Source organism: Psychrobacter sp. SCQQ22, from assembly GCF_015864605.1.
Classification (GTDB): Bacteria; Pseudomonadota; Gammaproteobacteria; order Pseudomonadales; family Moraxellaceae; genus Psychrobacter; species Psychrobacter fozii.
Window position 1 is genome coordinate 230685 of the sequence record NZ_JADYWZ010000004.1, and the last position, 57671, is coordinate 288355.

Here is a 57671-nt window from a genome sequence, read left to right on the forward strand (position 1 = left end):
GCGTTTGATGGTATAGGATCAAGCGGTTGTTTGCCAAGTCTATCAAGCGCTGTTCACGGATATGCGCTAAGGCGTGTGCTTTTGGTAGCGCGACGACGTAACGCTCATGCCGTAGTAATATCTGTTGAATCCAAGGGTCTTTGTGAGCAAAGCGACCAAAGCCGATATCGATTTCACCAGATTTGAGTGCCTCTATCTGCTGATATGAACTGATGTCTTTTAGATTGACTTCGATGTCGGGGCTGGATTGCTTGAGCATCGCGATTATTTCAGGGAGCAAGCCATAAAGCACAGAGGGCACAAAGCCAATGTTTAAAATACTACTTGGTGCAGACAGTCGTTGAGTCATACTGGTAACGGTATCAATCTCAGTCAGTATGGTACTGATTTTATCGTAAAAAAACGCGCCTGCTTCAGTCAAATCTAGCGGCCGATGATAGCGATCGATCAACTCTACGCCCATATCTGTTTCGAGCTGTTTAAGTAGACGACTCAGGCTTGGTTGTGACAATCCTGTTTTGGTTGCGGCTGCACTAAAGCTGCGCAAATCTGCGATAGCGATAAATGCATTAAGCTGTTTTAAGTCCATACCCTTAAACCTATTTTTATATATTGTCTTTATATTCATTGGCATATTGACGATATTATGCTGGATATATTTTACAAATATTATTAATATCAAATAAATTGTGCTTGAAGATAATATGGTGAGCAACTATATTGTTTGCTTACGCTATAGTTACAATTTGGTGATAAATATCACAACTCATTCTAGCAGTCATTTAATACCAGTAGAATAAACTGGTTTGGTATTATTCTATGAGCGACAAAAAAACGGATATCGAGACAGATTTTGAAGAGAGGTTGGCGAAAATTGCCAACAAAAAATCGCGTACCCGTACCAACAACGATATCTATGATCGCTTCATCAGTCGTGTTCAAAGCACTGAAGATGACAGCCGTGCTACTAGCAATATAAAGACACGAGAGAAAGCATTAGATATAACCGCGACCGACACAGATACTGTTTTTGATTTCTCAAATTCAAACTCACTTGTAGAAGAAGAAACGTTCAATATCGATGAATCATTAAAGATAGAATCTGATGATACTCATACTCAATTGAATAGTGACTATAACAAAGTCATGGATTCAGAAGCTGAGATGCAATCTGAAGCCAAAGCGACTACCTATAATGATGACTGGGCCACTCAAGAGGCGCAGATACAGGAAGTCGTTAATGAGCCAGCAGCAACAGCACAGAACAAGCTGGCAAGTAGCAAAAAACCGCTTATTATTGGTATCGTTTTTGGCTCATTATTAATTGCTGTTATCGTCGCAGTGCTCATTTTCACTGGTGTTCTATCCACTTCAACAAATACCACTATGCCTGATAGTGCAAGCTCAACTCCCAATAACACTGAGACAATTGAGACCGAAGTAACGACAAACAGTATACCTGCTGAAGATATTGAATCGGAAATAAGCGTAGATGAGACAGAGCCAAGTACTGCAGATACGCCAGTAGCAGCTACAAAACAAGGTGAGGCTACTAGCGAGAATCAAGGCAGTACACCTAATAGAGCAAAGGCAACTGAGGCACCATTATCAGAAGCTGCCTCTAATGATTCGCAAGCTGATACTGCTATCAGTTATGAGGTGTTTAGGCAAGAATCACAAAACACAGTGTATCGTGAGACCAACGACTAGGCTTCAAGTACTATATATATGCTTTGTATTATTGGCCAGATACTCCTTGCTCTATCTAATGAACTTACCATTAAGATGGTACTGTTTTCAATGAAATCCCCTCTACACTGCCACACCGAATAAACGTCCAATCATCGATGTGGCTAGCATTGCAATCGCTCCCCACGAAACGATCCGAACGATAGCAGGTATGATGGGCGCGCCGCCTAAACGGGCAGATATTACACCCAACAGAATGAGACCAAGTAAGGTAATGGATGCCAGTGACCAGACCAATGTCTGCGCTGGTAATACCATGACACCAATCACAGGCAATATCGCCCCAGCAATGAACGATAATCCCGAAGCAACGGATGCATGAATTGGCTTTGCTTGGCTAAGATCGGTCAAACCAATCTCGTCACGAGCATGGGCTTCAAGGGCATCATGTTCCGTTAAAGCCACCGCGACTTGATGAGCCAACGTGTGATCAAGTCCGCGCGTCTCATAAATTTTCGTTAATTCAAAAAGCTCGCGATCAGCATTATGTGTCAGCTCATATTGCTCTTTGGTTAAATCAGCCTTTTCGGTATCTGCTTGCGAAGATACCGAAATATACTCGCCAGCCGCCATTGATAATGCACCTGCTGTCAATGCTGCCAGTCCGGTCAGTAGCATTGTCTGACTACTAGGATTTGCCGATGCCACGCCAACCAGTAAACTGGCAGTTGAAATTAACCCATCATTCGCACCTAACACGGCTGCTCTTAACCAATGGTTGCGGTTGCTAAGGTGAGGCTCGTCATGAATGGAGTGATGCATAGATATCCTTAGAGAGTCGTTAAACACTTGAGACTTAATTATCTACTATTACTCAGCTTTTTATACAGTAAGATTTCCTTAGCTTTATGACTAAATATATAAATCTGCTAATTAATGAAACGCTCTAGCTACTCATAACGCGAGCTTTCATCTCATCCGATCATTTTGTGGCTCATATTAAATGAATGAAAAAAATCAGTGAGTCATTGCACTTGCCAAAATCGTATAGGCCGCTTTAACTCTATCCGCATTAGGATAGTTCTTGTTTGCTAAAATGACGATGCCTGATTTTTTGGAAGGGATATAAGCTATATACCCACCAAACCCATTGGTAGCACCTGTCTTATTGACCAATACGTTGTTTAAAACGGATGTAGGGTGCTTGTCTGTGGTAATGGTCTGGGGGTTCAGCACTACCTCCATCGAGTTACCTTCAAGCAAGGTATCCAGTGAAGTAGGAAACGGATACATCTCCCATGCTAATCCTTGTGTAAAGGTGCTCACCTGATAGTAACCCTTTCTATTATTCTCCAATGATTGCTGAATATCTTTATCAAGAGATACTAATCCCATATTCGCAGCCATATATCGAGTCATATCTGCACTGGTTGATTTGATCCCGTAGGCTTCAGCGTCTAACATACCGGGATTGACTCTGATGGCATCGCCAGCAGCATTATAACCAAACGCATAATCAGCTATTCTTTCACTAGGCACATTGACAAAGGTATTCGGCATGTTGAGTGCTGGCAGGATTTCATCTTCCATTAGCTGTGTGTAGTCAGAGCCCATACTTAGGGCAGATATGTAGCCAAATAGCCCGATGCTGGCATTGGAATATAGACGTTTTGAGTTGACAGGGAATACAGGCTGCCAAGACTTATAATAACGGAACAGTGCTGGATTATCAGTGACATCATCAGGTACTTGAAGCGGTAGACCACCTGCCGAATAGGTGGCTAGATTAATCAGTTTGGTATCACCAATAGCGCTGTTTTTTAGATAAGGGATATATTTATCAGCGGTATCTTCTAATGATAGTGTGCCATTAAGTTCAGAATAACTGGCTAGAGTAGCGGCAAATGTCTTACTGATAGAGCCTAATTCAAAAATCGTGTTGTCTGAGACAGGTATGCGGGCTTGTTTGTCCGCTAGGCCATAATTATAGAGATAAGACTCGCCATCGATAATAATGCCAAAGGACATGCCGGGGATATTATGCTCTTCCATCAATAATTTGGCTTGTCTATCAACCTCAATTTTCAAAGTCTCATTATTGCCCGCTGCTTGTGCTGCTCCAGACATTAATGAGGCTGCAACTAAAATGGTAAGTCCGACCCAGTTTGAGATGTTTTGCACTGATTTTTTCATTGTGTGGTTATTTGTCCGCTTTGGTTATTTATGTTTTACCAATTAAGGTTTGGTTCTTTTTTTCTCAAGTACTTGTATTAGAGTGCTTTGAATTGACGATGCATCAGCAGGTGGTCTGTCAATGGCCGTATTCTTGATAAGCAAGGTATATTCATAGTTAGGTTCGTAGTCAAATCCTTCTATGCCGCTATATCTATACTCCCAATCCGCCTGACTATCGGCGGTGATTCCAGCAGGCTTCGTCAACCAGCAAGACTGCGGAGCAACGCCCACACAATCTACTTGATGGTCAGCGATAATGATTTTTCGTAATACGTATGGCATCGCACGTACAGTAAGCTGAAGCTCGTCATCTAATTGTGACTGCTCGCCCATTACCTCTACATAGTCGCCTATGACCAGCTTTTGCATTTGATAGGTATTCTGCTGATCAAAATCAGACTTGCTAATGGATGCTATATAGGACTTACCACCTTGAGCCACTATGGTGACTTTTTGCTGCGTTCGGTCTTGTGAGGTAATGCCAGTCACTTGACCAATTATCGCCTGAGCGCTGCTTGGTTTTATCGTATTCATAAATGAGTTACCGTCTGTGATTTGACTGACACTCGTTTTATTGCTCAAGTCTGTCTGATTATAACTGCTACACGCCGCTAAAGACGAGGCGGTAACTAATGCCAATGTGCATATTTTGATAAACGACATAACATATCCTTTTTAACGTGAGAGACTTGGTTGTCATTGGCGATGGTCAATACAGACATGTTGTCGCCCTTTTTACCAAAACTGTATTTGCCTTCAACTGTTGCAGCAGCGCTATTTGTTAATTATGTCAAAGAAGCCATATAACCACAATGATGGTTGGGAGTACAAATATCTCAAGTTAAAATTCTCTGATAAAGTAGGTCGATAATCAAACACAAAAAAGGCAGATACCATTATCAGTATCTGCCTTTATATATATTCAAAATCAGCCTATGAAGAAGTTGCTATATCTTAAGTTATAACAGCTTTTTAGACATTATTAAGCTTGAGGTGTGATTAAGTATTTCTCACCTGTTGCTTATTTGCCATAAGCAGCGATTGACTGTAAGTGCAACACTTCTGCCAATGACACTTCATGCGTATAGCTGCTTGCAAACGTGGTGGTGATTTCTTCTGCCACACGTTGGCGCATTTTCACGACTGTTTTAGTACCCAGTTTGCCTAGCGCATTGAACAGTAGGAAACCATTTACACCCCAAGAAAAACCAAAGTTACGGTTCAGGGTGATAGGGCCACGGTTTAGTGCGCCATAGATGTAGGCTTGTTTGAACGTATTAAAGCCATACGTTGTTTAAAACGGATGTAGTGTGGTTTCCTTTTAATAATAAACATTAATAAATTTACCCCTGTATCTTTGCTTATATAATATATGCTTCTAGCTAGTCTCTTGAATTGCAATATTATGCTTTTTAGCAATGTCCATTTCTCAAGGTATTCAATGTTTATTAAAAAATTAAGCAAGATTGTTCTTATAGCTGTGAGCGCTACTCTCATGACATCTTGTATTGGTAGGGCGCCTGCAAACTATATTGGTGATTTAGGTGGTCTCCCCGTTGACCTGCCAAGAAATCTCGTGACTTTCGTTGCGTATAACGGTGACCCTACATTTGGCAAAAAACGAGAGGATAAAAAGCCCACACGCAGCTATGAATCAGAGATAAATAGTTTTGGCTTTGATCTACGTTATACCGACAACACCATATTCGATAAGAGCAATAAAAGTCATAAACATGCTTATGATAAAGAGCAGCACTTGCCTAATGACCCTTGGGTATCAGTTAGAGTCTCCTCTGGCGATAAATATCATGGAGTAGGCGCTATTCACCGTATCGGCGATGGAACAATTAGTGCAAGTGGCCTAGACCCTGTTTATACGTATGAACAGCTTAATAACGATCAATACGGGTTGGAAGTTTATGCGCCGCCGGGTATAGATCCTAAGACTGACCGTCCTTATCGTGAAGACAGATATGCAGAAGATGTGTTTATTCAAAGAGATAACAATAGCCAAATTACAACCTATATAAAGTGCAGTAATAGAGATGTGCCTAGGCCACCTTGTATTCACAACTTTGATTTAGAGCCAGACATGGCTTTATATGTCAATGTGCAATATTCACGTCATAACATCGCTGACTGGCAACAAATTGAGCAAGCAGTCAGAGAACAGATTTTAAACTTTCGCAAAGTATCGTATGGTTAAAGTGTTTTACAGGACGTAAGCGTTAGAGCTAGGACTAGGGCTTTGATTGTGTAGTTAAATCTATGTAAAGCCAAGCCAACAAAAAAGGCAGATACTGATAACAGTATCTGCCTTTATATACATTCAAAATCAGCCTATGAAGAAGTTGCTATATCTTAAGTTATAACAGCTTTTTAGACATTATTAAGCTTGAGGCGTAATCAAATACTTCTCACCTGTTGCTTGTTTACCATAAGCAGCGATGGACTGTAAATGTAGTACTTCAGCCAATGACACTTCATGCGTATAGCTACTTGCAAACGTGGTAGTGATTTCTTCTGCCACACGTTGACGCATTTTCACGACGGTTTTAGTACCCAGTTTACCTAGCGCATTGAATAACAAGAAGCCATTCACACCCCAAGAGAAACCAAAGTTACGATTTAACGTGATAGGGCCACGGTTTAGTGCGCCATAGATGTACGCTTGTTTGAACGTATTAGAGCCATAAACGCTGTATTCTTCTACATCAACATTGATAGCCGCTTCCATGCAGTTCAAAATATCACTGCTTAACTGACCGCCGCCGATTGGATCAAACGAAATCGTAGCACCTGTTTCAGTAATGGCCGCTGTTAAATCAGCAATAAACGTATCGCTGCTTGAGTTGACCACATATTTTGCGCCCATATCGCGCAATAGCTTTTCTTGCGTATCTTTACGAACGATATTCACTAAATCAACACCGTCTGCCATACAGATACGGTTTAGCATTTGACCCAAGCTAGATGCCGCTGCGGCATGTACGATGGCTTTGTGGCCTTCAGCGCGCATGGTTTCGACCATGGCTAGGGCTGTTAGTGGGTTCACAAAAGAAGATGCGCCTTCTTTAGCTGTAGTGCCTTCTTTTAGCTCTAAGCAGCTCTGTACATTGGCGCGAAGATACTGACGGTACGTACCACCACCGATCACAGCAACGGTTTTCCCCATCAATGCTTGTGCCGCATCTGATGATCCTGCGGCGACTACGGTACCTGCGCCTTCATTACCGACTGGCGTGTTTTTACCCACACGAGTTTTGACAGATGGCATGAATTTAGCTGGCACATCAGCCGTAATGACTGGGTTTTCGTCTGTGCCTGATTGCGCGGCAGTCGACATGTCAGCGACGCTAAATAGAACGGCTAAATCAGATGGGTTCAACGGTGCGGCTTCAATACGAACGACAACTTCGTCGGCACCCGGTTGTGGCATATCAATTTCTTGCAAAGCCAAGGTTAGTTTATTGTCTTCGCTAATGGTTGAGGTCAGTTGGATGTTTTTATCAGTCATAAGGTTTGCTCCTGCAAATAGTTATTTTTTTGGCCAATCACGTGATGGCATTGGCCCTATTTTTTGGTCGTTTAGTTGTGAGTAAGAATAACGATTGTTTTATCGTTAAATGCTTTTTAGAATTGAACGGGTCAGCATCGAACTAGCCAGCGTTTGCGGCTTTAATTTGGGCAGTCACATGCTGCATGAACTCAGGCATATTCGCTTGGCTATCTGCCTGAACGCTTTGTGCAATGTCGGTTTTACTCATGGCCTTGTTCCATTCTTTCATACCTTCCACTTCTGCCAGTACATCCCACTCAAGCTGAGTAGATCCAAAAGCGTTGACAATGGTGTTGACGTGATGCACATAGATGTCGGCCATGGTGAATTGTTCGCCTGCAATCCAAGGAGAAAATTTACATAGGCGATTCATGGCAATAATACCGCGGCCCAATACTTGACGTACTTCATCTTTGATTGCGTTAGGTGCTTGAGTACCAGAAAACACATAAGGAATCAGTCGGCGGCATGGTAGCTCAAAGTAAAGCTCTGCTATTTTCATAATCTGACGTACAGCCGCGCGTTCTGTTGCATTGGTAGGATATAGCGGCTTTTCAGGATAGGTTTCTTCAAGGAAGTCACAAATCACGCTAGATTCCGACAGATTAAAACCGTCAGGCATGGTGATTGCAGGTACTTTGCCCACTGGACTGACGGTTAGTAGATCATCACTACCAGCGTATAAAAGGTCTTCTTGGAACGGAATGCCCTTATATAAAAGAGCGTGTTTTACGATGTTGTAATAGTTGCTTGCAGCAAAGCCGTGCAAAGTAATCATAAGTCATTCTTCCATTGTTGACGTAAAGGTTATTTTTAATCGTGTTTTCATTGCGACGTTTAAGTTAACCACATTATTACTGGTTTTAATGTGGTTATATATAAGGAATAACGTGAATCACTATTGCTATTAAGACAATAATAAGGCGAGAATACTCAAATATTCATTTAAATGGAGAGGTCAGTTGGATCAATTACGTGCGATACGGTATTTCAGCAAAGTCGTAGAAACGGGCAGTTTTACTAAAGCGGCAAGTGCGTTCAATGTACCGCCATCCTCACTATCTAGACGGGTGTCTGATTTGGAGAAAAGTCTAGGCGCGACATTATTAAAGCGCTCGACTCGAATCGTTAAACTGACCGAAGTAGGGCAGGTTTATTACAATGATATGCAGCACATATTGAACCAACTAGAACAAAGTAAAGAAACGGTGCGCAGTTACCAGACCACGCCAATGGGGCGCTTACGAATCAGCTCGATGGTGGGTTTTGGTGAAAGAATACTACTGCCGTTGTTAGACGAACTTGGTAAGTTATACCCAGAGATTGTATTGGATGTCAGTCTCAGCGATGAGCTATCAGCATTGGGCCGTGACGATGTAGACATTGCGATTCGCGGTGGTTATGCACCCAATGAGCGCGTGATTGCCATTAGGCTAATGGACAATGGGTTTATACCGGTTGCGTCTCCCAGTTATTTGGAGATGCATGGTACACCCAATCATGTAATGGCGTTGAAGGAACATAAAGGCCTATATTTCAAAGCGCCAAATGGGCCAACACCTTGGTTATGCCATGTGGATGATCAGTGGCATGATGTCTCGGGGCCAGCAGTTGCGATCTCAAATAACGGGCCATGGCTTGCCAAAAAGGCTTGTAATGGTGAAGGTATTTTGATGTCCACTCGGTGGGCACTATCCTCATATCTTGAGTCAGGCGCATTGCAAGAGATTAAATTTGAGCATCCATTAGCAATCACGCAGCATGCTGATATGGCTGTATATTTGCTGTATCAAAAGCAGCGCTATCTAGTACCAAAAGTAAAAGCCGCCGTCGATTTCTTGGTTGAGAAAATAAAAGTAGTTAAAGCAGAAATGTAGTGGTCAGTTCGTTTAGGGTATTGAATACATTTAATATTTTTATAAGGAATGTGGATGTATTTACTAACTGCCTATATGCCTCAATGTCATCTAAGCCACTGCTCCATATATTTTTAAGGTATTATCTCAAGCGCGCTATGTCAGGGTCGAAAGATAATGCTTAACATACTCCCTATAGATAGTAGGATCATTAGACAATGCAATGTAAGCTATTCTGGAGTGTCATAAACTACTAGAGTGGTATCTAATTCAAAAAGGATATTTATGAGTGAAGTAGCAACAATAATCTTAGGTGTTGTAAGCGGTATAATTACAACTGCAGCTTTATATGTGGTAGGTCTTTTATTTAAAAGTTTTTTTATTCCTTGGTATCAAGCTGTTACATATAAAGGTGTCGATATAAATGGGACATGGGAATATGAAAGTACAGCTCCAGGGCAGAAAGCGAAATTTGAAATGACTATTGTTCAAAGAGCACATATGATTTCAGGTGACGCAACAATTTTACAGGGGCAAGACCTAAATAACCCAACAACAATAACTAATTTACGCATTGATGGTGGTATATGGGAGGGTTATATAACATTAAATATGCAAAGTAAAGATAGAACTAGGTTGTCTTATTCAACTTCACTTTTGCGTGTACTTCATGGTGGTTTGGTATTACAAGGAAATTATGTATTTCGCTCTATAAAATTGGATGAAATACATAATATAGAAATGCGATGGCGTCGTAAAAAATAACTAATAAGGAAGCGTAAGAGTTATCTACGCTTTAATGTTGTCTAATCTACCGACTCACGCATTTTTAACGTACTACCTTAAGCACTTAGTATATCAAAGCCGTAGGTTTTTTAGCTGATAGGAGAAAGGTAAAAAGTGCGCAGTAAGATTTTCTTGATTATCAAAACACATCAACTCGATGTGATTTTTTATGCAGGAAACGATTGCCAATATCTCCACTTACTCTATCGGAACCGATCTTTTATATTTGACAGACTCTCGTGTGGCGAGCCAAATGAGAGGGATGATAATCAATGCTGAACCTATCAATAAGCTGATATCTGGTATCTCATGGAACCACACGATGCCGATGAATACTGCTCCTAACAGGCCCGTATATTCTGCACTAGATATTTTATGGGCTTCCACCGCTCGGTAGACCAGTACGCAAATACCCGCATAAATCAAAATAAACAGATTTGAACCGGCTGCTATCCATAGCGCGTACCAACTCAAAGGGGCATTTTCCCAAATGGCCAAACTAAGCCCAAATGGTATTCCGACTAAATTGGTCAAAAACAGTGTTTGTGCAACGGTGTGATTAGAAGGCAGTTTACGCACTAGTAGGTTGTTCGTCGCCATGGTTAAGGCCACTATCAGTGCAAAGATAGCACCCATATTAATTTGCGTTGGTTTTACGATAACAAGAATGCCGACAAAACCCAATATTGCCACAATGATGCTTGGCGCGGTAAGTCTGTCTTTGTAAAACAAAAACCCTAACGGCAACATCATCAAAGGAGCGGTATAAAAAATAGCATTCACCGTTGCCAGCGGCAGCGCTTGAATAGACAATACCATAAATACCGCACCAAATAACCAAATATGACCCCGTACAAAATGCCATTTTATATTACTAATCAACTTGGTTTTTTTATTCAAAAAGCAAAAGGGCAGTAGCATCAAAACAGCTGTCAACTGACGTAGTAGGACAAATTGATAGACCGCTGCGCCATCTGGCAATTCTTTGATCAACGCATCTGATAGGACGGCAATCATATTTCCCACAACCAATAGAATCATGGCAAACCCAACACTCATCTTTGGCATAATAACCCTCAGCGTTACTCTAGAAATAGTTGAAAATTGACATCAAATGACGTTCATTTAATACTTGAGTAAGCAGTATATTCATATATTTACATGACGTATAATGATATAAAGCCCTTTAGTATTAGCTGAGATAATAATGAAACTACCGCCATTGCGCGCGATACAATGCTTTGAATCCGTTGCAAGACTAAATAGTTTTTCAAAGGCAGCAGAAAGCCTCAACGTGACGCAAAGCGCCGTGAGTCATCAGGTTCGAACGCTTGAGGAGTACCTTGGAGAAGCGTTGTTTTATAGGCAGGGTCGGACACTTTCGTTGACAGAAATAGGGTCGCGTTATTTCACAGAAGTAAATCAATCGCTGACGGCTCTGTCCAATACCAGTCAGGCCATTCGAAATGACCAGCCTGGCCATATTCGTCTAGCACTGTATAGCTCGGTGGCTGTTAATTGGCTGATTCCTCGATTAGAAGACTTCCATACACAACACCCAGAAATTGAGCTCACCTTAAACATGGTGACAGACCAAGACGATTATAATGAGCAATGTTCTGACTGTTTTATAACCGTCCATCCGCCAAAGCGTAACGTAGTCAGCACGTTTTTATTCGCTGAAAAGCTATTCCCTGTCTGTGGTCAAAGGTTGTGGGAGGAAATAAAAGACCAACCGTTGCCTGAAGCATTATGGCAACATCCCATACTGTCCGTAAAATACGCTGGAAAAAGCGAAAATGCGGCCAATGATTGGCTAAAGTGGTGCAAAGCAGGTGGGTTTGAGCTGCCAAGCGATGTAAAAATCAATCAATTTAGCCATGTACTGCTTGCAGCACAGGCCGCGCGTTATAACTTAGGTATTACGCTTATCGACAACTATATGATGCTAGAACAAACGCATCAGAAAAATCTCGTTAGAATCCCAATGCATGAATTACTCACTGGCGACAGCTTCTATTTCTTTTATAACGATTTAAAGTCAAATCAAGCTGACATTCTTAAATTGAGCCGTTGGTTGGAATCCCAGTGCTATTAAAGAGTATTGCTATTAAAGAATAATATTCATTATAACCACCCCTCACGAATGAGAATAAAATTCTATGAAAATCGTCATCAACCAGATTGATATCACCGATTATCAAGTGTCGGTAAATGCCGCCTTGATATTGAAATCCATCAATGAGCACAAAGACTGTCAAGGCTTTATGATTTTTCCAGAGCTCGCTTTTACAGGATTTCCGACAGCAGATAATATTGACTCTTTATGCAGCCAATCACAATCGCATTTTGAAGACTTACTAATAGCCAGCAAACATACGGATTCAACCATCATTGTTGGGCATATTGACAAACAGGATCAACTTTTCTATAACGCATGTTCTTTTATAAAAAACGGCAAAATCATTCATAAACACCGAAAGTCAAAGCTTTGGCTTGATGATGTTGGGGTATTTACCAGCGGAAAAGACTTGTCAGTGGTTAGCATTAATGATGTGGTTTGCGGTGCTCAGATTTGTTTTGAGTTAGAGTTTCCAGAAGGTTCGAGAGCACTGGCAAAAAAAGGCACACAGATCATATTTATGCCAAACGGCAATATGTCTCCCTATGCAAATACCCACTATGTATTGAATCAAGCTCATGCTATAGAGAACCAATGTTTTGTGATTACCTGTAACGGTGTGGGCGTCGGTCATGGCGGTGAGTTTGTAGGAGAGAGTCTAGTCGTCTCTCCTACAGGAAGCATTATAAAAAAACTTGGTTCGACGCAAGAAATAGCAGTAGTGGACATCGATTTAACAGACATAAAACAATCTGAGCAAAACTACCGTTATATAGACTTAGCTTGATTCAACCATAGAGTTTAACGATTAAATTGAGTGGCAAGGTGGTTTTCTGGAATAGGGAATACCTTGTCGTAACTTAAGTTATAGAAGAAGGCATAGACCACATAGAAAGTAGCCATCGTAATATCCATCATAAAGGCCTGCCATAGGCTGATGCCTAAGTACCATGCAATCATTGGTAAGAATAATAACAGTAGGCCCCCTTCAAATAAAAAGGCGTGTAGCAATCGTATTGGCACCGTCTTATGCACATTCCCACGCAGCTTCACCATAGAGTGATCAAACAGTAGGTTATAAAAATAGTTCCAACCTGTTGCAATGATGGATCCAGCCACCGCAATCAGACCTATCGCATGAATATCAAAGCCAAATAACCAGCTTGCTAGCGGTACAAATATGATTAAGCCAACTATCTCAAAACCTAGCGTATGGCGAATACGGTCTTTAGTAGTACGCATCGAACTTCCCGATTGAATTAGTGATTTATCGGGCTATTGTATCTGTTAAAATCGGATAACCAAGTTGGAACCTATAGGATATACAGATAGATGAGCTTTTCATTAGAGCAACTAAAAGCCTTTGTAGCGACCGTAGAAACAGGGTCTTTCTCAGCGGCAGCGCGGCAATTGGGTAAGGCGCAGTCAGTTATCAGCACGGCTGTCTCAAATTTAGAAGTCGACGTAGACAGTAGTTTGTTTGTACGCAGTGGCCGTTATCCAACGCTAACGCCCGTTGGAGAGCGGTTACTGGTCGAAGCTCGAGTGATACTTGAGCGTTGTGAGCATTTTCGCGGGGTTGCACAGAGTTTGGGTGAAGGGGTCGAGAGCAGGCTAGTATTAGCGGTTGATGAGCTGTATCCGGAATCGAAACTGGGTACGCTAATGGAAGAGTTCTCTCGTCGTTTCCCCAGTGTAGAGCTAGAGCTACTGTTTCCACTGATGGAGGATGTCAGTCGCTTGGTATTAGAAGATCGAGCGGATTTGGGCATTATGTGGCGTCAAGAAATCCTTCCTTCAGCCTTGAATTTTCATACGCTTGGCTGGGTATCATTGACATTGGTATGCTCGCCAGAACATGAGCTGGCACATCAGCCAGTCGCATGGGAAGAGCTAAAACGCTACAGACAGCTAATGGTAGCCACACGCAATCACAGCGATGAAAAAGCCCGGTTACGAGTCGCTTCTGATGTCTGGTGGGTGGAGAGTCAGTGGGTAATCGTTGAATTGGTACAGCGTAATCTAGGTTGGGCGTTTGTGCCTGAGCACGTGGTTGCTAGTGCCTTAGACAATGGCTATCTGGTCGCACCGAAATTGGATTTTGACGATCATGATTGGCCAGTCGCATTGGAGCTAATTTGGCACAAGCAGCGCTCTTTGGGTAAAGCGGCGACTTGGCTAAAGTCAGCAGCGATTGCTTTAAATAAGTAGCGTCAATAAATGCCAGTAAGTACCAATAAAAAACAGTTGTTGGTCAATGCCTACAATAAACACTGCACAAGTGCTCATAATTGTAATAAACCCTTCCTTGTCTACTCTCATTTATGTATCGCATGCGTTTATTTACAACGCTTACGTCTTGTCATTTTAAAAATGTTCTGCTAGGTTACATAACGATAATATAGTTATCTATATATAAAATACTGTTACAAAGCACCAACTTCATACAGTCTTTATTAGATGATTTTTTATCTGCCAGAAATGTCAAAACGTAAGAGGTTGTAATCATGTTAGATTTAGCAAATATGACGCCACAAGAGGTCAGAGCACTAATTGGTAAGAACGAAATCAACAAGCCGACTTCTGGCATGTGCAAAGGTCACATACAAGCAAACTTAGTCATAGTACCCAAGAAATTGGCCTATGATTTTTTATTGTTTGCACAAAGAAACCCCAAATCTTGTCCTATTTTAGACGTAACAGATGTTGGTAGTTCGGAACCACGGCTGATGGCGAAGGGCGCAGACTTAAAGTCTGATGTCCCAAAGTATCGAATATACGAGTTCGGCGAGCTAGTAGCTGAGGTGTCAGACTTAACAGACTATTGGAGAGAGGACTTGGTCTGCTTTCTTTTAGGATGTAGTTTTTCCTTTGAGTCTGCCATGCTCAATGCGTCTATTCCTGTCAGACACATCGAAGACAATCACAATGTGCCGATGTATATCACGAATATAGAAACTGAGCCTGCAGGACAGTTTTATGGAAAAATGGTGGTCAGCATGCGACCGATACCTTATCCATTAATCACCAGAGCCGTACAAGCCACCTCTCGGTTTCCGCAAGTACATGGCGCGCCTATCCATATCGGAGACCCTAGTGTCATCGGTATCACAGACATTCACTCTCCCGATTTTGGTGATGCATCACTCATAAAGGAAGGTGAAGTGCCTGTGTTTTGGGCTTGTGGTGTGACGCCTCAAAGCATCGCAATGACCAGCAAACCTGAACTGATGATAACGCACGCGCCGGGACATATGTTTATCTGCGACCCAAAAGATGAAGACTTGGCAGTTCTATAATGTTGGGTGACAACGCCATTTTAAAATGTAATGGCATCCAATCTTGTTTGTCCACAAAGCTCTTAGTAAATAAAAGCGTATGGTTTAAAAGTAGGGCCCTATTTACATCAGTTACATCGCACAAATTTTTTATAAAAAACAATTATTCACTTTTACTCTAATGGAATAGCTAACAATATGAATATTAACTTTACAGATCTAGAAAAGCTGATCAAAATCGCCGAAAGCGCTGACATACAATCATTAGAAGTAACCGATGGTGATGCACGTATCTCTATCATTTGTCAGGCTAATGGCAATGAAGGCAGCAATCATATTGGTAATACTCACCACTCAAAAACTGCTCATTCAGAATCACGTACAGCAACCTCCCACAATAACACTTCTAATAATACCAGTGCAGACAACAGTTCTATGGATGAAACGGTGACTACTGAGGTCGCCAATTCACCTGCCTCTTCATCTCAAGTATTGGCACCTATGCTCGGCACTTTTTATCTTCGCTCTGAGCCGACCGCTGAGGCGTTCTTTGAAGTGGGCGATCAGGTAGTAGCAGGGCAGACCCTATGTATCATTGAAGCCATGAAAATGATGCATGAAGTAAAAGCAGAAGCTGACGGTACGATTCAAGAGATTCTGATCGATGAAGGTGATGTCGTAGAATATGCACAGCCTTTATTTATTATAGCGCCAGACAGTTAAAGCCACTCAATAGCCACTCAATATTGTATAGACGCTGCACAAACACTGTATTTGACACTATATTTTTAAGGGAATAAATATGTTCACAAAAATCTTAATTGCCAATCGTGGCGAGATTGCTCTACGTATTATCCGAGCTTGTAAGCAATTGGGTATTAAATCCGTCATTGCCCATTCTGAATCAGACAAAGACTCATTGCCTGTACGCCTAGCCGATGAAAAAATCTGTATCGGGCCTGCCAATGCCACACACAGCTACCTCAATCAAAGAGCGCTGGTTTCTGCTGCAAAAATCACCAACGCACAAGCCATCCATCCAGGCTATGGCTTTTTGTCTGAAAACGCAGACTTTGCGGCCTTGATTGAAGACTCAGGTCTCACGTTTATTGGCCCAACAGCTGACAATATCAGAAACATGGGCGACAAGGTTGAAGCCAAAAAACAAATGACAATGGCTGGCGTGCCCTGTGTACCTGGTTCTGATGGCGCATTGCCTGCTGATTCAGAGCAAGTTATCAAGATTGCCAGTGACGTTGGCTATCCAGTCATTATCAAGGCAGCAAGCGGTGGCGGCGGTCGTGGGATGCGCGTGGTCGAAAAAGAAGCCGACTTACTCTCTGCGATCTCTATGACGCAAACAGAAGCCAAAGCCAATTTTGGTAGCGCTATCGTCTATCTCGAAAAATACTTACAAGCACCGCGTCATATCGAAGTGCAAGTCATGTCTGACACCCACGGCAATGCTATTTATTTAGGCGAGCGTGATTGCTCTATGCAGCGTCGTCATCAAAAAGTCATTGAAGAAGCGCCAGCACCTGGTATCACCGAAGAGCAGCGTCAGAAAATCGGTCAAGCATGTGTCACAGCTTGCGAGCAAATGCAGTATAGAGGCGCAGGCACGTTTGAGTTTTTATATGAAAACGGCGAGTTCTTCTTTATCGAGATGAATACTCGTGTGCAAGTTGAGCACACCATCACTGAGATGGTGACGGGCGTCGATATTGTGCAAGAACAGATCAGAGTGGCTGCAGGACTGCCATTAGCATACAAGCAAAGTGATATCGCCATTACAGGACACGCTTTTGAGTGCCGTATCAATGCCGAAAACGCGCAGACATTTTTGCCAAATGCTGGGCGCATAGACTACTGCCACATGCCAGCAGGGTTTGGTATCAGAGTGGATAGCCATGCTGAGTCAAACTACACCGTGCCGCCATCTTATGACAGCTTGATTGCCAAGATATGTGTACAAGATCGTTCAAGAGAAAAAGCGATAGAAAAAATGCGTGCAGCCTTATCGGAGGCGCAAATTACCGGCATTGATACCAATATTGGTCTGCATCAACGACTCTTCGAGGATGAAGTGTTTTGTGAAGGTCAAATGAGCATTCATTATCTGGAACAGTGGATACAAGACAATATATAAATCAGTTCTTGCCCGCAAAAGCGAAAAACAAATCTGACATTAGCGTCAGAAGCGTCAGAATCAAGATATAGTCGGTTCAATATAATTTGGATACCAGGAAGGCGAGTGAAAGTACTACAAGTCGTAGACTAAGCGAGCCTGGCACCGTATCCAATTTATAGAGGATTTGACTATAGCAGATAAAAAATAATGGAGTACGTGCTAATGGAACTACAATGGCAACTATGCAGTGAAACCAATCTCGCGTTGTTTTTCCCTAAACCGATCAGCTTAGAAAAACAACAAAAATGCTGGGCTTTATCAGACAGTATCCAGAAAATGCCAGAAGTCATCGAAGTGGTGATTGGTATGAATACGCTCAGTGTGTTCATCGTGCCATTAACTTGGGCTGAGCTTACTACCTTTAAATATAGGCTGTCAGACCTACTCAATGATATCCCTTCAAAAACTATCCAAGGCAAGCACGTCGAGATACCCGTGCAGTACGGCGGTAAGTATGGCCCCGATCTAGCGGCCATGGCGAATGACCTAAATCTCTCGGTTGAAGCTGTTGTTGAGCTACATACCAAAGCCACTTATACCGTTTACTTTATCGGTTTTCAGCCAGGATTTCCTTATCTTGGCGGCTTGTCTGAGTCGCTGTATTTCCCAAGGCATGCCATCCCTAGAACTCAAGTCCCTGCAGGCTCAGTGGGTATCGGCGGCGAGCAGACAGGGGTGTACCCTTTTGAGTCTCCAGGCGGCTGGCAGTTACTCGGCCAGACGGATACTGCTTTATTTGATTTAACCAAGACCTCTCCGACGTTGCTTAACGCAGGCGATACTTTGACATTTAAAGCGATTGATATTCATCAATAAGCGATAAATAAAAGATGCATGAATCAAAAAGACAAATAAACAGGTGGTATCAATGAAAATTTTAACCGCAAGTGCCCTTGCCAGTATTCAAGATTCGGGACGACTGGGTTACCGCAGTATGGGCGTGGGTAGAAATGGCGTGATGGACAGCTGGGCGCTACAAGCTGGCAACGCTTTGATGAAAAACGAAGCCAACGAACCCGCTATTGAAATAGCGCTCGGTGAGCTAACCATACAGTTTGAAGAAAGCGTCAGCTTTTGCTTAACAGGCGCTTTATACGAGGCCTATCTAGACGACAAGCGTGTTCCTTGCTATTGGCGTATCAATGCAACAGCTGGGCAAACACTCAAACTTTTGCGCCCGCTACAAGGCATGTATACCTATTTATGTGTGCACGGTGGCTTTGATATCGAGCCAGTATTGCAGTCAGTTAGCACCAATCTCAAAGCAGGATTTGGCGGATTTGAAGGCAGATACCTAAAAGCCGATGACAGCTTAACGGTAAAAACCGAATCAAACCTGCCTGTGATTGGGGTGGCTCGACTTGCCCCAACCGAGGTTATTCGAGTGATAAAAAGCAGTGAGTATGATTGCTTCACTGAGTCGTCTCAACAAGCATTTGAGACCCAGCCATGGAAACTACAAAGCAGTAGCAACCGTATGGGTTACCGCTTAGAGGGAGCTACAGCGCTTGAATTTAGTAAGCCAGTAGAAATGAGCTCACATGGTGTTGATATTGGAATGATTCAGGTGCCACCACAAGGACAACCGATTGTGTTAATGGCAGATGGGCAGACGACGGGTGGCTACCCTAAAATTGCAACTGTGATTCAAGCAGACATAGGTCTGATGGCACAGATTAGATTTGGCAAAGCCTGTCAGTTCGTCGTTGTGTCGTTAGAGCAGGCACTGGATGAACAACAAAAGAGACAACATTACATCGATCAAATAAAGGAGTATGCCAATGAAAATTGATTTAAATGCTGATGTGGCTGAAGGCTGCGGGCAAGACGATAAGTTATTGACGATAGTCAGCTCAGCGAATGTCTGCTGCGGCTTGCACGCTGGGTCTTATAGCGAGATGCTAGCCACGTTGCAATTGGCAAAAGCAAACAACGTCAGCGTAGGCGCGCACCCTGGTCTAAACGATAGAGAAAACTTTGGTCGTATTCATCAGCCGTTAAGTGAAGCTGATTATCGTGCTTTATTGGTGTATCAGCTGGGCGCAACCAAAGCACTTTGTGACTTGGTTGGTGTGTCATTAGACTACGTAAAACCGCATGGTGCGTTGTACAACCAAGCCGCTATTGATGAAAATTTATCAGATATCTTGGTGAGTGAAATCAAACGATTTGATCCAAGCCTAAAGGTCATGGGTTTGTCCGGCGGCTATTTGGTCAAGTCAGCTAAGAAACATGGTCTAGAGGCGATATCAGAAGTGTTTGCCGATAGAAACTATGAAAAAGACGGCTCATTGGTCTCTCGTAGCAAAGACAACGCCCTGATAACTGACACAGACGATGCGATTAAGCATGTGTTGCAGATGATTACTGAAGGGACTGTCACCAGTGTCTGCGGTCAAACCGTACCCGTAGAGGCGCAAAGTATCTGCCTACATGGTGATGGTGAACACGCTATTTTGTTTGCGCAAGAGATAAAGAAACAACTAGAACTCAAAGGTATCACTATATCTGCCCACTAAATATCCGCCCGCTAGGGCATGTCCTCAATTCAATCGATGGTCATCTAAATGGGTTAAAAATGGCTAAATCTTGCCAAATGGCGTCAAATAGCTGACTAATATCTCGATATTATCTGCGCTATTTTCCTTGTTTGACTGCAATTTATCTCATTTTTACCACCATTTTTAAAATGAGGACACGCCCTAATCATTTGATTAAATAATTCCATATAGCACAAGGATGTTTATGAGCACCATAAAAAAACACAATACCGCCATTTTAGGCGCGGCCTTCCTGATGGCTACATCAGCAGTAGGGCCAGGGTTTTTGACCCAAACGGCCACATTCACCGAAAGCCTAATGGCGAGTTTCGGCTTTGTTATCTTAATATCCATTGTTATGGATATCGGCGTCCAGCTTAACGTTTGGCGCGTAGTCGCAGTCTCCAAAAAACGCGCGCAGGAAATCGCCAACTTGGTGTTTCCTGGTGTTGGTTACTTGCTCGCTTTCTTAATCATTGCGGGTGGCCTAGCTTTCAACATTGGTAATATTGGCGGTGCCGGACTTGGCATGCAGTCCATGTTCAACATGTCGCCCATTACAGGCGCCCTAATCAGTGGTGTGATTGCCGTCGCCATATTTTTAGGCCGAGAAACGGGGCCTATGATGGATAAGTTCGCTCAGTTAATGGGCTTTATCCTGATTGTATTGGTCATTTATGTGGTCTTTAAATCTGATCCGCCATTAGCAGAAGCCGTCAGCAAAACGATCATGCCTGACAAAATTGATGCAGTCGCTATCGTAACGTTAGTCGGCGGTACGGTTGGTGGTTATATTACTTTTTCAGGTGCGCATCGCTTATTAGAAGCAGGCGTCAGCGGAGAAGAGAATTTAAAATCAGTGACCAGAAGCTCGGTCTCTGGTATTTTGATTGCCTCTGTGATTCGCGTGTTTTTATTCCTTGCAGTATTAGGCGTGGTATCTCAAGGCTTTGCATTAGACCCAGCAAACCCAGCCATGTCGCCGTTTCAGTACATTTTAGGAAATGCGGGTAAAGTTATTTTTGGCATGGTGATTTGGGCGGCTTCTGTGACCTCGGTGATTGGTGCTGCTTATACCTCCGTGTCTTTTATGACCAACTTCCATCCATTCATTGAAAAGCACAAACGCTACTTCATTATTGGTTTCATCGTGATCTCGACAATGGTGTTTGCCACTATCGGTAAACCGGCTCAAGTACTGGTATTGGTCGGTACGTTAAATGGTTTGGTATTACCTATCGCCATGGTCATCATCTTGATTGCCGCCTACAGAAAAAATATCGTTGGCAATTATAAGCATCCGATTTGGATTGCGGTATTTGGTTGGTTAATCGCCATTGTGATGAGTATCCTAAGTGTCATGACCATTGCTAAATATCTGGGCATGAGTTAAAAAATTAAGATAAGGAATGTATTATGGATATAGAGCAAATAGAACGTGTGGTCAAACTGGTTGAAAGCAGTCAGCTGCACGAAGTCACGATTGCAGACAATGGGCAGTCTATTACGGTGGTTAATAATCTAGGTGCGCAGAATAATGTGAGCGCTAATCCTATAGAGGCCACGACTACTCATGAGCCTGAACAGACTAGTAGTGATGTCTTGCAAGTAGGTGCCACCTACGTAGGGCAGGTATACTTAAGTGAAGACGATGCAACAGACAATTTGGTCAAAGAAGGCGACCACATTCAAAAAGGTCAAACCGTTTGCTTCATTGATGAGTTGACCCGTTTGCAGCCAGTGATTAGTAATAAAGAAGGTGTGGTCACGGCTGTCTTGGTTGAAAGTGGCCAGAACGTTGAGTACGGGCAGCCTATTTTCGAGTTAGCTCGTCGTTAAAGGCCGTTAACGTGGTTTTGGTTAAGAAAAAATCTAAACCCTTTAAGCGTCATCTGTCGCTTAAAGGGTTTTTTATGTGCTGAGTATTATCATCGCTTGCGCAATATTTTATCGCTAACTCTGTGAAAACTGAATTTTTTACGGAAATCGTGGTTTAATAGAATGCTAAGCGCGCTATCTAGGCACACTCTAAAGGAATAATAATGACAGTATGGCTACTAGCAATTGATCGAGAATATTCTTCTTATGAAGAATTGAAGTATAGGAAAGTTTTGGGGCAAGGTTGGTCGGCTATAGGAGACCTATCCCCTCTATTACCTGTTAAAAATGAGCAGAAATTTAGAGAAATTATTACCAATTTTGTTAGTTATGTGTATAACGACTGGACAGACAATCGAGATCCGAGTCGAATAATTTTGAACCTAACAAAATTTTCTAAAGGAGATTATGTCATTTGTTGTGAAGGTGAGTCTGTTAGAGGGATTGCAAAGTTAACAGAGTCTGTTGAGTATCATTATGACAATCCAAAATTGTACGAATACTCTCAAGTTGTTTACCCTGTAACAAGTTGGGTAGATCTAAATAATAATGGTAACATCAAAATTAAATCAATGGGGCCTGTTGGTATTCAAAAGTATGGTGGCGACCTTGAATATATTGCATCGTTCTTTGATCCACAAGCTTAACAATGGTTTTCAAACCTGACAAACAACGATTAGCTTTCCACCTTCATCGCTAATTTTAACCAACTATATTATTGCCTGTTAATAAGGTGTTAGATTTACAAGAGGTAATAGATGGACACAGTAAATTTAGAGACTCTAGCATCCAATCCATTTGTGACATTGGGTAGTTTTTCCTTGGCAGTATTAGGAATTACCCTCGCAGTTGTGTTCTACTTTAAATCCCAGAAAAACAAAACGCCTTGCTTCGAGCAATCTAGCAACACAATAATCGAAGGATTGCACAATTCACTTGATGGATTAGAAGTAAGATATAAGGGTTCTACTCAAGAGCGTATAACTGTTACAAAGCTGGCTTTTTGGAATAATGGAAAAGACACAATTGATAGAAGTGACCTAGTAGAAAAAGACCCCGTAAGAATTAGTATTCCAGAAGATATTGATATTTTAGATATTCAGATCATAAATGTCAGCGAGGAGTCTAGTACAGTATCAATTCAGGAAAATAAGGCATGCCCTAATTCTTATATCCTAAATTTTGATTTTCTTGATCATAAAGAATATTTTGTAATACAAGTCATTCACAATGGCTCTTCAAGTGAGAAAATCAAGATTGAGGGAAAGATTAAGGGAGTAAAAGCAATAGAAAAAGTAACTAGCTCTCATGTTCAGTCAACGATATCAAGCAGCTTTCCTTTCTTTGGTGAACAAATGGGCATGTTATTAGCCAGTCCACTACTTATGAAATATGTTGGTTCGCTCACATATTTTTTCATGGCAATGTTTGCTGTATGGAACCTCATGATTGGTAATACACAATGGTTCGTTTGGCTTGGTGTTATAATTTGTCTGTTTATTTCAGGGGCTAGCTATTATATGTTCAGACACATTGTACCAGTAAAAATCTAGCAAGGCGGGTAAGCGAGGTAAAATGCTAGGCACTTCGCTCTTCGCTCCTTTTAAAGTGCCTTACATACTCAACCGAGACCCTTAAAAATTAGTTTGTACCGAACTCACTTGCGCTCAAAAATGGTACATATTTACTTGACGCTTAGCAAAGCATTGATATGAATCTCATTATCAAGTTAAACACATTGATCTTTGCCTAACTTTTGAAGCCATAATTACTCAGCTTGAATTAGAGTGAGTTAATACATAAGATGAAGTAAATAATGTCGTCAGTTCTTGCCAGTAACGGAGCAAACCTTACTTAGTTCGTCGTAGCACCTGTCTTCAATCTATGTTCGTCGTTCAATTACAGTTATTCTATTGAAGATTTTTAGCTGTGTGGACTTGAGCACAGATATTGTTTAGAACGCTTTAGGCGACAGGCAGAAAGGTTCGATGCTGGCATGCCCCATATGGAGAGGGTGATTTTTACTGACCCTGCCCAAGATCCTCTAAGATAGCGCAGTCTGCATTATCATCGCCTGCACAATGATCAAAAGAATTCTGTAGCGAGTTGACCATCTCCTGCAATTGGGCGATTTTTTGGTTTAGCGTTTCGATATGCTCTTGTGTCAGTTGCTTAACATCTGCACTCTGACGGTTGGTATTTTTGCGCAGATACAGCAACTCTTTCATTTGCTTGGATGAGAATCCCAAGTCGCGAGAATGTCTTAAAAAGCATAAGTCGTCGATATCGTCTTTAGAATACAAGCGATAACCTGAGTTCGAGCGATTGACTGTTTCTAGCAAGCCAATCTGCTCATAGTAGCGAATCATTTTGGTAGAGATGCCAGATTTTTTTGATGCTTGACCAATATTCATATTTCTCCTCCTAACTTAAAAAGGGACTTAAATAACAAAAGGGTTTAAATAACCTGTGTATTTAAACCCTATATGGATATCCTTTACGATTCTACATTCACTCTGTAGCGGTTTAGTAGTTCGCTGACTATACTCTAAAGTACTTGAGGCGTAACGCATTACCCAATACGAAAACAGAAGACAGCGCCATTGCGCCTGCCGCAAAAATGGGTGAGAGCAGGATACCAAAGGCGGGATACAAGACACCTGCGGCAATCGGAATCAAAGCAACATTATAAATAAACGCCCAAGCCAGATTTTGTCTGATATTACTGATGGTGGCTTTACTCAAGGCAATCGCGGTAGGCACACCTTGCAGACTACCTGATATTAGCACCACTTCAGCCGCCTCAATCGCAACGTCTGTGCCTGTACCAATGGCCAATCCAACATCGGATTGAGCCAATGCAGGGGCATCATTGATACCGTCACCAACAAATGCCACTCGGCCATATTGTTCTTGCAACTGGCGTATTGCATCCACTTTGCCTTCGGGTAACACTTCTGCCACTACCTGATCAATATTTAATGTTGCCGCAATCGCTTGGGCGGTATGGCGATTATCACCTGTAATCATGGCCACTTTTAAGCCCAACTGATGTAGTGCAGCGATGGCGGCATGAGTCGTCTCTTTAATAGGGTCGGCAACGGCAATGATAGCGGCCAATTGCTGATCAATCGATACATAAAGCGGGGTTTTACCTTCTTGCCCCAAACGTAGCGCATCTTGTTCAAAAGGCGCAACATCAAGCCCCAATTGCTGCATGTAACGATCAGCGCCAATGTGAATCACTTGGCCTGCCACGTTTGCTTGAATACCCAAACCTGTCATCGCTTCAAAGTCAGTGATAGGCAGCAGTTGAATATTCTGTTGTTCTGCGGCTTGTACAATGGCTAAGGCAATGGGATGCTCAGACTTTGCTTCAACCGATGCCACCACACGTAGAACTTGTTCTTTCTCAAACCCTTGTTGGACTTGGAAATCCGTTAAGGTAGGTTTGCCTTCAGTCAATGTGCCCGTTTTATCAACGGCAACCACGCTCACATCCTGAAGCATTTGTAGCGCTTCGCCTTTACGGAATAATACACCTAACTCTGCACCACGACCCGTACCGACCATAATAGAGGTGGGAGTGGCCAATCCCATTGCACAAGGGCAGGCTACAATGAGCACGGCGACCGCATTGATTAAGCCAAAGGTCAAGGCAGGGTCAGGACCAAAAATCAACCAAACTATAAAGGTCAATGCTGATAAAAACATCACCGCTGGTACAAACCACATGGTGACTTTATCCACCAATGCTTGAATCGGTAATTTAGAGCCTTGGGCTTGTTCTACCATACGAATGATTTGTGCTAATACAGAATCTTCACCAATGGCCGTGGCTCGAATATTCACGGTACCGTTTTGATTGATAGTACCGCCGACTACTTGATCACCTGCTTGTTTTTTCACAGGAACAGGTTCACCAGTAATCATAGATTCATCAATATAACTGTGACCGTCAACGACTTCGCCATCGATAGGCACACGCTCGCCTGGACGAATCTCAACTATCATTTGTGCGGTGACGTTTTCTACAGGGACTTCAATGACTTTGCCATCTTGCTGTACACGGGCCGTCTTTGCCTGCATGCCTACTAAATGCTGAATGGCTTGAGAAGTACGCCCTTTGGCCTTTGCTTCAAAATAACGACCTAATAAAATCAAGCTCACAATCATGGCAGCGGCTTCGTAATAAACGTGCACCGTGCCTTCAGGTAACGCTTGCGGGATAAAGGTCGCTATTAGAGAAAAGCCATATGCTGCGATAGTACCAATCGCCACTAGCGAATTCATATCTGGCGCAAAACGCAATAAGGCTGGCACGCCTTTTTGATAAAAGCGTCGGCCTGGAAAGAGTAGTACCAATGTGGTCAAAACAAACTGTATCAACCAACTTTGCTGAGTGCCTAGGTTATTCACCACCCACATATGAAAGGCGGGAATCATATGCGAGCCCATTGCTAGAATGAATACGGGCAGTGACAACAGCGCAGAAAGTCCTAAATCTCGTTTAAGCTGATTTTGCTCCGAGGCTTTCTTATCTTGTCGATCACTTTGGTCTTGTTCTACCAGTTTGGCCTCGTAGCCCGCTTTTTTAACGGCATCAATTAAGTCGCTCGTTTGTATTTGCGCATCACCTTTAATCCAAGCGCGTTCAGTCGCAAGGTTTACAGTAGCTTGTTGCACGCCAGCGACTTTGGCCAAGGATTTTTCTACTCGTCCAACGCAAGAAGCACAACTCATGCCTTCTATAGATAGCTCGATAGGCTTGGTTTCAGTCACCTTATAGCCTGCGCGCTCTACCGCTTTGTTTAACTGGGCGACATCTAAAGGCTGAGATGAATAAACAGTCGCCTGTTCAGTGGCAAGATTTACCTCGGCGTTTTCAACATGTTCAATATTTTTTAATTGTTTTTCGATACGCCCAACACAAGACGCGCAACTCATGCCTTCAATGCTCAGCACTTCATGATAAGTAGGAGTTTTGGTGTTTTTTGTTTTCATAACAACCTCTGTCGTTTTTAACTATATTTTTAATCTTATTTTCAAATCTATAGTGACAGCATATAGGTTGACATCATGGTAAGGTCAAGCGTATTTCTATAATACTTTTAAAACATTACTCTTGAACCGCGTTGTGATGACGAAGTAAGGGTGCGGAAGGTTGAAATGAGAGGAGTTGTAGATAACAAAGGAGAATATTGCCGATAACTTATCTCATGGAAACAAGGTCGGTACCCTAGAACCTCCGGCTGTAGGCTTTTGGATTATTATTTACCATAAGCCCCGTTATGGGAACAGTAAGCATTATCTCCTTCCATCACCACTATAGTCGGCAAGATGCTAATATGACAATCTTACTCCTAGAAGCCAATTAAAATTTATTTAAAAAATCTCGTGGAATCAGGTAAAAATGCGGCATAAATAAGATACAATTATTGTTTACTTTTCTTATGCTAGATAAAAATCATGTCATTAGCTAATCATCTAAAACCTGTTTTGATAACAAGCATTCAATTATGTAGCCTAGGTGGTATTACCTGTCACGCCTACGCCCAATCTGATCTGAATCAAATAGAGCAGCAGCAATACAATCAATATCAACAACGACTTGAAAATTTTGAAGATAGAACCTCCAAGCCTTTTGTGAATCTTAGCGAACCAGCACCAGATACTAGCTTGAAACAGCCACCACTTGGTGAAAGTCCTTGCTTTAATATCTATCAGATTAACTTACAACTGCCTGATGAACCTGCTCTCAAAAAGCAATTTGCTACTGTTTTAGGCCCTATAAAATATGGACAAGGATCCATATTAGGTCATTGTATTGGTCAGAAGGGCTTAAATTATGCGATACGTAACGTACAAAATGCGCTAATCGAGCAAGGTTTTATCACCACTCAAGCGACTATTGAGCCTCAAGACTTGACGAGTGGTGTGCTTAATATCACGATCATACCAGGGCGACTTAACAAGGTATGGCGATCTGAAGACGGTCACCCAAAAACGAACATCAGCAATGCGATCACGCTTTCAGAAGGTGATATTATCAATCTAAGAGACATTGAAACTAGCTTAGAGAACTTTCGCTTGCCTCAATCAGCGATCACCAATATTGATATTATACCTAGCATTAATACTATTAATAATGAGCAGTATGGCAGTAGCGATTTAGTCGTCGCTCAAAAACGCACCACACCCATACAATGGCAACTCAGCATAGATGATTCAGGGAATGAAGACACTGGGAAGTATCAAGGCACGGTGACCACCAGCATCGACAACCCTTTGAGTGCCAATGATGCGTTAAGTCTCTCTTATACTCATTCTATTGACCCTTGGAATAATATAGACAAACTTTCTAATAATAATAGTCTATATATCAATTATCGTTATCCTTATAAAAAATGGCAATTGCAATTGCTCTACAGTGATTATGATTTTAATCAAACTTTGGCTGGTCTCAATCAAGACATTGTTTATAAGGGTAAATCTAATCAAAGCTCAGTTGAGCTTCAAAGACTGATCCATAGAGATCGTTACTCTAAAACCAGTGCCAGCTTAGAGGGTTATCATAAAAACTCAAAAAACTATTTTGATGATCAAGAAATTGAAGTACAAAGACGTCGCACCTCTGGCTGGAAAGCAGGGATCGATCACCAGCGACAAACATCTTTAGGAGATATAACGGCAAGCTTACAATATCAAAAAGGTACGGGTGCGCTATCAGCCATAGATGCGCCTGAAAGCTATATTAGCGAGGCAACTTCTCAGCCCAGTATTTGGAACGCGCAAGTAAGCTTAAGGCATCCATTTAATGTAGATACATCTTCCTACCAGTATATACTTCAATGGCGTGGACAATATAGTCCTCAATCATTAACGCCTCAAGATCGATTTATAATTGGTGGACGATACACTACTAAAGGGCTTAGCGATGAGCAAAGCTTATCAGGCGAAAACGGTATGTTACTACAGCAAGAAATTGCTCGGATCGTACCACTCACTGGACAAGTTACCCTGATGCCCTATATGACACTAGACCAAGGCTGGGTAGGTGGTGACAGTACCGAGTATTTAGCAGGAAACTATCTAATGAGCACCAGTATCGGCGCCCGTATATATGCAAGTAATATAAGTATAGATGGCTTTATTGGTAAAGGTATTCAAGCACCTCGATCAATCGATAAAGACGCAACCGGCGGCTTTAGAGTGACGATATACAACTAGATTTTTGCTGAGCAGCCCTTAGTAAACTTTCTTTAAACTCTAATGTAAATAAAGAACTGGTCATCATAAGATAACCAGTTCTTTATTTTTGCCTATAGTATTTGTAGGTTTACTTAATCATCAATTACTCTATTTTGTTAAACACAATAATTTCATTAATATCAATATTTTATATCTATTCCGTTCTTTAAATTAGGATTTAAAAGATCCATTTTTTATCAAAATTTTTTTCTATAGGCTCTAGAAAATTTATAAAAATAACGCTAGTCTTTACAATAGTTTGTAGATACAATTGCTTACAATTTTTGACATTTATCAACTTTTAAGAGCGATTACTGAGATGAATAAGCAGTGCTATAGAGTAGTGTTTAACAAAGCCCGTGGCATGATGATGGTTGTTAGTGAAGTGACCAAAAGTCAAAATAAAAAAGCAGGTAACAGCAGTGGTAAAAAATCACCAACTGCAAAATCAGAGCCACAATCGGGCACAAACATATCCTATCATCGCTTAGCCATGGCAATTTTATGCTGCCAAAGTATGATCTACACTCAGGTTCAGGCTGCCAACAGCCAAATACAAAATACGGCTAGCAGTGTGCCAGCTGCCCAACGAGCGGCGCTCCTAAAAGCGGCCAATGGCACACCTATTGTCAATATCCGTACACCCAACAGCAATGGTTTGTCTCATAATACTTACAACCAATTCGATATCGGGTCTAACGGTGCCATACTAAACAACAGCATAGGCGGAGTAAGCACCCAGTTAGCTGGCGCTATCGTAGGCAACCAGTATCTTGCACAAAGCGCTGCCAATACGATTCTGAACGAAGTTCGTAGCAATGCTCCAGCCAAGTTCCAAGGTAACCTTGAGATTGCAGGACAACGAGCAGATGTCATAATTGCCAGTCCATCGGGTTTGCAGATACAAGGTGGTGGGTTCATCAATGCCAATCAAGCAACGCTAACGACTGGTACGCCTAAAATCGATAGTGCTGGCAATCTGACAGGATTTGATGTCAAGCAAGGACAAATTCAATTTGATAATGCGGCGACAGGCAATGCACTCGGTGGTGATCTCTACGATGGTAAAAACAAAAACCAAGCCAACTATGTAGATGTCCTAGCAAGGGCTGTGACAATCAACGGTCAGATTCATGCCAATCAAGATATTAATATCGTTAGTGGTAGTAATACTGTTGATTATGATACGGGCGCCGCTACGAAGATTACTGGTACAGGGACTGCTCCAACCTTAGCAGTCGATGTGAGTACGCTTGGTGGTATCTATGCAAACTCTATTAACCTTGTCGGGACGGAGAACGGCTTGGGCGTTAGAAATGCCGGTAATATAAAAGCCACTCAGCAGATTGTACTGACCAACTCAGGAAAAATTGAGAACACAGGCGCTATACAGACCACTAAAGCTCAAACCAGCTTATTGAGTATAAATGCCACAGGCACTACAGGAAGTATTGAACACAGTGGTAATATCGGTAGTTATGGCATGATCGATATCCAAGCTGATAAGGATATTTTACTCGATGAAGGGATTATTAAAAAAAGCAGTGCTGGCACTGCCACTCAGTTGATGCCAGACATCTTACGAATGGATGCTGCTGGCGACCTAAAAATGTCAAACGGTTCCGACGTTCGAAACTTTACCATAGTAGATGATGAAGCAAACATCTACCTGCATTCAGGTCGTGATACTTATGTTGATAGTCAAAGTATCGTAGGCTCAAACGGTGGCGTATCTATAGATGCCGATCGCTATGTGCGTCTGCTTGATGGCAGTAATACTTTTGCTCGTTATGCACCATTAACTGTCCATTCTAAAAATGGCACATTGGTTGATAATAGTAGAGTATCTGGCCGCGGTGATGTACATATTAGCGCAAGTAAAGCTGATAATACCAAGACGGCCGATACAGTGATTCGTAATCAAAGTGAATTGCAGGCGCAAAATACGCTAACACTTAGCGGTGAACGTGATGCTTATCTTAGCTCAGGCAGTCGTGTCGTTGAGTCAAATGATTTTGCATTACAAGCTGGTCGCAATGCGGTTATTGACAACAGCGGCAGCATCAAAGTTACTAACGACGCTGTTGTACAGGCTGAAGAGCTGGCTTATCTGAAAAATAACAGCCAACCTATTAATATCGGCAAACAACTCATTGTCCAAGGCAAACAGGCCACGGTACTTAATACTACTGCCAATGCAAACGATGGTATTTACATCAATAGCCAAGGCAAAGATACGACTATTACCAATAGTAATTTGAATAGCGTTAAAGGCGCAGTCACGGCTGTAGCAAATCAGGCAGTTCTAAACGTTAATAATCTGAGTACCGATGCTAACAGCACGATACTGGCTGCTACAGGTGATGTCAATATTGTAGGTAGTACACTCAAGACAGATAATATTGCGATTGAATCTGGACAGGATCTAACAGTCACTCAGCTTACTACCTCTAATAAAGATATCAAACAGACGGGTAGTATCAGTACAAACGCTAAAGGAACGTCAGATATTACAGCCAGTCAGTTGAATAACACTGGTAATATCAGTATTAGTAGCGACAAGTATCTAACCATCATTGATACTGATATTAATTCAGCAAAGAATTTGAGCTTAGAAAGCAAACAGCGCTTTTATAACAATGCAAGAGTAGAAGAAAATGCCGATGGCAAGCTGTTTACTAACTACAATGCAAATACCAAGCAAAATCACTTTACTGCTGGTGACGTCTTAAGTATTGATAGTAGCTGGTGGCAAATACATAATGACACTGACTTTAACGGCAGTGCAATACTGATAAATACAGATTCTGGTCACAGTTTATCAAACAATCTCAACCTAACCGCGACAGGTGTCAGTAAAAACGTTGATAAGAATATTAACGGTGATATTCAAATCGTTAATAAAGGTACTATTGCCTTAGATCAACGGCATACTATCAATGCTAAGAATGATCTGGTTATCCAAGCGGATAAAGGTATTAAGATTACTAAAATGCCTAAGATCGTAGCACAAAGTATCGGACTCAAAACGACGATTGCAAATACTGAAAAAAATGATCAAGGCGTAGATAATACTTATGGTGATGGAGATATCAGTATTACAAATACTGAGTTATCAGCGACCAGTAGCTCAGGTAACGGTTTAGTCATTGATGCTGCCAACCATTTGAATATTATCGATGCCCAAATACTCTCGACCGGTAGTAGTACGCTAAAATCAGGCAATCTGATGCGGTTAAACAACAGTAACATCAGTTCTGGCAAACACCTCACACTCGATAGCAATAATCAATTTATTACCAATGGTGAACGCTATGCTACAAACTCAGGTACTGTAGATGCGCCAAAGTGGAGTAATAGCTGGAGACATGTGGCTGGTGATACAACACTGAATGGGAATGAAATCGTTTCTATAGATAGCCGCTGGGCGCAGGCCTATCAGAATACAGATATCACTGGTGGTGCTGTTATTGTAAATGCAGGCTCTAGTCTTGGTCTAAACAGTAACGTAAATATCGATGCCAAAGGTAGTACGGCACTTGCAAAAAATACAACAAAGTTGAGCAATGGTGACGCTGCAAATACTTTAAATGGCGACTTGATAGTTACTAGTACCTCTAGCAACATAACTATTGATCCAACCAAAGTAACTCTGGCTGCTACAGGCGACGTCACCTTAGCTGCCCAGGGTGGCACACTATCCCTAAAAGGTTATAAAGGCACGCAAGGACTTGGCTCTGAAAAAATAGTCGAGCTAACTGCTGGGGGTAATATAAACCTTAGCGGTAAAGATGTCATAGTTGAAGGTAGTGATTTAACCTCAAAGTTGAATGGTATCAATATTACTGCCACTAATGGTAGTGTGGAGTTAAAGGGGGTTAAAAATAGTTTTAGTAACTATATTTCACCTTATAAAGTTAAAGATATTGAACAACAGATTATATTCGTAAATAATGAGCTCAAGAAATATGATGCTGATATAAAGATATTAACCGAAGCAGAAACTCTGAATGGGTATCTTTTAGAGGCCTATTCTTTAAATAACCATAATATGGTTCAAAGTTTCAGAGCAAGATTGTATCCATTAATAAATTCACCTGAATATAAGCAAGCAAAACAAAACGAAGCTGTTATTAACCAACTTAAAGAGCAGTCTGAAGACCTTAAGCCTATCCTTGAAATCTCCAAGAAAGCATCAACTGGATTTGAGCATAAATCCGCCTCGTTGACAGGCAGCAAAGACATCAACATCACTGCTAAGCAAGGCGTATTGATCGAAGGTAGTGGAATCACGAGTAGCACTGGCGGCATCACTATCTTAGCTGAGGGTAATCTTGCGCCTACTACAATCATTGGTACTGATCCGACAAGTAATTTAAGCAAAACGTATATTAACAATGACAGTATTCGTATTACGGGGCTTGCTGATATCTATCAACAAGGCAATATCAGCAATGGAAATATTACAGGTCCAAACTACTCCTACCATCAGATCGTTAATCAACCTACACTCACAGCAAAAAATGATATAAAAATATCGGCTCAAGGCAATTTACCTAAAGCGTCAGAGACATATAGCAGTGCATCAAAAACTTATACCACGAATAATGCGGTCATCTTAAACAGCGCTGATATTAAATCTACTAATGGTAATGTCCGTATTGATGCTGCACTTGGTGATGTCAATCTTGAATCTGCTCAAGCCGCCTTTATGGATGGCTCGCAAACCACTAGTACATCACGGTCATGGTATGGCAAAAAGAAAACTAAGACCACGACTAAGACGTCTAATAACAGCAACGCAGTCACTACTGATATTCAAGCAAAAAACATCAGTTTAACTGCAGATGGCAATATTAATATCTATGGTTCAGAGTTGACAGCAGCATCTACTGGTAATATTAATCTATCGGCGGGTAAAGGGCTATATTTATACGCCATTGATGATATTGATGAGAGTACGACTGATATTAAGAAAAAGTCTAGCTTCTTAGGTGTCCGTTATAATAAAGACCATACCAATGATACTAGACAAGAGTTATCGCAATTGCCTACTACCTTGATAGGTGGCAAGGCTTACACTCAATCAGGTAGTAATACTTTATTGCAAGGTACAGTATTTGACACATTGAAGCCAGCTGACATTAAAGTTGGTGTTGGCAAGTATGCAGACGATGCCGCTAAAGTAATCTTAGTGCCTATTACCAATCAAATCACAACCACGCATACTCAAGAAAGAGAAAGTACGGTTTGGATGAAAACAGTTGATCAGGGCAGCGTAGTCACTACCGCCTCGTTACCTAAATTTAATCAAGTACCAACCATCACTTCACCAGGTGGTGTGACAGTAGCGGTGCCTGTTGATGTGACTGTTGACGCTAATAATAAAGCCAAGGCAAACATTCAAAAAAACCAAGAAGAACTAGGAAAGATTGCCCTTAATCTGTCTAAGCAACCGGGCTATGAATACCTCGCTACTCTAGATAAGAGTAATGATATCAACTGGGCACAAGTAGAACTGATTCAGAAGAATTGGAACTATACGCAAGAAGGATTGACGCCTGCTGCTGCGGCTTTGATTGCTATTGCCGTGACTATGGCAACAGGTGGCGTTGGTGGTGCTGCTGGAATGGGGGCAACACTTACAGGTACAACAGGCGCAATGGGCGCAGCATCAACCGCTGCATTTTCAAGCCTTGCTGCGCAAGCCTCGGTCACTTTGATTAATAATAAGGGTGATATTAATAAGACGCTTAATCAACTGGCAAGTAGCGCAACGGTTCGCAGTATGGCAACCGCTGCATTGACGGCTGGATTGACGGCTAAGCTCAATTTACCGCAAATGGCTAGTAATGATTTTGCTAATAAGTTGGTAAATGGCGTTGCCGAAGGTGCGACTGGTGCATTTGTTAATGCTGCAGTCAACGGTGTGAGCTTGGAAGATGCTCTAAAAAATAGTTTGCGTAGCTCCTTAATCGATGTTTTTTCGGCTGAAGTTTATAGTGAGTTTGTAAAAGATTTTGACTCAGACTATTTCGCTGATAATTTAGCTCATAAGTTAGTTGCTGCAGGTGTAGGTTGTATATCAGCTAGTGCTAATAAACAGAGCTGTGACGCTGGTGCGCTTGGCGCGGCTGTCGGTGAGATGCTTGGTGATTATTTAGTTGATGACTCAAGATTATTGACTCTCGACGAAGAGAAAAAAATTCTAGACTATTCTAAGATGCTTGCAGGAACTGTGGCTTTACTAACTAATGTAGACGTAGATACCGCAGCTAATAGCGCTAGCATGGCAGTTGAAAACAATGCTTTAAAGCAACCTAAATATGGTTCTAAGTTTCTAAATGGTGCAGTCGTTTTGCTTGAGCAAGCAACTGGTGGTTTGGCTGGTGCTGCTGTAAGCGTAGGTAAAATTGGCGAACCCTTCTTAAGTCCTCTTGACACCTATGCAGGTTTAAAACAATTTGCTAATCAAGACGACAAAATGCTCGCCGTTCAATTAGCAGTTGCCTATGACTTGCAAACCAGAGCAGATAACTACAATATGCATGCTGCTAATGGCAGCAACTTTGGTATGGGAATGGAATCTGCTATAAATACTCTTGATGCAGTATTCATAGGAGCAAGTATAGTTAAAGCTCCTTCCCAATTATTGAGTGCGTTGCCAAAATTAAAAGCAGGAGCGAGGGTAACCCATAATGGTGCTACATACATTCTAAAAAATGGTAAGATCATTACTGCAACAATAGCTAATTCAGCGCTTAGACCTTCGGTTCCTTGGAAATCACAAATAGGGGCAGTAGGTATTGATATTCCTTCTGTTAATCCTGCAAAACGAGTTCCGACGACGACACCTTATGCTAGCCCAGGTAGTACAATATATGATGGAGTTGCAACTAGAGTAAATATAGTCGACAAAGCAACAAATTTTACACCATTAAGAGATAGCGGGTCTCCTGTTAGCTCAGGATTTAAACATGTTGTCGATGGACATTTTAATCAACCTTTAGGTAAAAATAGATCAGTATTTACAATTTCAACTCAAGAGTTAAAGTCCATACTTGGTAATGCTTCAATAACTAAAGTCCCAGTAACAGCGATGGTAGGTGGTCAATATACACGCACTGTTAACACAAGAAAAGTTATCGGCAATGCATCGTTAAATCAAGGTGGTAAACCAACTACTTATATGAAGATATTTACAGATTACCAAGGTAATTTAATAACGGCTTACCCAGTTAAAGGCCTTTAATTATGAACTACAATTCAAAAGATTTTGATCTTATCAAAAACAGTTTTATTAACATGGAAAACAATACTTCTTTGTTATACTCTAAAACCATTATATACGTACTTAATAAATATGAACAAATTTTTAGTAATACGCCACTTTCTAGTTATGGACTTTTAAATTATAAGAATTTAAATCCGGATTATTATCCAATAGAGCAGGCTAATATTAGTGAAGAAAGAGTAAAATTACTTGTCAATCGTCTGGTATCTGTAGACTTTCAAGATATAGATACATTTGCAATGTTTCTTAGAAGTGACATAGAACGTTTATTTTATTTTGAACTAGAAGATTATATATGTCCAAACTGTGGTTCGGAAGGTGGTGGCGAAGTATTATTGACAAGATACGAAGGCTATGAACCTCTTTCTTTCTTATGCCTTGCTTGCAGTTATTCAAGATTTTTGAAAGGTGGTAAACCAGAAGGTTATGTGACTTTTATACCACTAACGACTGAAGAACTTAAAGAACATGGATACTTACAGTAAATTGCAATAAATAATTTGTAGGTTAAGTACAACTTGTGATTTCCATATAGGTATTAGCACGTAAACACCATTAGAAAAAGCAAGCTCAAAAGCTCAATTTTTCTACAATCTTAAAACACAAATAACTTTGGTCATGTGCTGCCAGAGTTATTTTTATAAATCAGTTATTAATAATAATCGGATAAGAAATAACCCGTGGCTCAGGTGGTGGCGCAGTTCGCACTACCTCTGTCATGGGCTTCTCTGTCGCTTTATCTTTTATCCAGAAGTCAACATAGCTGTCTTTACTAAACCATGACGTACCAATGTCAGTAGCGAAGTCCAGCTGATAATTAGTGTTAGCTTTGGCATCAAAGGTAATCTTGGTAGGCAGCGTATAGTGTCCTGCCATACGATAAGTAACAGTTAATGTATGCTCACCCGTCGTAAGTGGATAAACATTATCCCAAGTATCGCTGTAAGTCTCTTTTTTCTCTTTAGGGACGCGCTTATCATCAATTTCCATAATATAGGCGATACGATCACCAACGAGCTTTGTATGTCGTGGTTCCATTTTACCCATAACAGTTGCGCTCGCGCCTGATACTGGCGGCTGATAGATCAGCTCAGATGGTAACTCTTTGACATTTTTCATGCTCATACAGGCGGTTAATAACGGTAGCATACATACCAATACAGTCCACTTCATCGCTTATCCTCTATAGAATCAACTCCATTAATAGTCGTCATCTGTAATAATTTTTTAAAAACATTCGTTGGTAAAAATCTAACGTTTATAGTTTACCTCTTTATCTTTTCATCAGTGGTATTTTTATTAGGAATTATCGCAATAGCTAGGGCGTAATGTACTTTGAGCTTGTTTGATCATTATTGGTATTTTTGGGTATTCCCAAGGGAACCAGCTACTTCAGCCTTCAAACCTATTAACAGACTACTCAAAACAGACTGGTATAGTGGAACCACTAACAATAGACCGCGAGCCTTGATACTCTAGATCCTCCCTAATTGAACGTTTCTCAAATTGTGAAGCGTCCTTAGAAAATTGTTTATTAATATTCTAAATTCACAACATGACTTCATAACTCGTACTACGTCCTGAGGCATCAGATTTTTTTAACATGCCTTTTTCTACCAAATCATTAATATCTCTTAATGCAGTATCAGCCGAACACTTGGTTATCGTTGCCCATTTTTTAGTGGTCAGCTTGCCATAAAAATTCGTTAGTAAGGTATTGAGCATAGTTACCTGTCTAGTGTTTAGGGCTTGTTGACGGTGCGTCTGCCAAAATTTTGCTTTGCTGATAATCTTATTGGTTGTTGTCTGGGCAGATAGCAGTGCTTGCTCTAGCGTCTGTAGAAACCAAGTTAGCCACTCAGTCACATCGGAGTCGCCTTTTTGTGTGCGCTCTAGTATTTTATAATAGTCATTGCGCTGCTGGAGTATCTGAGCCGACATACTATAGAATCGCTGCTGACTATTATCACTTTGCGCCAGCACCCGCTCAGTGATGGCACGAGTTAAACGGCCATTGCCATCATCAAAAGGATGCAAGGTGACAAACCATAAATGAGCGATACCGGCTTTGATAACCAGATCTAAGTCGTCTTGCGCATCTGCTGCTGTATTGAACCATAACAAGAAACGTTCTAACTCTATAGGCAGCCTCTCAGCACTTGGCGCTACAAAATGAATCTGTTCGCGCCCATAGCCGCCAGATACCACTTGCATAGGGCCTTTGCTATCATCACGGATTTCTCCTGTGTTAATACGATATAGACCGCTATACCCTGTTGGAAACAAAGCGTGATGCCATCCCAACAAGTCAGTCAGGGTCAGCGGTGACTGATAGCCATAAGTGGCTGCGAGCATCATCTCAACGATAGCATCAATCTCACGCGTCGCCGCTGGCATGTCACTAGTATCTATGCCCAAGTGACGCGCAACAGAGGAGCGTACCTGCTCATTATTCAGCGTTTCACCTTCAATCTCAGACGTTTTAACCACTTCAAGCGTCACCGCATCCAACTGTGCTTCAACGTTTAAATCAAACCCTAGTGTTGATAGCTGCCCGAGTAAATAACCTTGTAATATACGCACACGGCTAACCAATGGCAGCAATTGTTTATCTGACCAGTGCCACTGTGTCCAATCTGATCGCTCATGGTTGTATGTCACATATTTCATAACTTTCTCATAGATGCGGTGATTAATAATGCTATTCAATGCATATTATGCGGAGATTGTCACGGTTATTCAATGCATTTAGGATAAAGTAAGACGAATATAGGTCAAATACACTGCTTATGTTTACACCATGCAAAGCATTGATGCAAAAAACTCAGTAAGGTTATCAATAACCTTGAAATAGGGTAGGATAAATGACTAAGAATAAGATAAACTGCCTCCGCGAGCGTTGACTCGGTTCAGCGCATTTCAGATTGAGCAGCGATATTTTATTACTAGAAAGTAAAACCCCAATAATAAAGAACGTTGATAGCAGTGACAGAATCAGCTGTCATAAGTATTTTTGCTAGATTAATGATGAAAGCACACTTTATACAAGACCATTGATATTAAGGCACATCACTATGGAAGACGCACCAAACACGATAGAACAAAGACCCGTATTCATGCCCAAAGTCAACAGTGACAATTTGGTAAAAACAGACATGGTTATGTTTGAGCGACATGTGGGATTTGCAACCAGACAAAAGAAAAAATCCATCAATGACCTACAACAAGTCATTCGCAAAAAGTATGGATTTAAGCAAGTACTTGAGCTCTCTAGCAAGTCTGGCAATAAGCTGAGTTTTCCGCTAAGCCCGTTCAGCTTACAGATTACGGATGAGCATGATGGCAATCCATATAGTGTCGAAAATGCCTTTCAAGCCAGCATGATTTTTGAAGATGGTGGTCCTTATCTTGATCTGCTAACAGTAGCGCCAAGACAAGCCCGCAAAGATGAGCGACTCACCACCTCAGGCGAGCTCATTGGCTATAATTACTTTGGTATGGAGTGGGGCGTAGAGCCATTGACCACGTTTTATGACTGGCTGTACGTGAATGCTCTAAAGCAAAACCCTCAGCTGCATGAGGAGGTCATTCAATATCAAGGGTTCACTGATATCACTTTTAATCCTAAAAAGTCCATCCATAGTGCGGCATATGCGTTAGCGTTATTTGTGGCGCTGCATAAACGAGAGTTGCTCGATAATGTTGAAGATCCAATGACGTTTTATGACTTATGCAACGGTTTTAAGATCAGTAATACTGAGCACCTGTTGGAAGATGGTTGGGTCTAATAGTTAGACTACTGCATCCGTTAGTAGTTAGTAGGCATTAGATAGCAGGCAGATATAACAAAAGAGCACAGAATATCTTCTGTGCTCTTTTTCGTTTATCAAATCAACATTCGCGCTAATTTTTTCTCGTTTGATGGCCATCTATCTTATTTTTATCTCCATTTTTGAAATGAGGATACACCCTAACATATCGAAAAAACCAATAAGTAGGGGTTGACAGAAAATCATCAGAGGTAGATACTACGCGTCATTGATAATAATGATTATCATTTACATTATTATTCAATAAAAATAAGCAGTATTTTAAGAAGTAAGCGTCAACACTTACTTTTGAATGTTTATCCAAGACGACTGACAATAACAAGGCTAAAGCTATGGACACGATCCTTTTAGACAAACCACTTGATAACGAATGCTACTTACACCGTCAAGAACAATTTGAATCGAAGGTTCGCAGTTATCCACGTAAGCTACCTTTTGCGATTCAATCAGCCAAAGGGGCGTGGATTACTGATGTGGAAGGTAATGAGTATATCGACTGCCTATCAGGTGCTGGCACGCTGGCACTTGGACACAATCATCCCGTAGTCATAGAAAGCATCAAAGCGCTATTAGACAGCAACCTACCGATGCATACATTGGACATTACTACACCTTTAAAAGACAAATTCAGCGAGTTCATGTACAAACTACTCGCCACCAATAGCGATGAGTATTGCTTGCAGTTTTGTGGCCCGACGGGTGCTGATGCGGTAGAAGCGGCTATTAAACTGGCCAAACAAGTCACGGGTCGTTCAGGTGTTGTTAGCTTCAGCGGTGGCTATCATGGCATGACACATGGCGCGCTGGCGGTGACAGGGAACTTGGCACCTAAACAAGGTATCGAAGGTCTGATGAGCTCGGTACAGTTCTTACCTTATCCCAATATGTATCGCTGCGCGTTTGGCTTGCCTTTTGAGCAAAGCATTCATGCCCATATGAGCTACTTTGAAAACTTCCTAAAAGATGTAGAGAGTGGCGTGGTGAAACCAGCCGCGGTCATTTTGGAAGTTATACAAGGGGAAGGCGGTGTCAACCCTGCGCCCATAGAATGGCTGAAGCATGTGCGCCGAGTGACAAAAGAGCTAGGAATCATGCTGATCATCGATGAAGTACAAACAGGGTTTTGCCGTACAGGACGTTGGTTCGCTTATCAATATGCCGATATTGACCCTGATATGATTGTGATGTCAAAAGCAATCGGTGGTGGTCTGCCACTTGCAGTATTGGGTATCAAAAAACAATACGATGTATGGCAGGCAGGCAATCATTCTGGCACGTTTAGAGGCAATCAATTAGCCATGGCGACTGGCCTTGCCACTCTCAATTACTTAAAAGACAATAACGTTGCTGACTATGTTTTAGAAATAGGCGCATGGTTCATGTCGCAGCTAAAAATACGCCAACAGCGCTATCAAAAAATGGGCCAAGTCAGAGGACGTGGTCTCATGATTGGTATAGAGATTATCAATCCCAGCCTACCTAAGCAAAATGATGGTAGCTATCCAGCAGACAGCGATGTGGCTGCCAAAATCCAACAAGCGTGTTTCAAACATGGATTGGTGATTGAAAAGGGCGGGCGCGGTGGCACAGTACTGCGATTATTGCCGCCCCTCAATATAACCAAAGATGAGCTGCAGCAAGTCTTGCAAAGGCTTGATATGGCGCTAGAGGACAATCAATAGTCTTGCCAGCGCTTTAGCATGATTCACACATTTATAAAAAAGCTCTGATAACAACTCTAATAACGACTCTAATAACGACTCTAATAATAAGTCACTTATTTGCGATTTATACCATCGTGGAATAAACAAGTGAGGATATTTTGCATTTATTAAATCAGCAAACCAGTGAGCAATATGTCACGCATATGCAAAAAACCAGCGCTGTCATCAAACAATGGCTAGACGACAATAACGTCTATTTGGGCGGCACGCCGCAACAAGTGCAAGCGAACAATACCTTTAGCATCCGTGAGCAAGGGCGAGATATCGACACGATACTCGCTGATATTCAAAACAAGTTTTTACCCAGTTGTGTGTCGACGGCCAATGCGAATTGCTTAGCTCATTTGCATCCACCCACACTAGTTATTGGTCAGATTGCTGAGATGATTATCGCGGCTACTAACCAAAGTATGGACTCGTGGAATCAAAGTCCAGCAGCGACCTATATCGAAAAAGATTTGATCCATTGGCTGTGTCAACGTTGTGGGTTTGATGATATCTCTGGTGCCCTCTTTGATGAACAAACAGGCCCTAACGCTGGTGGCGTCTTTACCAGTGGTGGTACGCAAAGTAATCTGATGGGTCTACTCCTAGCACGCAATCAATTCTATAAAGCTAAGGGCGTTGATGTGCAAAAGGATGGCCTGATGGGTCAGTCTGTTGGCAAAATCCTGTGCTCAGACCAAGCGCACTTTTCTATCGAAAAAAACGCGGCGCTACTAGGTCTAGGTCAACAATCTGTCATTAAAATAGCGACCGATGCATCAGGCGCCATGCTGATGTCTGATTTACAACATCAGATAGATAAGCTGGGTGCTGACAATGTGATAGCCATCATCGCAACTGCTGGCACTACCGATTTGGGTGCTATTGATCCTCTAATGGCTATTGGCAAGATCTGCCGTGATGCACAGATATGGCTACATGTCGATGCGGCATGGGGTGGGGCATTGCTATTGTCACAGCGCTATCGACACTTGATTGACGGCCTGAACCAAGCTGACTCTATTACTCTAGATTTTCACAAGCATTTCTTCTTACCGATTAGCTGCGGTGCTTTTCTCTTACGAGACAATCAAAATTTCGAGAGCATTCGCCATCACAGCGAGTATTTAAACTCTGCTGATGACGAACAGGACAATATCCCAAACTTGGTGACGTACTCTTTACAGACCACACGCCGTTTCGATGCTTTAAAGCTGTGGATGGCGCTGGACTTACTGGGAACGGATGGCTATGCATCCTTGATTGATAACTGTCTAGATACCGCCAAGCAAGCGGCACAGCTGATTGATGCAAATGAAAATTTTGTACTGGTACATGAGCCTATTATCAGCAGTGTTTTGTTTTACTTTACACCTAAAGATACCACTCTATCTGACGAGCAACTCGCACAGCTTAATCGTCACATTGCTCAAGCACTATTGGTCAATAACATTGCCAATGTGGCCACCACCCAGTTTGAGCAACGCCTTTGCCTTAAATTCACCATTCTAAATCCAAATACCCAAATCAATGATATTGCAGACATCATTGAGCAAATGGCTATTGCTGGTTTTAACCAACTTAATTCTGACAACCTGAACGTTGATGGGAAAAAATAACATGATGCAGCACAAAACGCTTGATCGACTTACACTACAAAATCTAATCAATGCTTACTGTTTTGAGACTGGGAACGGCGATATTATTGCCGTAGAGCAGCAAGATGATATACAGAAGCAGGCCTCACAAAACAAGCCTCTATTAGTGCTAATGCTATTGCCTTCGAACACGGTAATGGTCGTACCTGTCGACAGAGTGAGCCAATTGGGTCAGCATCGTTTGGCGGGCACGCCGCTTATATTGAATAAGCAGGTAAGCATACGCTCAGACTCAACATTAGACACGCAACTGGACGACCCTTTGCAAAACAGCCGATGGATAAAATCCTCTGCTATGAGCCTAGCATCTTTGATTATTGAAGACATTGTGCATCGTTATAAAGATAAAGCGACGCTAGATGCCAATGGCGTATTAAAGCGCTGGATTGAAAGTTATGAGGGGCTACAGATTATCTTAGAGCATCGCAATGATGAGATTGATGACATCATTGACTATCAGCAAGATTTTATTCAAACCGAACAAAACCTTATTTACGGTCATGCTATGCACCCTACACCCAAAGGCCGTGCTGGTTTTTATGGTGCCGAGTGGGCGAAGTATGCGCCCGAGACCAATAGCAAAACCCAGCTGCATTATTGGCTAGTGCACCCCAGCTGCATTACAGAAGAATTCGTAGATGGCGACAGCATTACCACAGCGCTCAAATCAAAGTTACAAGCTGATATGAGTGGCTATCAGCAGCAACTTGTGGATGAGTATCCAGACTATAAGCTGTTGCCATTGCACCCTTGGCAAGCAAGGTTTTTGCAGCAGCAGCCGTGGTATCAAAAACTGCTAGAAAAAGGCCAATTGTTTGACTTGGGTGAGCTCGGTTGGTATCTGTATCCAACGACATCAGTACGCACGCTAGCGGCCTTCGATGCGCCTTGGATGTTTAAACTGTCGTTGTCTGTGGCGATTACCAATTCTGTGCGGATTAACCTGCCCAAAGAATGTAAACGTGGCATGCATGCCTGCCGAATCTGGCGTAGCGACTATGGTACTCAGCTCAAAACCGAGTACCCTACGATTGCGGTATTGAATGATCCTGCTTGGATTGCCTTACGTGTCGACGGCAAAATCATTGATGAGACCATTTGCATCTTACGTGACAACCCTTTTACAGAGGATACGCAAGTCACCAATCTTGCCAGCTTAAGCCAAGACCATCCAACCCGTCTTACCAACCGTTTAGAGACATTGTTTAAGTCTATCCATAAACAGACAGATGAGCCTTTAGAACAGGTGGCTATCCAGTGGTTTGACACTTATTTGCAAGTGGGTTTTATACCGCTGGTTCATATGTACTATCAGCATGGTATTGGTTTTGAGGTACATCAGCAAAACAGTCTCATCGAGCTAAAAGACGGCTATCCTACTAAATTTTGGGCCAGAGACAATCAAGGGTTTGGCTATATTGCAGAGTATGCTACGCCGCTCATTGACGCTTACCCCGAGCTTATTAGCGAAGGAGAGTGCGTCATTCCAGAAGACTTTGCCGACTCACGATTTGCCTATTATTTAGTTGGTAATAGTATATTTGGTCTTATTACTGCCATTGCCCGCACTCAGCTTGTGAGTGAGGAGACATTAATCACGACGTTTAAAGCATGTCTAATGGCGTTAGAGCAACAATACCCGCATCGTTCGTTATTTGACTTGTTGTTGCGTAGCCCTACGTTGCCGTTCAAGGGCAATCTACTCACCAGACTCTATGCGCTTGATGAGCTGACCGCACCTGTTGAAACCCAGTCTATTTATGTCGATATCCCAAACCCTATGATGACGTAGCACTTCATATTGAGACAGCAAAGATAAGCACACGATAAAAGTTAGGACTCAACAAGAGTTAGGGCGTGTCCTCAATTCAATCGATAGTTATCTAAATGGGTTAAAAATGGCTAAATCTTGTCAAACGGCGTCAAATAGCTGACTAATATCTCGATATTATCTGCGCTATTTTCCTTGTTTGACTGCGATTTATCTCATTTTTATCACCATTTTTAAAATGAGGACACGCCCTAGCATCAGAATTAACGTGACTACCAAATTACTACTACCAAATCACTAAGGGGCGACCGTGTTAGACATTATTGGTATTGGCGTAGGGCCGTTTAATTTAAGTTTGGCTGCATTACTGACAAAGACCGACGTAACCGCCAAGTTTTTTGAGCAAAAGGCTGAGTTTAATTGGCATAAAGGCATGATATTGCCAAACACCACACTGCAAGTGCCTTTTATGGCAGACTTGGTGACATTGATAGACCCAACCAGTCCGTATTCTTTTTTGAATTATTTGCATACTCAGCACCGATTGCTTAAGTTTTACTTTTTAGAAGAATTTAAAATTTATCGTAAAGAGTACAATCATTATTGCCAATGGGTAGCAGAGCAGCTGGATAGTCTGAATTTTGATGCGGCAGTGATAGACGTGGTGTTTGACGATACCAATGATGGGTTTGTAGTGACAGTCTCTGAACAAGGCATACAAAACACCTATCATGCTAAAAATTTAGTCATAGGTACGGGCACACAGGCCACACTACCACCATCGTTGCAAGACATTGCCAGACAAGCGCCTAACCGCTGTATGCACACCGCTCATTTTGCAGATAATTTTGACTTGGACAGCCTCAATGCTAGTAGCCTTGATTTGAATAGTACCAAGACAGACAACAAGCTGACCAAAATATTGGTGTTGGGATCTGGGCAGTCCTCAGCAGAGGTGTATCGAACGCTGTTTGATCAGCAGTTTGCTGGCGATGATAGTACTAATGACGACCCTAAGTTTCAGCTAGATTGGATGACTCGCTCGGCAGGATTTTTTCCCATGGAATACTCCCCATTAGGTTTAGAGCATTTTAGCCCGGCGTATACAGATTACTTTTATGATTTAGACTCAGCAACCAAGCCACAAGTCACTGCCAAGCAAGACCTGCTCTATAAAGGCATGGGCTTTGAGACCATACGTGATATCTATCACCGTCTCTATGAGCGCAGTATTACCAATCAAGATTTGTATTCGACGTTACTGTCCAATTGTGAAGTGGTTGAGGCAACGCTGACAACAATGCTAGAAGCGCCAGAGCCGACAGACACCATAAAACTGGTAGTTAAACAGCGTGAGCAGAATCAAGATTTTACTGCTGAGTATGACTGTGTGATTGCTGGTACAGGCTATCGTTACGGTCTGCCTAAGTGTTTAAACACGATACTGCCTAGCATCGCGCATGATGCGTTTGATCAGCCAGTCATTGATAGGGACTATGTACTGAAATATGTGCTGACGGATCAAAAAGACATCGCGACTGAGAGCAAAATTTTTGTACAAAACCAAGAGGTCCATACTCATGGCGTTGGCGCACCAGACTTGGGGCTGGGTGCTTATCGAGCAGGATGTATCATCAACCAGTTAACAGGTGAGCAGACTTACGACACCGACGCCTTAAAAGTGTTTCAAAAATTTGGTGCATAGTTTTCTATAAGCATCGTATTTCATAAAAACCATATGAACCATCTGACAAAACAATAATTAGGAGCAAGTCATGCCGACCATTACTCAAAACCTACCTGATACTTTTAGCATTGAGGCTTATCAAAAGATGTTTGCGTTGAGACCTCTCAAATACCCAGATGATATGCCATTGCTGTATAAATGGATGCATGCTGAGCATGTGGTCGATCAGTGGCAGCTACATCTCCCGATGCCGCAGCTAAAAACACATTTTGAAAAAATGCTGGCCGATGACCATCAGCGTCTCTACCTCATACTTTGTGATGATAAGCCGATTGGCTATACAGAGATTTATGAAACGGCTCGTGACCGGTTGTCTCATTATTACAAAGCCAAAGAGACGGACATGGGCTGGCATATTTTGCTTGGCGATCCAGCGGTGGTTGGAAAAGGCTACCTAAAGCCAACGGGTTTGATGATCAGCAAGTTTATATTTGAGCATACTGAGGCCAAAAAAATCGTGGGTGAGCCCGATAGCAAGGTTGAGGTGTATCAATGGCTAGCAGATAGCTTTGCCTATAGAGTACAACGCCTGATTGAGATGCCAGAAAAGACCGCCGCCTTGTATTTTTGCAATCGTGATGAGTTTTTAGAATCTAGAGGTTATCTCAGCTTTTATGGTGCCACTGCTTAATGAGCAAAGCACTTATAAATAAGGCATCTACCAATGAGTCGCCTATAAACGAAGCCTCGAATAGTAGTGGTAATGGCTTTACCGACAAACAGGTACAGCAGGTGTTACTGACACTACTGCTCGGCGGTACGGTGGTCAGCTTTAGTAATAGCGCGCTCAATCCAGCGATTCCTGTTTTTATGTCGGTGTTTGATGTCGATATCGTGATGGGCGGCTGGGTGCTAAATGCTTATGTATTGGCCATGAGTGTGGGGCTGATGCTAAGCGGCTACTTAAACAAAAAGTTTCCTTTTAAGCATGTTTATTTGGCGGCAATTTTTGGGTTTATGTTGGGCTCAGTCATTGGCATGCTAGCCTATAGTATGAGCTTTGTCATCATTGCCAGAGCCATACAAGGACTGAGTGGTGGTCTGATCATTCCACTGTCTATTGGTATGCTGTATCAGATTTATCCGCAGCAGCAGCACGGCAGAGTAATGGCGCTATGGGGCATTGTTATTATGATGTCGTTGGCGTTTGGCCCTTTGGTCGGTGCTTACTTGGTTGAGCAGTTTGCGTGGTGGACATTGTTTGCCATTACGTTACCACTTAGTATGGCGGTCATGGCGATGGTGTGGTGGTTAATACCTGATATGCGCTCACATGATGAAAAAAGCCCTTTCGATACCATCGGGTTTATCAGCTTACTCACTTGGCTGCTTGCGATGATGGTTTGGCTGAGCACGCTGAAGATAGACTTCACTAGTGCATTGTTCGGCAGTGACGGCTTATTAAAGATAGCCACGTTGGGTTTATTGTCTGTCGGATTTTTACTGTCCGCGATGGTTTGGTGGGCCTATGAGCGGCGGCAGAAACATCCATTATTAAACGTACGCTTGTTCAATAATAAAACCTATTTACACAGTAATATCATTAGCATTAGCCAAACAGTCGGTTTGATGCTGTGTCTCTTGCTATTACCCGTGTTGATACAAGACGTGATGGGTGAGAGTGCTTTATGGACAGGTGTTGTCCTGATGGTCGCGACGCTCGTGGCCAGTATCACCACGCATTACGCTGGCAAGATGGTAGATAAGCAAGGTGCCAGAGGGATTGGCATCGTAGGAATTGCGATTAGTGCGCTATCTACCTTGATGCTGGCATGGTGCTTGTATCAGCCCACGCTTTGGCTGTTAATGCTCATTATGAGTATGCGCGGTGTCGGAGTGGGTCTAGCATACCTACCAACCACGACCGTTGGGTTTAGCAGCTTACCCAAAGACGCAGTCACTGAGGGAGCCGCACTTAATAACATCAGTCGCCGCATCATCTCTACCATATTTATCACGCTGTCCACCCTTTATATAGGCAGTCGAAGTGCGCAGTTATTAGCAGCAGGTAGTAGTGACGGCATGGCAAGCGCCATCCAAGAAATACTGGTAGTCATCGCAGTGATTTTATTATTCACAATCCCTTCAGCGTACAAATTACCACGATCCCCATAAACAAATACCCCGTATCGGGGTTTACTTTAACTTATTAACGTAAATAATTATCATTCGCTTTACATACATCTAAATTCATACTTTTATTTGATTCAATTTTCAGACAGGAAGCTTATATCTATGTCCAATAATCTAGCAAACTCTACCAAAAATAATAATAGTGCAAATGTCACTCATGCGACTAAACCGTGGCAAGCGCCTGTCGATTCTAAAATCATGGCACGCGCTGAGCAACGGGTGATCAAGCAATTGCTACAAGCATTACTATATGAAAATATTATTGATTTTGAATCTAAAAGTGCGAACACCGCTAATGACCGTGCTGATAGTGAGACTCTGCTGAATTTTATGATCAAAGCAGGTGATGATGTCTGTTATACCGCGCAAGGTTATATTCATTACAGTTTTGATATCATCCGTTTAAATGACTTGAATGTACAGCGAGTGGTTAATGGTGTTGCTCAAGATGCCATTCTTGAGCATGTAATCAGTGATATCTTGCTCAATATTGAAGGTGCAGAACTTAAAGACAGCTTTATCAAAGAGCTGCGTCATACCTTAGTGAACGAAACACAATCTCAGATACTGGCTTCTAGCATACCTGTGCCTATTGATACGCTCACTTATGAGCAACTCGAAGGTTATTTGACGGCAGGGCATCCTTATCATCCGTGTTTTAAATCTCGTATTGGTTTTGACTTGCAAGATAACTATGAATACGGCCCTGAGTTTGATCAAAACATCGACGTAGTGTGGTTAGCGGTCAAAAAACAGCTACTGGTGAGCAATACCACTACCGGCATCGATATAAATGAATGGGTGAAAGATTATGTGGGTGCTGATGAATTTGACGCACTTAATACCAAACTCACAGAAGTACTTACAATCACAAATAAGCAAGACGAAGGTACAGCTAGTCATGAAGTAGACGAGACGGCTAATAATTATTGCCTAATACCTGCCCATCCTTGGCAATGGCAAAACACCTTAATTCAAGCATTACAACCACTGATTGCCACGCAAGAAGTTATCTACTTAGGTAGTGCGGGTCATCAGTACCGCGCTCAGCAGTCTATTCGCTCATTGACGATGCTTGGTAATGCTGATGACAATGTTAATGGTGATAATGATGCCAGTAATAATAAAGCCTACTTAAAGCTGAGTATGCACCTGATTAACACCTCAAGCACACGAATACTGGCAAAGCATACCGTGATGAATGCCGCTGTTGTTACTACTTGGTTAAATCAACTGATTGCAGATGACAAGACTGCCCAAGCATTACCCATTGCGTTTTTGGGTGAGACCGTTGGTGTCAGCTTAGATCATGAGGCGTTACGCACACGTGGCTATCAACATCCAAATATGTATGGCGGGCTAGCTGCTATTTGGCGAGAAAACGTAAAGCAGTATTTATCAAAAGGTCAAACCGCATTTCCGCTCAATGGTGTCAGTTATGTCAATGCTGATGGCTCTCATTTGATAGCACCTTGGCTTGATAAATATGGTGTAGAGACATGGATTGCGCAGTTAATTAAGGTCACTGTCACTCCTTTACTACATATTTTATTTGGTTATGGTGTGGCACTAGAGTGCCATGCGCAAAATATCGTTTTGGTACACAAAGATGGCTATCCCATAAAAATATTACTAAAAGACTTGCATGACGGGGTTCGCTACTCACCTGAGCACTTAACCCAACAATACTTGCGTCCAGATTTCTATAGCTTGCCACCTGCACATGCAGCCTTAAATAGAGGCTCGTTCATCGAGACCGAAGATACAGATGGCATTCGTGATATGACGGTTGCTTGCTTATTCTTTGTGGCGTTGTCAGACATCGCAATTTTTATGCAGACGCATTATCACTATTCTGAAGTGGCGTTTTGGCAACAGGTCGCTGACTGCGTGACCGACTATCAAACCTCTCATCCAGAGCATCAAGTACGGTTCGACTTGTTTGATGTATTCGCTGAACAAACGCGCATTGAGTCATTGGCTAAGCGCCGATTATTCGGAGATAAAGCATTCCCGATTAAATACATCAATAACCCATTGTTTAAAAGTCAGGGGTAAGACGATGCATACATTATTTCCTGTACAAAATTCTGCGCAAAACAGCCACCTTGATGCAAACCCTGAGCTAGATATCGAGGCCATTCAATGGTCGCTGATTAATCATTTGGTAGAGTGCTTCCTATTAGAGCAGTGGGTGGATGAGCACCTTATTCAAGTGACAACCACCGCTGAGTATTTAGAAAATCATAAAACGTCTCAAGCTCAAGATGCGCATCAATTTTTAGCGTCGCTACCACAGCAGTATCAAGGCTTCTTTAACCAAGATAACCCATTAATGGTGATGCAAGTTGACCAAAATAGACAATTATTACTACTGGTCGAGCCTGCTTATTCTTCACCATGGCGACTATCTAAATCTTGTCTGCCTGTCATACACAACGTCAATGCCAGTCTGAACAACAACTTGAATAGCAGTCTTGATAGTAATCTTAATAATAGCCATCATGTGGACAGTGCTTTGCTAGAGCCAATAAGCTCAGCAAAGCAATTGTTAGATATCTTTTTATTAATGATGGATAGTGCCAGCTTATCTGATATCGGTATCTTAAAGCTAAAAGAGAGCTTAGAGGCTTCTTTTATAGCTCAGCAACAGTCAGCAGCAGCAAATATCACAATGTCAGTTTGTCAGTATGCGCATTGGCATCAAACCTTGATTGCAGCGGAACAGTGGGCTTCACTGATGGATCGTCCTTTTCATCCACTGGCAAAAGGTAAATTGGGCTTTACGGCAACAGAATACAAATGTTATATGGCAGAGTTTAACCAGCCCATTACGCTGGTATGGGCCGCCATTGCCAAAAGCCATATCATGGTGGCAGAGCATATTCAAGACACAACAACGCAAAATCCAGCGAAATATCTTTTGGATACTACGCAGCAGCAGAAATTGATGCGAGAGCTAGACGATAAAGGTATTACGCAGACGCACATTGCGATGCCCGTACACCCTTGGCAAATGACTCATGTGGTTGATGACATATATGCCGACGATCTTGCCAATGGCACAGTTGTCGCCCTGACTTTTGATGCACTCATCACTTATGCCAGCTCATCCATGCGCAGTATGTTAATTGATGCTGATACGCCAAATAGCATTAAGCTGCCTATAGGTGTGTACGCACTAAACTCAAAACGCTACTTGCCAGCCCTCAAGCTGATCAATGGTGAAAAAAACCAAGCAATATTGATGCAGGCAAGAACGTTAGACCCTGTACTATCAGCACAGTTACGGTTATGGGATGAGCGCCTATGGTGGGGCTATATGTCTCCGTCTCATTTGCATGATAAAAGCGCTATCAATCCGCAATTTTATCAAGAAAAACCCACGCATTTAGGCGCGATGCTACGTCAACTGCCAGCAGATCTTTGTGACGATACGATTCGACTATTACCGATGGCAAGCTTGGGTATGTTGATATATCAGCAAGGTGTTAGTTATCATGTTTTTGACGATATTATTCATAACAGCGTTCAAGAAGGCTCAGCACAGAATAAAAAACTCGCTGTGATAGCGTGCTTTAAGAATCTTTGTGATGTGTTTTTGGGGACTATGCTGCGCTGTTTACGCCTAGGGTTCGCCCCTGAGATGCACGGGCAAAATATTGTTATAGTATTAAAAGACAATCGTTTTACCAGTCTGTTATTGCGTGACCATGACTCCGTACGCATTCATCTACCATGGCTGGCACGCCATAAAATATCAGATCCTGAATATCTAAGCCCACCAGATTTTAAAAACCGTCTATATCGCGAGACGCCGCAAGCGCTAATATTTTATCTACAGTCGCTAGGGTTACTGGTTAATCTTCGGGCGATTATCGAGTCATTGGTTGAGCACTATCATATTAATGAAGATACGCTGTGGCACGAGGCAATGACCAGCATCGAGGAATCCTTGGTGACTATCGATTTTGATGACGATCAACGTCAGATACTTCATGACGAGTTATTAAGCAGTTCACACTATCCGCATAAAACATTGCTGTTGCCTGTGATTGCACGTGGCGCTGATCCTCATGGCAGTATGCCAGCTGGAGAAGGTAAAACAACAAATCCGTTCAAGCGTGTTAAGAAAAGCCGCTAGCCCATTTAACTAACTAATAGCTGCTTAGTAATGCGATAAAAGTTATCGAGACAATAGTGATTGAGACAATAACCACAAGCTAAAAAGTACAATAGTGAGAATATAATGAATGACATCGATATTAACGATCTTATGGATGCTTATAAAGAGATAGGCACCTCAACCATTGGTCATCTGACGGGAGAGGGGTATTTACCAGATATTAAAGCGCTGAATCCCTGCACGGCTACCATAGTAGGCCGAGTGTTAACAGTCCAGCTAGCCTCTGACAACACGAATGTGATCAATCAGGCACTCATTCAAGCAGCGCCTAATGATGTGTTATGTATTGATGCTCAGGTATTGGGCGTCACCGCGTGTTGGGGAGCACTGCGAACTTGCGCGGCTATCTATGAGAAGCTATCCGCCGTCATTGTCATTGGACAGGCGACGGATTCGCTACAGATTCAGCAGCTGGGCTTTCCTGTATTTTCACAAGGAATCAGTGCTGTGACCACATTTAAAAGCAATCACATACAAGGTACGCTGGCATCCGATATTGTCTATCGCTTTGGTGAGCAGACAACGATTATCCGTTCAGGCGATATCGCTATGATGGATAATGATGGTGTGTTTATATTGCCTGTTGATGTAGCGCAGAAGTTATTACCAGATTGCCAAAGAAAGCACAAAGAAGATGAGGTGAAGTTTCAGATGTTTTTTGAGGCTTACCGTAATAATCAGTTGGATAAGTTGTTTGAAAGCCAGTGAAGTTATTAATAATAGAGCGACTCAATCGCGCCTAAAATTGGCATATATTACTACTTACAACAAGGTAAAAATTCATCTGGAAATAAAAACAATTATCATTTACAATGCTATTCACAAAGTTAGTACACACAGTATTATTAGCTAAATATAACTGATACCACTATTTGACGACCCAACTAAGTGAAGTAAATATGAAAAGCCATCATCAAGTTGCTCTATCCGTTCTTACCCTCTGTATTAGCCAGCAGTTATATGCACAAACCAATGATAATACAGCATCTGTGGCCGAAGAGGCTTCAGCAGAGCTGGCGTCGAGTGCGGCATCAACTGAGACGCCTAATGTGACTTTAGATACCATTAAAGTCACTGCGAGTGCCAGAACAGGTACTGCACTGGCTCAGAAGATTAGTGAGATGCCAGCCGTCACGCAAGTGATTACTGAAAGCGAGATTCAGATGCAGGCGACGGGTAACCGTACCACTGGTGACGTATTGGCACAGCTGATTCCGAGCTTGGGTACTAGTAGTGGTTCGACCAGTAACTATGGCACCACCATGCATGGCCGCCCAGTACAGTTTTTGCTAAATGGCGTACCGTTAAGCGGTTCACGCAGTCTTTCACGTGAGCTCAACAGTATTGATACGTCACAGCTTGAGCGGGTAGAGGTGCTTTCGGGTGCCACCAGTATCTATGGTGCTGGCGCGTCAGGTGGTCTGATTAACCTTGTGACTAAATCTATGGTGGGTTATGGCCCTATTAGACAAACTAGAGTGGGCGTTAGTAGTAGTCGTGACTTTGATTCAGATTCATTTGGTTATAATGTAGGGCAAACCTTAGGATATGGCGGTGAGAGGGTTTATGGGCGCCTAGATGTTGATTATGAGACCAAAGGTGGTAAGTTTGATAGTAAAGGTGATCGAGTTAGCCCAGATGTCAACCAAACGGATCAACAAGATACCGAATCACTAAGTGTGAACGGTAGCCTAGGTGTAGAGCTAACGGACACCCAACGTCTTGATCTCGCAGTGACTTATTATAAAGATAAGCAAGATACTGACTACGGCCCAGACTACGGTGATGGTTTAGCCGTGTTATATGGTGCCAGCCCATCTTTAGTAGCCATTGATGGCGCCAACGTAGAAAACCAGCCTTATACCGAAAAAAGCTCGGTAAATTTAAATTATAGTGATGATGATTTTGTAGGCTCAGGTTCTAGCTTAAGCTTGACTGGTTACTACAGAAACGAAAAAGGTCGTTTTTACCCTTCAGTTAAAGCTGTAACAGAGCAAGATGATTATGTTTATTATGCAAATGGTAATCCATACTTTATCACTCAGTCAGAAGCGGAAATTGATGTCATGGGTCTGCGTGCCGCTATGCAAACAGAAACTGAACTTGCTGGTAAAAAGACATTATTTAGCTACGGCGCTGATTTTGAACGTGAAAACAGCGAGCAAACCTACGATGGACAAGACTTTACGGCATTTTATGTTAGCAATGGCTTAACGGCTAAAACAAACGGTCTCACCTATAATGCTGGACCAGATACCACCATTGATAAACTGGGTGCTTTTGTCAATGCAGATGTGGATTTGACCGATAAGTGGCATACCAGTGCTGGCGTGCGTTATCAAAAGCTGTCATCAGATACTGATGCCTTTGTACCGGTCTACGAACAAATGATGGAAGAGTATTACGCTAACGATCCTACAAATAATTATGAAGCAGGAACGGTAGAAGCAGGCAGTACCGACCATGACAAAGTACTCTTTAATCTTGGTACCAGCTATCAGATAACACCGAAAGATCAATTGTTTGCCAATTTTTCACAAGGTCTTGACACCGCAGATATACAGCGAGCGCTGCGAGATGTGCGTGCCGGCTTCGTGGTTAATTCAGACAATGTTCAACCGATTGCAACCAATAACTACGAGTTTGGTTGGCAGGGAAAACACGGTGATACAGCGGCACGCTTGAGCGGTTTTTATAACGAATCAGATAAAGTAGTACGCTTTACAGACAGCTATACTGTCGAGGTTGTGGATACTGACGAGCGAGTTTATGGCGTAGAAGGTTCACTGACTCATGACCTTAGCGATCAGTGGCAAGTAGGTGGTAGTGTGGCATATACCCGTGGTCAATATGACTATAATGGCGATTGGTTGGAGCTAGATGCTGTGCGCCTAACACCACTAAAAGGCACCGCATTTGCTCAGTATAACTTCGATGAAGGCAGCAATATACGTCTGCAAGCATTGGCCGTTGGCGGTGATGACAGAGCTTCTAAAGATCAACAAAAAGACCCTGATTCTAGTGCATTACCAGTTACGGGTTACATGACACTGGATGTGTTGGGACAAGTAGAAATGCCAGTAGGCCGAGTGGGTTATGGTATTTATAACCTACTTAATAAAGACTATTTAACGGTTTATCATCAAACCACTTACGGAGACCTGAACCGCTTACCAGCAGCAGGCACCACTTATGGTTTAAGCTATACCGTCGATTACTAAAAGCAGAACGTATAAAAACCCTTCACGCTATGAAAATTTAGCGTGAAGGGTTTTTTATGTTTTGATTATCGAACATACCGCTATCTACTCATTAAAAAATCGACATCATTACTTTTTAGAGTGGTTTCGGAGTTCATCTATATAGTTTGCCCAATCCTGCATCATCTCTACTCTGATATCTATCTCATCGAGTCTATTGTAAGCACCACCATGCGTGTCTTTAATTCGATGACCCAGCTGCAATTCTGTGACGATATCTGAATAACGTAACTCTGGCTGTTCCATCAGCAATGTTTTAGCCGATGCCCGAAATCCATGCGCACATTGCACATCTTTGTATCCCAGCCGATGAAATATCTGCACTAGCGTCGCTTTACTAATATAAGCATTGCTTGAACCGCGTATCGAAGCAAATACATATTCTTTATGGCCTGTGATGGACTGCATGTTTCTTAGACGTGCAATCACTTGTGTCACCAATGGTACGACCAAATGTGAGACCATATCATCACGACCTTCACCTTTAATGGGGGAGAATGACCACAAATTATTATCCCAATCTATATCATCCCAACGCATAGACCGTAAATCGATACTACGTACAAACACATAAGGTAATAAGTTCATCGCCTCTAATGTAATCTTACTTGCACCTTTAAAGTTAGACATATCTTTTAAGAGAGTCGCAAATTGATCTGGCTTGGTAATAGCTGGCAAATGATTGCCTGAGTTGGCAG

Annotated in this window: 44 protein-coding genes (2 of these 44 cut by a window edge); 31 read left to right on the top strand and 13 right to left on the bottom strand. The window is 42.2% G+C overall.

What is annotated here, in order from left to right; genetic code table 11:
* Positions 1-589 carry the 5' portion of a LysR family transcriptional regulator gene (locus I6E84_RS07440; RefSeq protein ID WP_110923427.1) on the bottom strand. The gene continues 425 nt to the left of window position 1, outside the view, so 589 of the gene's 1014 nt are visible here — the first part of the coding sequence; its start codon is at positions 587-589; its stop codon lies beyond the left edge, outside the window.
* Positions 590-819: 230 nt separating this feature from the next.
* Between I6E84_RS07440 and I6E84_RS07445 the strand changes: the two genes are divergently transcribed.
* Positions 820-1710 (top strand): hypothetical protein, encoded by an 891-nt coding sequence (locus I6E84_RS07445; protein ID WP_197217203.1) that lies wholly within the window; start codon positions 820-822, stop codon positions 1708-1710.
* 102 nt (positions 1711-1812) lie between these two features.
* On the opposite strand, the gene I6E84_RS07450 is transcribed toward I6E84_RS07445, so the two are convergent.
* The 3 genes from I6E84_RS07450 to I6E84_RS07460 form a co-directional block, all read right to left on the bottom strand.
* On the bottom strand, positions 1813-2511 hold the full coding sequence (locus tag I6E84_RS07450; protein WP_197217204.1) for a VIT family protein: 699 nt from the start codon (positions 2509-2511) through the stop codon (positions 1813-1815).
* Positions 2512-2706: 195 nt separating this feature from the next.
* The gene (gene ampC, locus I6E84_RS07455) at positions 2707-3882 is read right to left on the bottom strand and encodes a class C beta-lactamase (protein WP_197217205.1); all 1176 of its coding nucleotides are present in this window, start codon (positions 3880-3882) and stop codon (positions 2707-2709) included.
* A gap of 42 nt (positions 3883-3924) precedes the next feature.
* Positions 3925-4587: a DUF4377 domain-containing protein gene (locus I6E84_RS07460; RefSeq protein WP_197217206.1), complete on the bottom strand. Its 663-nt coding sequence runs from the start codon at positions 4585-4587 to the stop codon at positions 3925-3927.
* Between the two features lie 832 nt (positions 4588-5419).
* Between I6E84_RS07460 and I6E84_RS07470 the strand changes: the two genes are divergently transcribed.
* The gene (locus I6E84_RS07470; protein WP_227681341.1) at positions 5420-6130 is read left to right on the top strand and encodes a hypothetical protein; all 711 of its coding nucleotides are present in this window, start codon (positions 5420-5422) and stop codon (positions 6128-6130) included.
* 183 nt (positions 6131-6313) lie between these two features.
* Here I6E84_RS07470 and I6E84_RS07475 read toward each other — a convergent pair whose 3' ends face one another.
* Both I6E84_RS07475 and I6E84_RS07480 read right to left on the bottom strand, forming a co-directional pair.
* On the bottom strand, positions 6314-7441 hold the full coding sequence (locus I6E84_RS07475; RefSeq protein ID WP_197101063.1) for a zinc-binding dehydrogenase: 1128 nt from the start codon (positions 7439-7441) through the stop codon (positions 6314-6316).
* Between the two features lie 142 nt (positions 7442-7583).
* A complete protein-coding gene (locus I6E84_RS07480; RefSeq protein ID WP_197217208.1) occupies positions 7584-8261 on the bottom strand; it encodes a glutathione S-transferase family protein in 678 nt (225 codons plus the stop codon).
* Positions 8262-8445: 184 nt separating this feature from the next.
* Between I6E84_RS07480 and I6E84_RS07485 the strand changes: the two genes are divergently transcribed.
* On the top strand, positions 8446-9360 hold the full coding sequence (locus I6E84_RS07485; protein WP_197217210.1) for a LysR family transcriptional regulator: 915 nt from the start codon (positions 8446-8448) through the stop codon (positions 9358-9360).
* A gap of 264 nt (positions 9361-9624) precedes the next feature.
* Entirely contained in the window at positions 9625-10104 is a 480-nt protein-coding gene (locus tag I6E84_RS07490) for a hypothetical protein (protein WP_197217212.1), read from the top strand.
* A gap of 219 nt (positions 10105-10323) precedes the next feature.
* Here I6E84_RS07490 and I6E84_RS07495 read toward each other — a convergent pair whose 3' ends face one another.
* Positions 10324-11193, bottom strand: coding sequence for a DMT family transporter (locus I6E84_RS07495; protein ID WP_197217214.1), 870 nt, complete (start codon positions 11191-11193; stop codon positions 10324-10326).
* Positions 11194-11332: 139 nt separating this feature from the next.
* Here I6E84_RS07495 and I6E84_RS07500 point away from each other — a divergent pair, with 139 nt between their 5' ends.
* Positions 11333-12223 carry a LysR family transcriptional regulator gene (locus I6E84_RS07500; RefSeq protein WP_197217216.1) on the top strand — a complete coding sequence of 297 codons (891 nt, stop codon included), beginning with the start codon at positions 11333-11335 and terminating at the stop codon, positions 12221-12223.
* Between the two features lie 64 nt (positions 12224-12287).
* The gene (locus I6E84_RS07505; RefSeq protein WP_197217218.1) at positions 12288-13034 is read left to right on the top strand and encodes a carbon-nitrogen hydrolase family protein; all 747 of its coding nucleotides are present in this window, start codon (positions 12288-12290) and stop codon (positions 13032-13034) included.
* Between the two features lie 14 nt (positions 13035-13048).
* Here the strand turns inward: I6E84_RS07505 and I6E84_RS07510 are convergent, their stop codons facing one another.
* The gene (locus I6E84_RS07510) at positions 13049-13489 is read right to left on the bottom strand and encodes a PACE efflux transporter (RefSeq protein ID WP_197217220.1); all 441 of its coding nucleotides are present in this window, start codon (positions 13487-13489) and stop codon (positions 13049-13051) included.
* 90 nt (positions 13490-13579) lie between these two features.
* On the opposite strand from I6E84_RS07510, the gene I6E84_RS07515 reads away from it, so the two are divergent.
* The 11 genes from I6E84_RS07515 to I6E84_RS07565 all read left to right on the top strand — a co-directional run bounded on the left by I6E84_RS07515 (position 13580) and on the right by I6E84_RS07565 (position 23687).
* Positions 13580-14458: a LysR family transcriptional regulator gene (locus tag I6E84_RS07515; protein WP_197217222.1), complete on the top strand. Its 879-nt coding sequence runs from the start codon at positions 13580-13582 to the stop codon at positions 14456-14458.
* Between the two features lie 296 nt (positions 14459-14754).
* Positions 14755-15546 (top strand): putative hydro-lyase, encoded by a 792-nt coding sequence (locus tag I6E84_RS07520; protein WP_194365333.1) that lies wholly within the window; start codon positions 14755-14757, stop codon positions 15544-15546.
* Positions 15547-15723: 177 nt separating this feature from the next.
* Complete coding sequence (gene accB, locus I6E84_RS07525) at positions 15724-16248, top strand: acetyl-CoA carboxylase biotin carboxyl carrier protein (RefSeq protein ID WP_197217224.1); 525 nt, start codon at positions 15724-15726, stop codon at positions 16246-16248.
* A gap of 79 nt (positions 16249-16327) precedes the next feature.
* Positions 16328-17674, top strand: coding sequence for an acetyl-CoA carboxylase biotin carboxylase subunit (gene accC / locus I6E84_RS07530; protein ID WP_197217226.1), 1347 nt, complete (start codon positions 16328-16330; stop codon positions 17672-17674).
* 204 nt (positions 17675-17878) lie between these two features.
* Complete coding sequence (gene pxpB / locus I6E84_RS07535; protein WP_197217228.1) at positions 17879-18532, top strand: 5-oxoprolinase subunit PxpB; 654 nt, start codon at positions 17879-17881, stop codon at positions 18530-18532.
* 52 nt (positions 18533-18584) lie between these two features.
* Complete coding sequence (locus tag I6E84_RS07540) at positions 18585-19508, top strand: biotin-dependent carboxyltransferase family protein (RefSeq protein WP_197217230.1); 924 nt, start codon at positions 18585-18587, stop codon at positions 19506-19508.
* On the top strand, positions 19498-20235 hold the full coding sequence (pxpA, locus tag I6E84_RS07545) for a 5-oxoprolinase subunit PxpA (protein WP_197217232.1): 738 nt from the start codon (positions 19498-19500) through the stop codon (positions 20233-20235). Before I6E84_RS07540 ends, pxpA begins: the two co-directional genes overlap by 11 nt.
* Positions 20236-20461: 226 nt before the next feature.
* Entirely contained in the window at positions 20462-21649 is a 1188-nt protein-coding gene (locus tag I6E84_RS07550; protein WP_110923445.1) for an NRAMP family divalent metal transporter, read from the top strand.
* A 23-nt stretch (positions 21650-21672) separates the two neighbouring features.
* On the top strand, positions 21673-22095 hold the full coding sequence (locus I6E84_RS07555) for an acetyl-CoA carboxylase biotin carboxyl carrier protein (protein WP_197217234.1): 423 nt from the start codon (positions 21673-21675) through the stop codon (positions 22093-22095).
* 203 nt (positions 22096-22298) lie between these two features.
* Positions 22299-22781, top strand: coding sequence for a hypothetical protein (locus I6E84_RS07560; RefSeq protein ID WP_197217235.1), 483 nt, complete (start codon positions 22299-22301; stop codon positions 22779-22781).
* A gap of 111 nt (positions 22782-22892) precedes the next feature.
* Positions 22893-23687: a hypothetical protein gene (locus tag I6E84_RS07565; RefSeq protein WP_197217236.1), complete on the top strand. Its 795-nt coding sequence runs from the start codon at positions 22893-22895 to the stop codon at positions 23685-23687.
* A 468-nt stretch (positions 23688-24155) separates the two neighbouring features.
* Here I6E84_RS07565 and cueR read toward each other — a convergent pair whose 3' ends face one another.
* Together cueR and I6E84_RS07575 are read right to left on the bottom strand one after the other, a co-directional pair.
* Positions 24156-24548, bottom strand: a complete 393-nt coding sequence (gene cueR / locus I6E84_RS07570) for a Cu(I)-responsive transcriptional regulator (RefSeq protein WP_197217237.1) — start codon at positions 24546-24548, stop codon at positions 24156-24158.
* A gap of 127 nt (positions 24549-24675) precedes the next feature.
* Positions 24676-27138 carry a heavy metal translocating P-type ATPase gene (locus I6E84_RS07575; RefSeq protein WP_197217238.1) on the bottom strand — a complete coding sequence of 821 codons (2463 nt, stop codon included), beginning with the start codon at positions 27136-27138 and terminating at the stop codon, positions 24676-24678.
* Positions 27139-27603: 465 nt separating this feature from the next.
* On the opposite strand from I6E84_RS07575, the gene I6E84_RS07580 reads away from it, so the two are divergent.
* The 3 genes from I6E84_RS07580 (at position 27604) to I6E84_RS07590 (ending at position 37164) form a co-directional block, all read left to right on the top strand.
* Positions 27604-29364 (top strand): ShlB/FhaC/HecB family hemolysin secretion/activation protein, encoded by a 1761-nt coding sequence (locus tag I6E84_RS07580; RefSeq protein ID WP_197217239.1) that lies wholly within the window; start codon positions 27604-27606, stop codon positions 29362-29364.
* Between the two features lie 340 nt (positions 29365-29704).
* On the top strand, positions 29705-36637 hold the full coding sequence (locus I6E84_RS07585) for a DUF637 domain-containing protein (RefSeq protein ID WP_197217240.1): 6933 nt from the start codon (positions 29705-29707) through the stop codon (positions 36635-36637).
* A 2-nt stretch (positions 36638-36639) separates the two neighbouring features.
* Positions 36640-37164, top strand: a complete 525-nt coding sequence (locus I6E84_RS07590) for a hypothetical protein (RefSeq protein ID WP_197217241.1) — start codon at positions 36640-36642, stop codon at positions 37162-37164.
* 160 nt (positions 37165-37324) lie between these two features.
* Here the strand turns inward: I6E84_RS07590 and I6E84_RS07595 are convergent, their stop codons facing one another.
* Together I6E84_RS07595 and I6E84_RS07600 are read right to left on the bottom strand one after the other, a co-directional pair.
* Positions 37325-37852: a hypothetical protein gene (locus tag I6E84_RS07595; RefSeq protein WP_197217242.1), complete on the bottom strand. Its 528-nt coding sequence runs from the start codon at positions 37850-37852 to the stop codon at positions 37325-37327.
* Between the two features lie 375 nt (positions 37853-38227).
* Positions 38228-39349 (bottom strand): Fic family protein, encoded by a 1122-nt coding sequence (locus I6E84_RS07600; protein WP_197217243.1) that lies wholly within the window; start codon positions 39347-39349, stop codon positions 38228-38230.
* A gap of 404 nt (positions 39350-39753) precedes the next feature.
* Here I6E84_RS07600 and I6E84_RS07605 point away from each other — a divergent pair, with 404 nt between their 5' ends.
* The 11 genes from I6E84_RS07605 to I6E84_RS07655 all read left to right on the top strand — a co-directional run bounded on the left by I6E84_RS07605 (position 39754) and on the right by I6E84_RS07655 (position 56934).
* Positions 39754-40467: a DUF6977 family protein gene (locus I6E84_RS07605; protein WP_110923452.1), complete on the top strand. Its 714-nt coding sequence runs from the start codon at positions 39754-39756 to the stop codon at positions 40465-40467.
* Between the two features lie 374 nt (positions 40468-40841).
* Positions 40842-42191, top strand: a complete 1350-nt coding sequence (locus tag I6E84_RS07610; protein ID WP_110923453.1) for a diaminobutyrate--2-oxoglutarate transaminase family protein — start codon at positions 40842-40844, stop codon at positions 42189-42191.
* A gap of 140 nt (positions 42192-42331) precedes the next feature.
* On the top strand, positions 42332-43837 hold the full coding sequence (locus I6E84_RS07615; protein WP_197101101.1) for a pyridoxal phosphate-dependent decarboxylase family protein: 1506 nt from the start codon (positions 42332-42334) through the stop codon (positions 43835-43837).
* A gap of 1 nt (position 43838) precedes the next feature.
* Positions 43839-45668, top strand: a complete 1830-nt coding sequence (locus I6E84_RS07620; RefSeq protein ID WP_197217245.1) for an IucA/IucC family protein — start codon at positions 43839-43841, stop codon at positions 45666-45668.
* 289 nt (positions 45669-45957) lie between these two features.
* Entirely contained in the window at positions 45958-47352 is a 1395-nt protein-coding gene (locus tag I6E84_RS07625; RefSeq protein ID WP_197217247.1) for a lysine N(6)-hydroxylase/L-ornithine N(5)-oxygenase family protein, read from the top strand.
* 70 nt (positions 47353-47422) lie between these two features.
* Positions 47423-48025, top strand: a complete 603-nt coding sequence (locus I6E84_RS07630) for a GNAT family N-acetyltransferase (protein ID WP_197217249.1) — start codon at positions 47423-47425, stop codon at positions 48023-48025.
* On the top strand, positions 48025-49509 hold the full coding sequence (locus I6E84_RS07635; protein WP_197217251.1) for an MFS transporter: 1485 nt from the start codon (positions 48025-48027) through the stop codon (positions 49507-49509). Before I6E84_RS07630 ends, I6E84_RS07635 begins: the two co-directional genes overlap by 1 nt.
* Before the next feature lie 120 nt (positions 49510-49629).
* A complete protein-coding gene (locus I6E84_RS07640) occupies positions 49630-51585 on the top strand; it encodes an IucA/IucC family protein (RefSeq protein ID WP_197217253.1) in 1956 nt (651 codons plus the stop codon).
* Between the two features lie 4 nt (positions 51586-51589).
* Entirely contained in the window at positions 51590-53671 is a 2082-nt protein-coding gene (locus tag I6E84_RS07645) for an IucA/IucC family protein (protein ID WP_197217255.1), read from the top strand.
* 105 nt (positions 53672-53776) lie between these two features.
* On the top strand, positions 53777-54421 hold the full coding sequence (locus tag I6E84_RS07650; RefSeq protein WP_197217256.1) for an RraA family protein: 645 nt from the start codon (positions 53777-53779) through the stop codon (positions 54419-54421).
* A gap of 191 nt (positions 54422-54612) precedes the next feature.
* Positions 54613-56934 carry a TonB-dependent receptor gene (locus I6E84_RS07655; protein ID WP_197217257.1) on the top strand — a complete coding sequence of 774 codons (2322 nt, stop codon included), beginning with the start codon at positions 54613-54615 and terminating at the stop codon, positions 56932-56934.
* Between the two features lie 108 nt (positions 56935-57042).
* Here the strand turns inward: I6E84_RS07655 and I6E84_RS07660 are convergent, their stop codons facing one another.
* On the bottom strand, positions 57043-57671 hold the final stretch of the coding sequence (locus tag I6E84_RS07660; protein ID WP_197217258.1) for a tyrosine-type recombinase/integrase. Its footprint extends 646 nt past the window's final position; only the last 629 of its 1275 coding nucleotides appear in the window; its start codon lies off the right edge, out of view; it ends in the stop codon at positions 57043-57045.

What these genes read in the sequence shown, in the direction of transcription:
- I6E84_RS07630 (WP_197217249.1), top strand. Translation starts at nt 47,423, where the DNA reads ATGCCGACCATTACTCAAAACCTACCTGATACTTTTAGCATTGAGGCT.
- I6E84_RS07470 (WP_227681341.1), top strand. Translation starts at nt 5,420, where the DNA reads ATGACATCTTGTATTGGTAGGGCGCCTGCAAACTATATTGGTGATTTA.
- ampC (WP_197217205.1), bottom strand. Translation starts at nt 3,882, where the DNA reads ATGAAAAAATCAGTGCAAAACATCTCAAACTGGGTCGGACTTACCATT.
- I6E84_RS07560 (WP_197217235.1), top strand. Translation starts at nt 22,299, where the DNA reads ATGACAGTATGGCTACTAGCAATTGATCGAGAATATTCTTCTTATGAA.
- I6E84_RS07555 (WP_197217234.1), top strand. Translation starts at nt 21,673, where the DNA reads ATGGATATAGAGCAAATAGAACGTGTGGTCAAACTGGTTGAAAGCAGT.
- pxpA (WP_197217232.1), top strand. Translation starts at nt 19,498, where the DNA reads ATGAAAATTGATTTAAATGCTGATGTGGCTGAAGGCTGCGGGCAAGAC.
- I6E84_RS07590 (WP_197217241.1), top strand. Translation starts at nt 36,640, where the DNA reads ATGAACTACAATTCAAAAGATTTTGATCTTATCAAAAACAGTTTTATT.
- I6E84_RS07460 (WP_197217206.1), bottom strand. Translation starts at nt 4,587, where the DNA reads ATGTCGTTTATCAAAATATGCACATTGGCATTAGTTACCGCCTCGTCT.
- I6E84_RS07495 (WP_197217214.1), bottom strand. Translation starts at nt 11,193, where the DNA reads ATGCCAAAGATGAGTGTTGGGTTTGCCATGATTCTATTGGTTGTGGGA.
- cueR (WP_197217237.1), bottom strand. Translation starts at nt 24,548, where the DNA reads ATGAATATTGGTCAAGCATCAAAAAAATCTGGCATCTCTACCAAAATG.
- I6E84_RS07610 (WP_110923453.1), top strand. Translation starts at nt 40,842, where the DNA reads ATGGACACGATCCTTTTAGACAAACCACTTGATAACGAATGCTACTTA.
- I6E84_RS07565 (WP_197217236.1), top strand. Translation starts at nt 22,893, where the DNA reads ATGGACACAGTAAATTTAGAGACTCTAGCATCCAATCCATTTGTGACA.
- pxpB (WP_197217228.1), top strand. Translation starts at nt 17,879, where the DNA reads ATGGAACTACAATGGCAACTATGCAGTGAAACCAATCTCGCGTTGTTT.
- I6E84_RS07510 (WP_197217220.1), bottom strand. Translation starts at nt 13,489, where the DNA reads ATGCGTACTACTAAAGACCGTATTCGCCATACGCTAGGTTTTGAGATA.
- I6E84_RS07550 (WP_110923445.1), top strand. Translation starts at nt 20,462, where the DNA reads ATGAGCACCATAAAAAAACACAATACCGCCATTTTAGGCGCGGCCTTC.
- I6E84_RS07595 (WP_197217242.1), bottom strand. Translation starts at nt 37,852, where the DNA reads ATGAAGTGGACTGTATTGGTATGTATGCTACCGTTATTAACCGCCTGT.
- I6E84_RS07475 (WP_197101063.1), bottom strand. Translation starts at nt 7,441, where the DNA reads ATGACTGATAAAAACATCCAACTGACCTCAACCATTAGCGAAGACAAT.
- I6E84_RS07515 (WP_197217222.1), top strand. Translation starts at nt 13,580, where the DNA reads ATGAGCTTTTCATTAGAGCAACTAAAAGCCTTTGTAGCGACCGTAGAA.
- accB (WP_197217224.1), top strand. Translation starts at nt 15,724, where the DNA reads ATGAATATTAACTTTACAGATCTAGAAAAGCTGATCAAAATCGCCGAA.
- I6E84_RS07635 (WP_197217251.1), top strand. Translation starts at nt 48,025, where the DNA reads ATGAGCAAAGCACTTATAAATAAGGCATCTACCAATGAGTCGCCTATA.
- I6E84_RS07585 (WP_197217240.1), top strand. Translation starts at nt 29,705, where the DNA reads ATGAATAAGCAGTGCTATAGAGTAGTGTTTAACAAAGCCCGTGGCATG.
- I6E84_RS07620 (WP_197217245.1), top strand. Translation starts at nt 43,839, where the DNA reads ATGATGCAGCACAAAACGCTTGATCGACTTACACTACAAAATCTAATC.
- I6E84_RS07480 (WP_197217208.1), bottom strand. Translation starts at nt 8,261, where the DNA reads ATGATTACTTTGCACGGCTTTGCTGCAAGCAACTATTACAACATCGTA.
- I6E84_RS07445 (WP_197217203.1), top strand. Translation starts at nt 820, where the DNA reads ATGAGCGACAAAAAAACGGATATCGAGACAGATTTTGAAGAGAGGTTG.
- I6E84_RS07540 (WP_197217230.1), top strand. Translation starts at nt 18,585, where the DNA reads ATGAAAATTTTAACCGCAAGTGCCCTTGCCAGTATTCAAGATTCGGGA.
- I6E84_RS07655 (WP_197217257.1), top strand. Translation starts at nt 54,613, where the DNA reads ATGAAAAGCCATCATCAAGTTGCTCTATCCGTTCTTACCCTCTGTATT.
- I6E84_RS07600 (WP_197217243.1), bottom strand. Translation starts at nt 39,349, where the DNA reads ATGAAATATGTGACATACAACCATGAGCGATCAGATTGGACACAGTGG.
- I6E84_RS07640 (WP_197217253.1), top strand. Translation starts at nt 49,630, where the DNA reads ATGTCCAATAATCTAGCAAACTCTACCAAAAATAATAATAGTGCAAAT.
- I6E84_RS07450 (WP_197217204.1), bottom strand. Translation starts at nt 2,511, where the DNA reads ATGCATCACTCCATTCATGACGAGCCTCACCTTAGCAACCGCAACCAT.
- I6E84_RS07605 (WP_110923452.1), top strand. Translation starts at nt 39,754, where the DNA reads ATGGAAGACGCACCAAACACGATAGAACAAAGACCCGTATTCATGCCC.
- I6E84_RS07500 (WP_197217216.1), top strand. Translation starts at nt 11,333, where the DNA reads ATGAAACTACCGCCATTGCGCGCGATACAATGCTTTGAATCCGTTGCA.
- I6E84_RS07505 (WP_197217218.1), top strand. Translation starts at nt 12,288, where the DNA reads ATGAAAATCGTCATCAACCAGATTGATATCACCGATTATCAAGTGTCG.
- I6E84_RS07490 (WP_197217212.1), top strand. Translation starts at nt 9,625, where the DNA reads ATGAGTGAAGTAGCAACAATAATCTTAGGTGTTGTAAGCGGTATAATT.
- I6E84_RS07580 (WP_197217239.1), top strand. Translation starts at nt 27,604, where the DNA reads ATGTCATTAGCTAATCATCTAAAACCTGTTTTGATAACAAGCATTCAA.
- accC (WP_197217226.1), top strand. Translation starts at nt 16,328, where the DNA reads ATGTTCACAAAAATCTTAATTGCCAATCGTGGCGAGATTGCTCTACGT.
- I6E84_RS07645 (WP_197217255.1), top strand. Translation starts at nt 51,590, where the DNA reads ATGCATACATTATTTCCTGTACAAAATTCTGCGCAAAACAGCCACCTT.
- I6E84_RS07520 (WP_194365333.1), top strand. Translation starts at nt 14,755, where the DNA reads ATGTTAGATTTAGCAAATATGACGCCACAAGAGGTCAGAGCACTAATT.
- I6E84_RS07575 (WP_197217238.1), bottom strand. Translation starts at nt 27,138, where the DNA reads ATGAAAACAAAAAACACCAAAACTCCTACTTATCATGAAGTGCTGAGC.
- I6E84_RS07650 (WP_197217256.1), top strand. Translation starts at nt 53,777, where the DNA reads ATGAATGACATCGATATTAACGATCTTATGGATGCTTATAAAGAGATA.